The 54,098-nt window shown below is 62.7% G+C and carries 60 protein-coding genes and 1 tRNA gene (2 of these 61 running past the window's edge); 22 read left to right on the forward strand and 39 right to left on the reverse strand.

What is annotated here, in order from left to right:
• The 5 genes from cobA to NKH17_RS08150 all read left to right on the forward strand — a co-directional run.
• On the forward strand, window positions 1-58 hold the end of the coding sequence (gene cobA, locus NKH17_RS08130) for a uroporphyrinogen-III C-methyltransferase (RefSeq protein WP_352477538.1). Its footprint begins 749 nt before the window's first position; only the last 58 of its 807 coding nucleotides appear in the window; the start codon falls outside the window, past its left edge; it ends in the stop codon at window positions 56-58.
• Entirely contained in the window at window positions 55-1,368 is a 1,314-nt protein-coding gene (locus tag NKH17_RS08135) for a cobyrinic acid a,c-diamide synthase CobB (protein WP_352477537.1), read from the forward strand. The genes cobA and NKH17_RS08135 overlap by 4 nt, the downstream gene beginning before the upstream one ends.
• Window positions 1,365-2,126 (forward strand): adenosylcobinamide-GDP ribazoletransferase, encoded by a 762-nt coding sequence (locus tag NKH17_RS08140; RefSeq protein ID WP_352477536.1) that lies wholly within the window; start codon window positions 1,365-1,367, stop codon window positions 2,124-2,126. The genes NKH17_RS08135 and NKH17_RS08140 overlap by 4 nt, the downstream gene beginning before the upstream one ends.
• Window positions 2,127-2,150: 24 nt before the next feature.
• A complete protein-coding gene (gene cobT / locus NKH17_RS08145) occupies window positions 2,151-3,161 on the forward strand; it encodes a nicotinate-nucleotide--dimethylbenzimidazole phosphoribosyltransferase (RefSeq protein ID WP_352477534.1) in 1,011 nt (336 codons plus the stop codon).
• An 82-nt stretch (window positions 3,162-3,243) separates the two neighbouring features.
• Window positions 3,244-3,513, forward strand: coding sequence for a hypothetical protein (locus NKH17_RS08150; protein WP_352477533.1), 270 nt, complete (start codon window positions 3,244-3,246; stop codon window positions 3,511-3,513).
• A 144-nt stretch (window positions 3,514-3,657) separates the two neighbouring features.
• On the opposite strand, the gene NKH17_RS08155 is transcribed toward NKH17_RS08150, so the two are convergent.
• Both NKH17_RS08155 and NKH17_RS08160 read right to left on the reverse strand, forming a co-directional pair.
• A tRNA-Lys gene (locus NKH17_RS08155) sits at window positions 3,658-3,733 on the reverse strand.
• Window positions 3,734-3,839: 106 nt separating this feature from the next.
• Window positions 3,840-4,745, reverse strand: coding sequence for a PhzF family phenazine biosynthesis protein (locus NKH17_RS08160; protein ID WP_352477532.1), 906 nt, complete (start codon window positions 4,743-4,745; stop codon window positions 3,840-3,842).
• A 111-nt stretch (window positions 4,746-4,856) separates the two neighbouring features.
• Between NKH17_RS08160 and NKH17_RS08165 the strand changes: the two genes are divergently transcribed.
• The 4 genes from NKH17_RS08165 to NKH17_RS08180 all read left to right on the forward strand — a co-directional run bounded on the left by NKH17_RS08165 (window position 4,857) and on the right by NKH17_RS08180 (window position 8,439).
• Window positions 4,857-6,149 (forward strand): efflux RND transporter periplasmic adaptor subunit, encoded by a 1,293-nt coding sequence (locus NKH17_RS08165; protein WP_352477531.1) that lies wholly within the window; start codon window positions 4,857-4,859, stop codon window positions 6,147-6,149.
• 2 nt (window positions 6,150-6,151) lie between these two features.
• Window positions 6,152-6,862, forward strand: a complete 711-nt coding sequence (locus NKH17_RS08170) for an ABC transporter ATP-binding protein (RefSeq protein WP_352898744.1) — start codon at window positions 6,152-6,154, stop codon at window positions 6,860-6,862.
• 2 nt (window positions 6,863-6,864) lie between these two features.
• Window positions 6,865-8,082: an ABC transporter permease gene (locus NKH17_RS08175; protein WP_352898743.1), complete on the forward strand. Its 1,218-nt coding sequence runs from the start codon at window positions 6,865-6,867 to the stop codon at window positions 8,080-8,082.
• A 114-nt stretch (window positions 8,083-8,196) separates the two neighbouring features.
• On the forward strand, window positions 8,197-8,439 hold the full coding sequence (locus NKH17_RS08180) for a hypothetical protein (RefSeq protein ID WP_352477528.1): 243 nt from the start codon (window positions 8,197-8,199) through the stop codon (window positions 8,437-8,439).
• Here the strand turns inward: NKH17_RS08180 and NKH17_RS08185 are convergent.
• Window positions 8,436-9,158 (reverse strand): hypothetical protein, encoded by a 723-nt coding sequence (locus NKH17_RS08185; RefSeq protein WP_352477527.1) that lies wholly within the window; start codon window positions 9,156-9,158, stop codon window positions 8,436-8,438. The genes NKH17_RS08180 and NKH17_RS08185 overlap by 4 nt on opposite strands.
• 7 nt (window positions 9,159-9,165) lie before the next feature.
• The gene (locus tag NKH17_RS08190; protein WP_352477526.1) at window positions 9,166-10,278 is read right to left on the reverse strand and encodes an endonuclease/exonuclease/phosphatase family protein; all 1,113 of its coding nucleotides are present in this window, start codon (window positions 10,276-10,278) and stop codon (window positions 9,166-9,168) included.
• On the opposite strand from NKH17_RS08190, the gene NKH17_RS08195 reads away from it, so the two are divergent.
• The 3 genes from NKH17_RS08195 (at window position 10,277) to NKH17_RS08205 (ending at window position 11,510) form a co-directional block, all read left to right on the forward strand.
• Window positions 10,277-10,414 carry a hypothetical protein gene (locus NKH17_RS08195; protein ID WP_254820699.1) on the forward strand — a complete coding sequence of 46 codons (138 nt, stop codon included), beginning with the start codon at window positions 10,277-10,279 and terminating at the stop codon, window positions 10,412-10,414. The two genes, NKH17_RS08190 and NKH17_RS08195, sit on opposite strands and share 2 nt — an antisense overlap.
• Before the next feature lie 51 nt (window positions 10,415-10,465).
• Entirely contained in the window at window positions 10,466-11,050 is a 585-nt protein-coding gene (locus NKH17_RS08200) for a BA14K family protein (RefSeq protein ID WP_352477524.1), read from the forward strand.
• Between the two features lie 175 nt (window positions 11,051-11,225).
• Window positions 11,226-11,510: a PilZ domain-containing protein gene (locus NKH17_RS08205; RefSeq protein ID WP_352898768.1), complete on the forward strand. Its 285-nt coding sequence runs from the start codon at window positions 11,226-11,228 to the stop codon at window positions 11,508-11,510.
• A gap of 11 nt (window positions 11,511-11,521) precedes the next feature.
• Here NKH17_RS08205 and NKH17_RS08210 read toward each other — a convergent pair whose 3' ends face one another.
• The gene (locus tag NKH17_RS08210) at window positions 11,522-12,145 is read right to left on the reverse strand and encodes a hypothetical protein (protein WP_352970547.1); all 624 of its coding nucleotides are present in this window, start codon (window positions 12,143-12,145) and stop codon (window positions 11,522-11,524) included.
• Window positions 12,138-12,659: a hypothetical protein gene (locus NKH17_RS08215; protein WP_352644593.1), complete on the reverse strand. Its 522-nt coding sequence runs from the start codon at window positions 12,657-12,659 to the stop codon at window positions 12,138-12,140. Before NKH17_RS08215 ends, NKH17_RS08210 begins: the two co-directional genes overlap by 8 nt.
• Before the next feature lie 84 nt (window positions 12,660-12,743).
• Here NKH17_RS08215 and NKH17_RS08220 point away from each other — a divergent pair, with 84 nt between their 5' ends.
• On the forward strand, window positions 12,744-13,106 hold the full coding sequence (locus NKH17_RS08220; RefSeq protein WP_352898739.1) for a hypothetical protein: 363 nt from the start codon (window positions 12,744-12,746) through the stop codon (window positions 13,104-13,106).
• A 52-nt stretch (window positions 13,107-13,158) separates the two neighbouring features.
• On the opposite strand, the gene NKH17_RS08225 is transcribed toward NKH17_RS08220, so the two are convergent.
• The 3 genes from NKH17_RS08225 to NKH17_RS08235 all read right to left on the reverse strand — a co-directional run bounded on the left by NKH17_RS08225 (window position 13,159) and on the right by NKH17_RS08235 (window position 16,288).
• Complete coding sequence (locus NKH17_RS08225; RefSeq protein WP_254820703.1) at window positions 13,159-14,136, reverse strand: DUF3592 domain-containing protein; 978 nt, start codon at window positions 14,134-14,136, stop codon at window positions 13,159-13,161.
• 455 nt (window positions 14,137-14,591) lie between these two features.
• On the reverse strand, window positions 14,592-15,611 hold the full coding sequence (ilvC, locus tag NKH17_RS08230; protein ID WP_023676662.1) for a ketol-acid reductoisomerase: 1,020 nt from the start codon (window positions 15,609-15,611) through the stop codon (window positions 14,592-14,594).
• Window positions 15,612-15,634: 23 nt separating this feature from the next.
• Window positions 15,635-16,288: a TetR/AcrR family transcriptional regulator gene (locus tag NKH17_RS08235; protein WP_352897271.1), complete on the reverse strand. Its 654-nt coding sequence runs from the start codon at window positions 16,286-16,288 to the stop codon at window positions 15,635-15,637.
• Window positions 16,289-16,444: 156 nt separating this feature from the next.
• Here NKH17_RS08235 and NKH17_RS08240 point away from each other — a divergent pair, with 156 nt between their 5' ends.
• Window positions 16,445-16,873 (forward strand): anthrone oxygenase family protein, encoded by a 429-nt coding sequence (locus NKH17_RS08240; protein WP_352898735.1) that lies wholly within the window; start codon window positions 16,445-16,447, stop codon window positions 16,871-16,873.
• A gap of 36 nt (window positions 16,874-16,909) precedes the next feature.
• On the opposite strand, the gene NKH17_RS08245 is transcribed toward NKH17_RS08240, so the two are convergent.
• The gene (locus NKH17_RS08245; RefSeq protein ID WP_352509627.1) at window positions 16,910-17,362 is read right to left on the reverse strand and encodes a MarR family winged helix-turn-helix transcriptional regulator; all 453 of its coding nucleotides are present in this window, start codon (window positions 17,360-17,362) and stop codon (window positions 16,910-16,912) included.
• A gap of 101 nt (window positions 17,363-17,463) precedes the next feature.
• On the opposite strand from NKH17_RS08245, the gene NKH17_RS08250 reads away from it, so the two are divergent.
• Both NKH17_RS08250 and NKH17_RS08255 read left to right on the forward strand, forming a co-directional pair.
• Window positions 17,464-17,769 (forward strand): Rieske (2Fe-2S) protein, encoded by a 306-nt coding sequence (locus tag NKH17_RS08250; RefSeq protein WP_254820707.1) that lies wholly within the window; start codon window positions 17,464-17,466, stop codon window positions 17,767-17,769.
• Window position 17,770: 1 nt separating this feature from the next.
• A complete protein-coding gene (locus tag NKH17_RS08255) occupies window positions 17,771-18,496 on the forward strand; it encodes a glutathione S-transferase family protein (RefSeq protein ID WP_352477518.1) in 726 nt (241 codons plus the stop codon).
• Here NKH17_RS08255 and NKH17_RS08260 read toward each other — a convergent pair.
• Together NKH17_RS08260 and NKH17_RS08265 are read right to left on the reverse strand one after the other, a co-directional pair.
• Window positions 18,444-19,682, reverse strand: coding sequence for an FAD-dependent oxidoreductase (locus NKH17_RS08260; protein WP_352898733.1), 1,239 nt, complete (start codon window positions 19,680-19,682; stop codon window positions 18,444-18,446). The two genes, NKH17_RS08255 and NKH17_RS08260, sit on opposite strands and share 53 nt — an antisense overlap.
• Before the next feature lie 73 nt (window positions 19,683-19,755).
• Entirely contained in the window at window positions 19,756-20,166 is a 411-nt protein-coding gene (locus NKH17_RS08265; RefSeq protein WP_254820710.1) for a winged helix-turn-helix transcriptional regulator, read from the reverse strand.
• 136 nt (window positions 20,167-20,302) lie between these two features.
• Here NKH17_RS08265 and NKH17_RS08270 point away from each other — a divergent pair, with 136 nt between their 5' ends.
• The gene (locus tag NKH17_RS08270; protein ID WP_352644603.1) at window positions 20,303-21,193 is read left to right on the forward strand and encodes an SDR family oxidoreductase; all 891 of its coding nucleotides are present in this window, start codon (window positions 20,303-20,305) and stop codon (window positions 21,191-21,193) included.
• A 43-nt stretch (window positions 21,194-21,236) separates the two neighbouring features.
• Here the strand turns inward: NKH17_RS08270 and NKH17_RS08275 are convergent, their stop codons facing one another.
• From NKH17_RS08275 to NKH17_RS08285, 3 genes are all read right to left on the reverse strand, one after another.
• Window positions 21,237-23,156, reverse strand: a complete 1,920-nt coding sequence (locus tag NKH17_RS08275) for a potassium transporter Kup (RefSeq protein ID WP_352620193.1) — start codon at window positions 23,154-23,156, stop codon at window positions 21,237-21,239.
• Window positions 23,157-23,313: 157 nt separating this feature from the next.
• A complete protein-coding gene (locus NKH17_RS08280) occupies window positions 23,314-25,227 on the reverse strand; it encodes a potassium transporter Kup (protein WP_352898731.1) in 1,914 nt (637 codons plus the stop codon).
• Window positions 25,228-25,323: 96 nt separating this feature from the next.
• Window positions 25,324-26,064 carry a pyridoxine 5'-phosphate synthase gene (locus NKH17_RS08285; RefSeq protein WP_352898729.1) on the reverse strand — a complete coding sequence of 247 codons (741 nt, stop codon included), beginning with the start codon at window positions 26,062-26,064 and terminating at the stop codon, window positions 25,324-25,326.
• A 115-nt stretch (window positions 26,065-26,179) separates the two neighbouring features.
• Here NKH17_RS08285 and NKH17_RS08290 point away from each other — a divergent pair, with 115 nt between their 5' ends.
• Window positions 26,180-26,584 (forward strand): SpoIIAA family protein, encoded by a 405-nt coding sequence (locus NKH17_RS08290; RefSeq protein WP_352898727.1) that lies wholly within the window; start codon window positions 26,180-26,182, stop codon window positions 26,582-26,584.
• A 6-nt stretch (window positions 26,585-26,590) separates the two neighbouring features.
• Here NKH17_RS08290 and NKH17_RS08295 read toward each other — a convergent pair whose 3' ends face one another.
• The 12 genes from NKH17_RS08295 to NKH17_RS08350 all read right to left on the reverse strand — a co-directional run bounded on the left by NKH17_RS08295 (window position 26,591) and on the right by NKH17_RS08350 (window position 38,862).
• Window positions 26,591-27,718: an ATP-dependent DNA helicase gene (locus tag NKH17_RS08295; protein ID WP_352898725.1), complete on the reverse strand. Its 1,128-nt coding sequence runs from the start codon at window positions 27,716-27,718 to the stop codon at window positions 26,591-26,593.
• A gap of 140 nt (window positions 27,719-27,858) precedes the next feature.
• Window positions 27,859-28,191 (reverse strand): nitrile hydratase accessory protein, encoded by a 333-nt coding sequence (locus NKH17_RS08300; protein ID WP_352898766.1) that lies wholly within the window; start codon window positions 28,189-28,191, stop codon window positions 27,859-27,861.
• Between the two features lie 19 nt (window positions 28,192-28,210).
• Window positions 28,211-28,870 (reverse strand): nitrile hydratase subunit beta, encoded by a 660-nt coding sequence (gene nthB / locus NKH17_RS08305; protein WP_352799591.1) that lies wholly within the window; start codon window positions 28,868-28,870, stop codon window positions 28,211-28,213.
• The gene (nthA, locus tag NKH17_RS08310; RefSeq protein WP_352799589.1) at window positions 28,867-29,472 is read right to left on the reverse strand and encodes a nitrile hydratase subunit alpha; all 606 of its coding nucleotides are present in this window, start codon (window positions 29,470-29,472) and stop codon (window positions 28,867-28,869) included. The genes nthB and nthA overlap by 4 nt, the downstream gene beginning before the upstream one ends.
• Window positions 29,473-29,528: 56 nt before the next feature.
• Window positions 29,529-32,687 carry an efflux RND transporter permease subunit gene (locus NKH17_RS08315; RefSeq protein ID WP_352898722.1) on the reverse strand — a complete coding sequence of 1,053 codons (3,159 nt, stop codon included), beginning with the start codon at window positions 32,685-32,687 and terminating at the stop codon, window positions 29,529-29,531.
• Window positions 32,684-33,928: an efflux RND transporter periplasmic adaptor subunit gene (locus NKH17_RS08320; protein WP_352898720.1), complete on the reverse strand. Its 1,245-nt coding sequence runs from the start codon at window positions 33,926-33,928 to the stop codon at window positions 32,684-32,686. Before NKH17_RS08320 ends, NKH17_RS08315 begins: the two co-directional genes overlap by 4 nt.
• A 168-nt stretch (window positions 33,929-34,096) precedes the next feature.
• Window positions 34,097-34,693 (reverse strand): LysE family translocator, encoded by a 597-nt coding sequence (locus tag NKH17_RS08325; protein ID WP_352898718.1) that lies wholly within the window; start codon window positions 34,691-34,693, stop codon window positions 34,097-34,099.
• Between the two features lie 60 nt (window positions 34,694-34,753).
• Window positions 34,754-35,326, reverse strand: coding sequence for an acetolactate synthase small subunit (gene ilvN, locus NKH17_RS08330; RefSeq protein WP_352739933.1), 573 nt, complete (start codon window positions 35,324-35,326; stop codon window positions 34,754-34,756).
• A gap of 66 nt (window positions 35,327-35,392) precedes the next feature.
• Window positions 35,393-37,144 carry an acetolactate synthase 3 large subunit gene (locus tag NKH17_RS08335; protein ID WP_352898764.1) on the reverse strand — a complete coding sequence of 584 codons (1,752 nt, stop codon included), beginning with the start codon at window positions 37,142-37,144 and terminating at the stop codon, window positions 35,393-35,395.
• A 291-nt stretch (window positions 37,145-37,435) separates the two neighbouring features.
• Entirely contained in the window at window positions 37,436-37,960 is a 525-nt protein-coding gene (locus tag NKH17_RS08340) for a GNAT family N-acetyltransferase (protein ID WP_352898715.1), read from the reverse strand.
• Window positions 37,961-37,982: 22 nt separating this feature from the next.
• Window positions 37,983-38,294, reverse strand: a complete 312-nt coding sequence (locus tag NKH17_RS08345; RefSeq protein WP_352898713.1) for a hypothetical protein — start codon at window positions 38,292-38,294, stop codon at window positions 37,983-37,985.
• A 1-nt stretch (window position 38,295) separates the two neighbouring features.
• Window positions 38,296-38,862, reverse strand: a complete 567-nt coding sequence (locus NKH17_RS08350) for a helix-turn-helix domain-containing protein (protein ID WP_352898710.1) — start codon at window positions 38,860-38,862, stop codon at window positions 38,296-38,298.
• Between the two features lie 151 nt (window positions 38,863-39,013).
• On the opposite strand from NKH17_RS08350, the gene NKH17_RS08355 reads away from it, so the two are divergent.
• Window positions 39,014-40,840, forward strand: a complete 1,827-nt coding sequence (locus NKH17_RS08355) for an ATP-binding protein (RefSeq protein WP_352898708.1) — start codon at window positions 39,014-39,016, stop codon at window positions 40,838-40,840.
• A 36-nt stretch (window positions 40,841-40,876) separates the two neighbouring features.
• Here the strand turns inward: NKH17_RS08355 and NKH17_RS08360 are convergent, their stop codons facing one another.
• The 3 genes from NKH17_RS08360 to miaA form a co-directional block, all read right to left on the reverse strand.
• Window positions 40,877-41,263 carry an ester cyclase gene (locus tag NKH17_RS08360; RefSeq protein WP_352644624.1) on the reverse strand — a complete coding sequence of 129 codons (387 nt, stop codon included), beginning with the start codon at window positions 41,261-41,263 and terminating at the stop codon, window positions 40,877-40,879.
• Between the two features lie 146 nt (window positions 41,264-41,409).
• Entirely contained in the window at window positions 41,410-42,204 is a 795-nt protein-coding gene (locus NKH17_RS08365) for a GGDEF domain-containing protein (protein WP_254818928.1), read from the reverse strand.
• Between the two features lie 104 nt (window positions 42,205-42,308).
• Entirely contained in the window at window positions 42,309-43,277 is a 969-nt protein-coding gene (gene miaA, locus NKH17_RS08370; protein WP_352898761.1) for a tRNA (adenosine(37)-N6)-dimethylallyltransferase MiaA, read from the reverse strand.
• Here miaA and serB point away from each other — a divergent pair.
• Both serB and NKH17_RS08380 read left to right on the forward strand, forming a co-directional pair.
• Window positions 43,267-44,154, forward strand: coding sequence for a phosphoserine phosphatase SerB (serB, locus tag NKH17_RS08375; protein ID WP_352898706.1), 888 nt, complete (start codon window positions 43,267-43,269; stop codon window positions 44,152-44,154). The two genes, miaA and serB, sit on opposite strands and share 11 nt — an antisense overlap.
• Window positions 44,151-44,723 (forward strand): GNAT family N-acetyltransferase, encoded by a 573-nt coding sequence (locus NKH17_RS08380; RefSeq protein WP_352475324.1) that lies wholly within the window; start codon window positions 44,151-44,153, stop codon window positions 44,721-44,723. Before serB ends, NKH17_RS08380 begins: the two co-directional genes overlap by 4 nt.
• A 46-nt stretch (window positions 44,724-44,769) precedes the next feature.
• Here NKH17_RS08380 and NKH17_RS08385 read toward each other — a convergent pair whose 3' ends face one another.
• The 5 genes from NKH17_RS08385 to NKH17_RS08405 form a co-directional block, all read right to left on the reverse strand.
• Window positions 44,770-46,287 (reverse strand): DegQ family serine endoprotease, encoded by a 1,518-nt coding sequence (locus tag NKH17_RS08385; RefSeq protein ID WP_254818931.1) that lies wholly within the window; start codon window positions 46,285-46,287, stop codon window positions 44,770-44,772.
• 143 nt (window positions 46,288-46,430) lie between these two features.
• A complete protein-coding gene (hflC, locus tag NKH17_RS08390; RefSeq protein WP_352475325.1) occupies window positions 46,431-47,387 on the reverse strand; it encodes a protease modulator HflC in 957 nt (318 codons plus the stop codon).
• Entirely contained in the window at window positions 47,387-48,481 is a 1,095-nt protein-coding gene (gene hflK / locus NKH17_RS08395) for an FtsH protease activity modulator HflK (RefSeq protein ID WP_023676693.1), read from the reverse strand. The genes hflC and hflK overlap by 1 nt, the downstream gene beginning before the upstream one ends.
• Before the next feature lie 161 nt (window positions 48,482-48,642).
• Window positions 48,643-49,161, reverse strand: coding sequence for a dihydrofolate reductase (locus NKH17_RS08400; protein WP_352475326.1), 519 nt, complete (start codon window positions 49,159-49,161; stop codon window positions 48,643-48,645).
• The gene (locus NKH17_RS08405) at window positions 49,161-50,171 is read right to left on the reverse strand and encodes a DUF4424 domain-containing protein (RefSeq protein WP_352475327.1); all 1,011 of its coding nucleotides are present in this window, start codon (window positions 50,169-50,171) and stop codon (window positions 49,161-49,163) included. Before NKH17_RS08405 ends, NKH17_RS08400 begins: the two co-directional genes overlap by 1 nt.
• A gap of 140 nt (window positions 50,172-50,311) precedes the next feature.
• Between NKH17_RS08405 and cobF the strand changes: the two genes are divergently transcribed.
• Entirely contained in the window at window positions 50,312-51,085 is a 774-nt protein-coding gene (gene cobF / locus NKH17_RS08410) for a precorrin-6A synthase (deacetylating) (protein WP_352475328.1), read from the forward strand.
• 33 nt (window positions 51,086-51,118) lie between these two features.
• Here cobF and NKH17_RS08415 read toward each other — a convergent pair whose 3' ends face one another.
• The 4 genes from NKH17_RS08415 to modA form a co-directional block, all read right to left on the reverse strand.
• Window positions 51,119-51,460, reverse strand: coding sequence for a winged helix-turn-helix domain-containing protein (locus NKH17_RS08415; RefSeq protein ID WP_023676697.1), 342 nt, complete (start codon window positions 51,458-51,460; stop codon window positions 51,119-51,121).
• An 81-nt stretch (window positions 51,461-51,541) separates the two neighbouring features.
• Window positions 51,542-52,654 carry a molybdenum ABC transporter ATP-binding protein gene (modC, locus tag NKH17_RS08420; RefSeq protein WP_352475329.1) on the reverse strand — a complete coding sequence of 371 codons (1,113 nt, stop codon included), beginning with the start codon at window positions 52,652-52,654 and terminating at the stop codon, window positions 51,542-51,544.
• The gene (gene modB / locus NKH17_RS08425; RefSeq protein WP_254818937.1) at window positions 52,651-53,355 is read right to left on the reverse strand and encodes a molybdate ABC transporter permease subunit; all 705 of its coding nucleotides are present in this window, start codon (window positions 53,353-53,355) and stop codon (window positions 52,651-52,653) included. Before modB ends, modC begins: the two co-directional genes overlap by 4 nt.
• 16 nt (window positions 53,356-53,371) lie before the next feature.
• Window positions 53,372-54,098: the 3' portion of a molybdate ABC transporter substrate-binding protein gene (gene modA / locus NKH17_RS08430; RefSeq protein WP_502895632.1), read on the reverse strand. Its footprint extends 65 nt past the window's final position; only the last 727 of its 792 coding nucleotides appear in the window; its start codon lies beyond the right edge, outside the window; the stop codon is at window positions 53,372-53,374.

Below are 54,098 nucleotides of genomic sequence, written 5' to 3' on the forward strand. Positions count from 1 at the left end.
GCTGATCGTCGTCGGCGGTATTGTCGCTATGCGTGCGGCACTGGCGGGCGAGCCATGACCCGCGCCATCATCATCGGCGCGCCGCGCTCGGGCTCGGGCAAGACCAGCGTCACCATCGGCATTCTGCGCGCGCTCGCCCGGCGCGGCCTGAAGGTGCGCGGCGCCAAGTCCGGCCCGGACTATATCGATCCCGGCTTCCACACCGCCGCCACAGGCTTGTCCGGCGTCAACCTCGACAGCTGGGCAATGCCGCCCGCCCTGCTTAACGCACTGGCCGGCGAAGCGACCGAAGATGCCGATTTTATCTTCCTCGAAAGCGCCATGGGCCTGTTCGACGGAATTCCGGCTGCTCCGGGCCGCACCGGCTCGGCCGCCGACCTTGCCCGACTTTATGGCTTGCCGGTGCTGCTGGTGCTCGACGTTTCCGGCCAGTCGACCACGGCGGCGGCCGTTGCCAAGGGCTTTGCTACTTATGACCCCGATGTGCGCATGGCCGGTGTCGTGCTCAACCGATTGGGCAGTGAACGCCACCGCCGACTGTGCGGCGATGCCATCGAAGCGCTCGGCCTGCCTGTCGTCGGCGCTATCCTGCGCGATCCCTCGCTCAACCTGCCCGAGCGTCATCTCGGCCTCGTTCAGGCCGGCGAATATGAGAATCTGATGGCGCATCTCGACCGGCTGGCCGATATGGTCGAGCGCTCGCTCGACCTCGACGCCATCATGGCTCTGGCGGCGCCATTCACGCCCGCGCCGGGCAATTTCGGCGACGCGCTGCCGCCCCCCGGCCAGCGCATTGCACTCGCCGAGGACGCTGCCTTTACCTTCCTCTATCCGCACGTTGCCGCGCATTGGCGCAAGGCCGGCCCCGAGATCGTCCCATTCTCGCCGCTCGCCGATGAAGCGCCCGGCGACAATTGCGATGTCTGCTGGCTGCCCGGCGGCTATCCCGAGCTCCACGCCGGCCGCCTCGCCGCCGCTGCGAATTTCAGGGCGGGCATGGCGAGGTTCGCCGCCACGCGGCCGGTGCATGGCGAGTGCGGCGGCTTCATGGTGCTCGGCGAGGCGCTCGAGGACGCATCGGGCGAGACGCATCGGATGCTTGGCCTGCTCGGCCATTCGACCAGCTTCGCCAAGCGCAAGATGAATCTCGGCTACCGCGAGGCGCGGCTGCGGTCCGGCTGTCCGCTCGGCAGCCAAGGCACGCTGATCCGCGGCCATGAGTTCCACTACGCGCAGATGGTTGCGACCGGCAATGACGAGCCGCTGGCCGATCTCGCCGACGGGCAAGGCAACCCGCTCGGCGCCTCCGGCTACCGGCGCGGCAATGTCAGCGGCACGTTCTTCCATGCCATTGCGAGGGGCGGATGAAGGCCTCGCAACAGCAAATTCTCGATGATATCGCGCTTTGCCTCGTCTTCTTTACCCGGCTGCCGCTGCCGCGAGCCGACTTCCGTGGCCGAAGCCTTGCCGCTGCGATCTGGGCTGCACCGGTCGCCGGTCTCGCCGCCGCTATGGCCGGTGCGCTGGCCTACGCGGTCGGCACGAGGCTGGGCCTAGCCGGAGGTCCTGCTGCAGCGTTCGCCCTTGCCGCGATCTTGCTTGTCACCGGCTGCCTGCATGAGGACGCGCTGTCGGATGTTGCTGATGGTTTTGGCGGCGGCAAGACCCGCGACAGGAAACTGGAGATCATGCGTGACAGCCGCATCGGTGCCTACGGCGCCTGCGCGCTCGGCATCTCGCTGCTGATCCGCTGGAGCGTGCTCTCTGGATTCGCCGGCCCAGCCCACGTGTTCTTGGCTTTGATTGCCGCGCATGCCGCCTCGCGCGGCCTGCTCGGCGCCTTCATGCACCTGCTGCAGCCGGCCCGCAGCGACGGCCTTTCGGCCGAAGCGGGCACCGTCTCGGCTAAAACAGCTGGCATCGGTGCCGTACTCGGTGCGGTCGCGCTGTTGGCGCTTGGGTTCGGCGCTGCCGTTTTCGCGATCATCCTGCTCGGTCTGTTATTCGCCGCCTTCCGCGCGCTTTGCCTCAATCAGATCGGCGGCCAGACCGGCGACACCGTCGGCGCCCTTCAGCAGCTGGGCGAGATCGCAATCCTGCTCGTCGCTTCCATTTCCCTTTCCTGACTCTGTTTCGGAGATTTTGCCCCCATGCCTTTCAAATCGCTCGATGAACTGCGCGCCGCCTGCCTCGGCCTGCCCATTGGCAGCGACGCCGCGGCCAATGCCGTCGCCCGCCGCCAGGACACGCTGACCAAGCCGCAAGGCAGCCTTGGCCGGCTGGAGACAATAGTCGCCTGGCTGGCGCGCTGGCAGGGCCGCGACATGCCAAAGCTCGACCGTGTCAAGGTCTTCGTCTTCGCCGGCAATCACGGCGTCACCGCGCAAGGCGTGTCGGCCTTCCCGTCGGAGGTCACCGTGCAGATGGTGGCGAATTTCGCCGGCGGCGGCGCCGCCATCAACCAGCTTGCCCGCATCGCCGGCGCGGAGCTGGACGTCATCCCGCTTGATCTGGATCATCCGACCGGCGATTTCACGCAAGACGTGTCGATGGACGACGAGGCCTTCCTCGCCGCTGTCTCGGCCGGCTACGACGCGGTCAGCAAGGACCTCGACCTCGTCTGCTTCGGCGAAATGGGCATCGGCAACACCACGCCGGCGGCGGCCATCTCAACCGCGCTGTTCGGCGGCGGCGCCGAACGATGGACCGGGCGCGGCACTGGCGTCGACGATGCCGGCCTCGTGCGCAAGATCGTCGCCATCGAGGCCGGCCTGAAGCGCCACGCCCCGGCGCTGGCCGATCCGCTGAAGCTCGCGGCGGCCCTCGGCGGCCGCGAGCTTGCGGCGATCTTGGGCGCAACGCTGGCTGCGCGTCATCTCGGCGTGCCGGTATTGCTCGACGGCTTCGTCTGCACCGCCGCAGCGGCACCCTTGGCAGCGCTGCACCCTGCTGGCCTCGCCCACACCCTGGCAGCCCATGTCTCGGCCGAATCCGGCCACCGTCGTCTATTGGAGGCGCTCGGCCTGCCGCCCTTGCTCGACCTCGGCATGAGGCTCGGCGAAGGCTCCGGCGCCTGCCTCGCCGTCAACATCGTCCGCTCGGCACTCGAATGCCATGCCAGGATGGCAAGTTTTGCGGAGGCTGGTGTTTCGGAGAAGTGATCCAGTTCAACATCGGCCTATGAGCTTGATCCACTAAGGCAGCAGCTTCCGTTCGCAATGATTCTCAGATAAATCTGGTGGGATGAAAAAATTTCACCCCGCCTACTCTGCTGCGTTTCTCATTGTCGGTAGCGGTGCGCTAATTTCGCGCGGCAGATACTCCAGCTACGGTCCGATCGACACCGCGATTCTCGTCCTTTTCTTGATCTTCTTCTGGTGGCTTATCAGCGACTTTTCAGGGGGAAAAGCCGATGTTGATGCTGACAGACGTCAGAGTGCTGACAATGGCATCGCTTTTCGGTTCGGCAAGTTTCTGAGCCGCGTTTTCGGGCGCGGCAATCGCAGCGTTTGATCCAGTCGGCTGCGAGCGCCGCGAGCTAAGAGCACGCCTCGCCAAAGACTATCGGACTCCAAAAGCAGCCCAAAGTCGATGAAACGAGCGCGGTGAATGAAACCGGCTCGTTCTAAGGTCTTTCCACCAAATCCTGGAGATTTTTGGTGGGTGCGCACAGGATTGAACTGTGGACCCGCTGATTAAGAGTCAGCTGCTCTACCAACTGAGCTACGCACCCACTCGGCCGGTAAAAACCGGCGTTGGCGGGCATATAGCCGCCGCCATCCGCCATGTCCAGCCCCGTGGGATTCATTTCCCGACAAATCGCCGAAGTGCCGAGGTCGTCAAACAAAAAGCCTGCCTTCAGCCACCTTCACCGCATGGCCACCGATGCGGGCGGCGGCCAGTTTGCCGCCGTCGACATTCAGTTCGAGGCGAATGCGCGAAGGCCGGCCCATCTCCAGCCCCTGCTCGATCCACAGTTGTGAAACGCCGTCTGTCGGGCCGTCGAAATGCATGATCGCGCCGGCGAACGCGGCCGCCGCTGATCCGGTCGCCGGGTCTTCGTAGGACGGATTGCCGGGCACCATCATGCGGACATGGAAGGCACTGTCATGGTGCACCGTCTCGCGGCAATAGACATAAGGGCTGGCGAAGGCCCATTCGCTCTTGCGTGGTGCGAGCTCCGACCACGCCTGGTTGTCCAGCCTAATCCGAGCGGCCGCCTCCAGATTGGCGACGGGGATGGTCACGTAGGGCACGCCCGCCGACCAGAACGAAACGCGGTGGTTCTCGAAGCCGATCTCGTGCGGCCCAAGGCCAAGGGCCGCGCCGATCGCCTCGGGATCGGCCGACAATTCCAGCTGGGCCGGCAGTTTCGCCAGGTCGAACTCGGCAAAGGTCGAACCATCGTGCTTGCTGACAGCGCAGCGCACCGGGCCGATATTCTCCTCGAGCACGAAGATACCGGCGGCCTCTCCCGCCATTTCGGCGAGCGCTATCGCCGAGCCGACGGTCGGGTGGCCGGCGAACGGCATTTCATAGTCGGGCGTGAAGATACGGATGCGGGCCCGGTGCTTCGGGTTGTCAGCCGGCAGCACGAAGACGGTTTCCGACAGGTTGAACTCGCGCGCCACCGCCTGCATCGCCGCAAGGTCCAGCCCGTCACAGTCGAGCACCACGGCCAGCGGATTGCCGGCCAGCCGGTTGGTGGTGAATACGTCGTAAAGCAAGTAATTCCGCGGCTGCATCTCAGTAAGTCCTCTGCCTCATTCCTAACATGAGCGAAATTTAATTTGAATTTTGAACCATAAGGCCTGATTTGTGCACTGATGGGATATCACTGAACATAGGGGTCCGGCGTGGACCAGATTGTCAATCTGCCAAAGACGGAATCCGCTTCCGCCATCGAGACGGCGCTCGGGCTCGACCACCAGGGCCTGAAGACAAAACGCCGTCGCGGTTGGTTTTACGCGCTGCTTGCGCTACTCGCAGTGGCCGCGGGTGTCGTCGGCTACCCCTGGTACGCGGGCTCGCCCGCCAAGATCGAGTATACCACGACACTGGCCGCCATGGCCGATCTTACCGTCGCGGTTTCGGCAACCGGCACGCTGCAGCCTCTCACCCAGGTCGATATTTCCAGCGAACTCTCCGGCGTCGTCCGCTCGGTCTCGGTCAACGAGAATCAGCTGGTGAAGAAGGGCGATGTGCTGGCTGCGCTCGACACTGCAAAGCTGGAGGTGCAGATCGAGCGCGCCCAGGCCTCCGCCAAGGCAGCGGCCGCGAGTGTCGAGGACGCCACCGTGACCCTGGCCGAGAACGAAAAGGCGCTGGTGCGCGCGGCACAACTGACCAAGCGCGGTATGGCGACGGACCAGTCGCTCGAAGCGGCAACTGCCACGCGCGACCGCTCGAAGGCGGCACTCGATATCGCCAAAGCCAACCTCGCCATGGCCAGTGCCGATCTCAAGGCGCAGCAGACGGATCTTGCCAAGAGCACCATCTACGCTCCGATCGACGGCATCATACTGACGCGCTCGGTCGATCCCGGCCAGACGGTCGCCTCTTCGCTGCAGGCGCCGGTGCTGTTCGTCATCGCCGCCGACCTGAAGAACATGGAGTTGAAGGCGGCGGTCGACGAGGCCGATATCGGCGCCGTCAAACCCGGCCAGCATGCGCGCTTCACCGTCGATGCCTTTCCGGAACGGCCGTTCGACGCCGAAATCCGCGACATCTCCTATGCCTCAGTCACCACCGACGGCGTCGTCACTTACGATGCAAGGCTGGATGTCGACAACAGCGAACTTCTGTTGCGGCCCGGCATGACAGCCACCGTCTCGGTCGTCACCAAGCAGGCCAGGAACGTGCTCACCGTGCCGTCGATCGCCTTCCGCTACCGGCCGGCCCAGACAGCGGAGCGCGGCTGGAGCCTCACCGACCTGTTCACCGGCCGCATGGGACGCCCCGGCGGCAACCGCCAGCACCCGGCGGCGACGAAGCCCACCGACGGCTCGCGCACGCTCTACGTGCTGGAGAATGGGCGGCCGCATCCGGTCAACGTCAGGGTCGGCTCGACAGACGGCGAACTGACCGAGATCGTCTCCGGCCTGGAGGAAGGCGCACAAGTCATTACCGCCTCGCAGCAGCTGAGTTGATCGTGGCATCGGTCGCGACCACGCTCATAGGCTTCGACAAGGTCTGGAAAAGCTATGGCCAGGGCGAAGCCCGGGTGCATGCGCTGGCCGGCGTCGACCTCGCAATCAGACGCGGCGAATTCGTCGCCATCATGGGCCCATCCGGTTCCGGCAAATCGACGGCGATGAACATCATTGGCTGCCTCGACACGCCGACCGCTGGGACTTACAGCTTCGAAGGCATCGACGCCGGCCGTCTCGACCGCAACCGCCGTGCTCAGCTGCGCAATCTCTATGTGGGCTTCGTCTTCCAGGGCTATAATCTCTTGCCGCGCACTACGGCGGCGGAAAATGTCGAACTGCCGCTGATCTACCGCGGCGTTCGCGCCCGCGAGCGCCGCGGCCTTGCTATGCAGGCACTTGCCGAGGTCGGCCTTGTTGGCCGCGAGCATCATACGCCAGCCGAGCTGTCCGGCGGCCAGCAGCAGCGCGTGGCGATCGCCCGCGCCATCGTCACCAGGCCAACGCTGCTCGTTGCCGACGAGCCGACCGGCAATCTCGACACCGCCCGCACGCACGAGATCATGGAGCTCCTGACGCAGCTGAACAGCGAGCTCGGCCTGACCATCGCCATGGTCACGCACGAAGCCGATGTTGCCGGCTATGCCCAGCGCACGATCCGTTTCCTCGATGGCCATGTCGCCTCGGATACCGCCAATCTCGAGATGGCCTAGCCATGATCTGGGAAACCGTCCGCCTCTCGCTCCGCTCCATCCGCCGCAACGTGCTGCGCTCGTTCTTGACGCTGCTCGGCATCGTCATCGGCGTTGCCGCCGTCATCGCCATGCTGACCATCGGCTCGGGCACCACCGAGAAGGTCAAGTCCGATATTTCCAAGCTCGGCAGCAATCTGCTTGTCATCCGTTCCGGCCGTCCGGCGGGGCCTGGCGGCCCTGGAGGGCTCGACCAGGTGGTCCGGCCTCTTGCCTACAAGGATCTCGCAGCGCTTGTCGCGCATCTGGACGGCGCGCGCGCTATCGCGCCGGCGTCGCAAAAGCAGGTGCGCGTCATTTTCGGCACCGAAAGCCTGACCTCGGGCGTCACCGGCACCGACAGCGCCTATCTCGATGCCCGCGACTGGAAGCTGGTTTCGGGCCGCCCGTTCAGCGATTCGGAAACCCGCTCGGGGACCGGCGTCTGCCTCATCGGGGAGACGGTGCGCCAGCAGTTCTTCGGCGCCGGTGACCCCGAAGGCGAGATCATCCGCGTCAACCGCACCTCCTGCAAGATCATCGGCTTGCTCGAACCGAAGGGCTATACCGGCTTCGGCCAGGACCAGGACAATGTCGTGCTGATGCCGCTCGCCGCCTATCAGCGTCGCATTGCCGGCAATCGCGACATCGAATCGGTCTATGTCGCCGCCGACGACCGTACGCCAACCACGGTGCTGCAGCAGCGCGTCGAGGACATCTTGCGCGACACACGCCGCATCACGCCCGACCGAGACGATGATTTCTCGATCCGCGACATGACCCAGATCGCCGATGCCATGGCCAGCGCCACCACCACCATGACTGGCATGCTCGGCGCCGTCGCCGGCGTCAGCCTGCTCGTCGGCGGCATCGGCATTATGAATATCATGCTGGTGTCGGTAACCGAGCGCACGCGCGAGATCGGCATCAGGCTCGCCATCGGCGCCCACGAAAAGCACATCCTCATCCAGTTCCTGGTCGAGGCGACGGTGCTGTCGCTGCTTGGCGGCATCATCGGCATCCTGATCGGCCTGGCATTGGCCGGCCTCGCCTCGCTGACGCTGACGATCCCGTTTGCGCCAAGCCCGGCGGTCATCCTGCTTGCGGTCGGCTTTTCCGCGCTGATCGGCATGGTGTTCGGCTTCTTCCCGGCGCTGCGCGGCGCACGGCTCAACCCCATCGACGCGCTGAGGCATGAATAGAGCGTTGCAGCAAATGTCGCCTCGCGACGCTGCCAATTTTATAAGCAACCTGCCCTTGTCGCAGCACAATCTGCAATGATAACAATGCTGTTGGGGACTAAGGGGGAACAATGGATGAGCAAGAGAGGGCGACTGGCTCTGGCGATGGTGATCGTCGAAGCCGCATTGGCAGGGCTTTGGTGGAATTTGATCCGTTATGGAATGGATAATCCCGATCGCGTCACAGCTGACTTCCAGCAGGTAATTGGGCAGACGATGGGAACGGCCATGGGGGCACTCCTGGGTCTCGGCGTGCTGCTGTATTTTGTCGCTGCCCGCAGCGACCGCAAGGCTATTGAAGGCAGGTCGCGACGTTAGAGTCGGAATCCTTGCGCGAAGTGCCATTCGATCAGCGGTCTCATATGCGGCATCAATCCGTCCGGCAGGTCGGCTGCATTGCGGATGATCACAGGACCTTCGATTTCAGGCTCTGACTCGGCCGCGACGAAAGCGCGGATCCGCTGTGCCAGGTCGTCGGCGGAGGCCGTCTCGCGGTAGCGGCGAAAGATCACCGTGCCGCTTGCCGTCGACAGGGCGTAGTGGCGCCTGCCGCGTGTCGCGCCTGATAGGTCGAGGCCGGTTTCCTCCCGTACCTCGCGGATCATGTTGAAGTCGACGTCGACAAGGCCGTCGCGGAAATCGGCGGGCTCGAACGAACCGGCGGCGAAGTAGATGCGGCCGGCATTGACCGTATGCGGCGCCATGCGGATCGCCACCAGCGCATTGTCGCCAGCGACCAGCATGGCGTGCGCGTAGGCATGTTCGGCGCCAGGCACCTGTCTATTGCTGCGCCAAAGCATGAAAGTTGAATACCGCACCGCATGGCAGCGGCCGACGAGGCGATTGTCGCGGTAGCTGAGTGCGGAAAGCAGCACCACGGTGCCGTCGAAAAGCGCCGGCTTCGATGCGGTCTCACGCCGCCAGTTCGCCGCGATCGCCTGGGCATTATCGCGCTCGAATGGATGCGGGCCAGGATCGAGCCTGACGTCGATGGCATCGACCGGCAGGATGACGTTGCGCGGCAGGTCAAAACTCACGCCTGTCTCACGCCATGTCGAGGCCAATTGCTACCGGGCAATGGTCGGATGCCTTCGGCCGGTCCCACCCTGCGCGTGGGAAGCGCTCGACCTCCTGGCCGGCCGGAAATATGGTGCGCCAAGGCTGTCCGTTACGGATGATATCGGGAACGGCGGTGGCGTTCTGCCTGGCCAGCGCCCTCGACAAAAGGATGTAGTCGAGTTGGCAGAGATGCCGCTCTTCCGGTCCGCGCGTGTGATAGAAAGTCCAACGGTCCATTTCCGGCCGCCGCTCGACCGCGTTTTCGCAAAAACCGCCGGCAGTGAGCACGTCGATGCAGGACCGGGTCTCGTCGATCACCTCGAAGCGATAGCCGTCGAAAACATCGCCAGTGATCTTCACGCGCTGCCGGTAGTCGTTCATGTCGCCGCAGATTGCCCAGCGCTTGTCGGCGGCATGGTCCTTGCCGAAGCGCTCCTCGATGATCCGGCGCACCGCCTGCGCCTCGGCGATACGCAGCGGCATTGTCGCCTCGCGGCCGTCGAGGCCGTTACGGGGCGAGCCCATCGACTTGAAATGCACGAGATAGAGCGTCAACGGCGCGCCAGCCACGGTCAGATCGATTTCCAGGCAGTCGCGCCGGAAGATGCGTTCATTGGCCTGGTGACCAAGCGCCGCCAATTCCGCCGTGTGCAGCCCGAATTGCTCGAACGTGACATAGGCGTAGCTGGTCATGCGCACGAATTCGATCGGCTGGCCCTGCGCGGTCTCGTTGCGCATCATCACGGCGACGTCGATGCCGCGCGAATCATTGCCGGCGGTGGTGTATTTCTGCCGGTAGCCTTGCCCCACCATCTTGAACAGATAACCATATTCGAAGGCCTTCAGCGCCTCGATATTATCGACCTCCTGCATGCAGATGATGTCGGCGCGGGTGGCCGCGATCGCCAGCGCCGTCAACTGCCGCGTGTCGTCGGATTGCGCGATGGCCCGCGCCTGCTCGAGCATCTTGTATTCGGCCTCGCTCTGGATGTCGAAAAGCGCCAGCGTGCGATCTTCGTTGAGCTGATTGCGGTATCCGGAATAATCAAACCTGTTCATCAGGTTTTCGACGTTGAAAGTGGCAAGGCGCAGCGACATGGCTTTGACCTTTGCCCGCAAGCGCGCCCGAAAACAAGGGCGCAGAAATCAGGCGGCTCTGCTTGATCGCGCGCTCGCTATGGCTGACGGAACCTTTTTGTTCATCTTCCGTTCAGATGGAAAGTTCCATCAATAGGCCCTTCCCCGGGGTATTCTGGGCGTGGGGCCTGAATCTTCGGAGAGTGCGATGAAACCGCTCTTTTTATCTTCTGTCAGATCCGGGCTGATGGCCCTCGGTCTGATCACCGGCCTCTCGGCCCCCTCGCTTGCCGGGCCAATACCCAAACCTCTGCTGCCGGTGGCGGGCAATGCTGCCGACATCGTGCAAATTCGTGAAGATTGGGCAGGCGGCAATGACAGGCAGATCTGGCGTTGGCGCAATCGCGGCTTTCGGCAATGGCACGGCGGCGACGATTGGAGATGGCGGTCCCACAATTTCCGCGGCCGTCATTTTTCGAGACACTGGGATAATGGCGGCTGGGACGACAGCTGGCGCTGGCGCCACCATCGCCGCCATTACCGCGGCGGCTACTATGATGATGGTGCGGGTGCCGCGATTCTTGGCTTGGGCCTGGGGCTCGGCCTTGGCAGCCTGTACAACAGCTACAACTACTACGACGCGCCGCCACCGCGCCGCTATTATCGCGCAGGGCGGCTTTCCAGTGCACATGTCCAATGGTGTTACAATCGCTACCGGTCGTACCGCGCCTGGGACAACACCTTCCAGCCCTATTACGGGCCGCGCCAGCAATGCTACTCGCCCTATAGGTAAGCAGGCCGACAACAAGCATCGTTCGGCGCCGTGCTTCGCGGCGCCTTTTTCTTCCAGCCAGGAACCGCGAACATCTCCCAGTCCCGACTGCTGATAACGCTATTTTTATCAGGCAGGTCTAATAATCCTCCCGATCAGAACGCCCGAGACGCGAAAAATGGCTGGATTGCGTGCGATGGCCGAGGACGAACAGAGGGACAAACGCCGGCAGCGCGTCTTCAAGGGCGCGACGATCCTGACCGGCATGACCAATTCCGAGGTCACATGCACGCTGCGCAACATGCATGCCGGCGGCGCCGAATTGAAGGTCTCGATCGACGCGCGCGTGCCCGATGAGTTCCTGCTCTATGTGCCGACCGACGGCATCGCCTACAAGGCCGTGGTCCGCTGGCGCCGCGAGGACCGCATCGGCGTGATGTTCACCGGCACCGAACCAAAGCCCAGTTGGCACTACGGCTGATTCTACCGGCGCTATCCGGGTGGCAGGACTTGCAGTGTCTGCTCGTCAAACAGCGGCTCATCCTGGCCGACGCGAACGAATAGAAGCTTTCGCAGTTCGGGTGATTGCACCTCGAAATACTGAATGCCGTCCGGGGCTTCGCCCCATTCGCCGCAAGGCGGTTCGCCGACCTCGTCAGGGTTGGCGACGGTCTTCAATTCCTCACGATAGGCGGCATCGGGACTGAAAACATACCGGAGGATGCGCGCGGGCGTCGCCGCGTCGGTGTAAGGCGTGAGCACGCAACGTGTGCTGATGGCTTTCTCGGTCTTCTGCGTAAAAATGCGCTGCAACGCAGCATCGGCGGCCTCGCCCGGCAGCATATCGAAGACTTCGACGACGGGATCGGCCGAACCGCCATCGCTGTATTTGATGGCAAGAGCATTGCCGCCAAGCTCGAAATGAATCCGGCGAAAACCGAAATCGCAGCGCTGCACCCAGGCAGCCAGCCCGACATCCCTGTCCGCCAACCGTTCCCAGCTGCATTTGTCGACGGGCGGACGCGACGGCGTGCTTTGGTCGGCACGAGCCCACGGGGCCATGGCCACAAGGACCGACAGGGTGCAGATGCAGGCCGGCAGTCTCTTGTTATTCATCGCTGCAACCCCTCAAGCTAAAGGCGTCCCAGGCCGAACCGTCGGGATTGGCTTTGGCGAAATCGGGCCATTCGGTAAAAATCGCGCCGAAGTCAGGCAACAGCAACCCTGCCGGTGCCGGCGAAGTTTCGCGGGAACTCAGCTGCTCGGCACCGCCTGCACTGAACGCATAGACCTGCCCGTCCCACACTCTGCACAGCCCGGTGCCGTCCTCGAGACCCGCCTCGCGATCGTCGTCGGTGCAGGTGTGCCGGATCGTACCCACAGGAAACGAGTACTTGCCATTGGTCCAGGTGATGTCCGACGGCAAACGAAGGTCGGTGTTAGGCACGATCAGCGAAAAGACCTCGGTCGTCAGCGCAGCCGGCTCGTTGTCTGTGGGCCGGAACTGTATCGTCGCTCCCGAACGCGGCTCGCGATAGGTCGCATGGCTGAGCGAACATTCTGTTGCGTTCGCTGCTTGCGACAGGCTCAGCATGCACAGAAAAACAGCTGCTGCCTTTTGGATGATCATTTAAGTCCCTGGAGCAGCATCATTGTGAAGTCTAAGTATCGATGCTTTAGCATGGCCCGATGTCATGGTCGAAAGAAAGAATCGATGATCCGAAATCTCTTGATGCTCATTTCGATCTCAGCATTTTCGTGCGGCAGCGCCTTTGCCACGGAACCCTATGTCGGCACATGGTCCCGGGACAGATCGAACTGCACCGCCGTTGCGGATGTTCAACGCCAGACTGTCTACACATTGTACCGCGATGCGCTGTCGCTCCCTGCTCTCGGCTGCGAACACGCAACGTTTCTCGAGACACCCACGGGTTGGGTGGCGCGGGCCAGCCAATGCTACGGATCCGACCCGTCGGCCGAAGAGCCGTTCTCCCGTGTCATCCATGTTGTCGTCGACGGGGCGACGTTGAGACTGACATGGCCGGGCTTCGACAGCGGAGTTCTTGTCAGATGCTGAAGACAAGTGCCCTTCCTCTGGATCTACAGCGTCGAGGACGGCAGCTTCAGCCTTAGATCACCCCGACAAGCAGCGCGGCTCCGCCGAGGAAGCCAACTGCGCAGACCCACAGGAGCCAAAGCCCACTCACCCTGCATTCGAGAACCGCGGCAGCCGGATTGGCGGGATCGTAGTGGACCTCGACCTTGTCGCCCTCGAGGTAGCGCCGTGATTGACCGCTGACGAGGCTCGGCAGCGAAGCCGTCACGTTTGCGCCGAAAGCGATGCGATCGGCGGCGTAGCGCTGGCCGGCGACGCTATAGCTGTAGACGATGCGGGATTTGAAGACTGTTCGCCAGGGCCGATAGCCGCCTCCGGACCTGTCGCGGGTCTCAAATTTCTGCAAGCCCGAAGCATCGATGTGTCCTGCCGTGATGGGCCATTTCGCCGCCTGTTCCGCTAGTGACTTCTGGGCGAAGCCCATGCGCAGGACAAACAATCCCATGAACAGCAGCAGGGCCGCGGCGCCGAGGTTCTGCGGCTTGGGCAAAAACGGCCGGATCGCTTCCAGGACGCCGCCGACGGAGAAGACCAATACCAGCGCGCCAACCACCAGCCCGGCCGAAAGCTGGACCATGAATTTGAAGGAACCTTCGGGCATGGTGCGTTCGATCACGGCCTTGGCTGGATCGGCCGGGTTGTAGAAGACGGTTACGCCAGCCCCGTTTGGAAATTTCGCAAGGGTTTCCGCCACGGCAAAGTTTCCAAGGTTCTCCTGCACGCTGTAGTGCGAACTGCGAAACTTCTTGCCGTTCACCTTGTATTCGAAGGTGATCGCCGGGAAGTTGCGCATCTCGGTCGACCCTCTGCTGTCCGAACCGGATCCCGAACTGGTCACCTCGCGAGCCTCGACACGCGACGAGACGATCTTTCCCGGCGTCGGAGACCAGCGGCTGACCGCCCTCACCTCCCACCACTTCAGGAACGTGACGAGGGAGAGCATGCCGGCAACCGCGCAGGCAAACCCGACCAACAGAAATTTGAGTTCCAAGTCTCACCCCCCTTTGGCACTTCTGTGCCATGGCCCGCACAGGCATACCACGGTGATGAGGATAATGCGCCTGTCCACAAGCGTGGGAACCACACAATCTTTATGCGAAAAAGGCCGGCGGATCGCTCCGCCGGCCTTTCTTGATCGGCAATGAAATTGCGATAGTTCTTGGCCTTGTCGACCAGCTTGTTTTTGGAAATCCCCGCGCGCCCGCAGGGCGAAGCCTGAGGACGCGCAACGAAACGAATGTGGATTCCTTCAGTTCTTGGCCTTGTCGACCAGCTTATTCTTGGAAATTCCCGCGCGCCCGCAGGGCGAAGCCTGAGGACGCGCAACGAAACGAATGTGGATTTCCTTCAGTTCTTGGCCTTGTCGACCAGCTTGTTCTTGGAAATCCCCCGCGCGCCCGCAGGGCGAAGCTTGAGGACGCGCAACGAAACGAATGTGGAGTTCCTTCAGTTCTTGGCCTTGTCGACCAGCTTGTTCTTGGAAATCCACGGCATCATCGCGCGCAGCTTGGCGCCGACTTCCTCGATCTGGTGGCTGTCATTGTTGCGGCGGATGCCCTTGAAGCGCGACATGCCGGCGCGGTATTCCTGCATCCATTCCGAGGTGAACTTGCCAGTCTGGATATCCTTCAGAACGCGCTTCATCTCGGCCTTCGTCTCGGCGGTGATGATGCGCGGGCCCGAGACGTATTCGCCCCATTCGGCGGTGTTCGAGATCGAGTAGTTCATGTTGGCGATGCCGCCTTCGTAGATCAGGTCGACGATCAATTTGACCTCGTGCAGGCACTCGAAATAGGCCATTTCCGGCGCGTAGCCGGCTTCCACCAGTGTCTCGAAGCCGGCGCGGATCAATTCGACCAGACCGCCGCACAGCACCACCTGCTCGCCGAACAGGTCGGTCTCGCACTCCTCGCGGAAATTGGTCTCGATAATGCCCGAACGGCCGCCGCCAACGCCGCAGGCGTAGGAGAGCGCCAGGTCGAGCGCATTGCCCGAAGCGTCCTGGTTGACCGCGACCAGGCACGGCACGCCGCCGCCCTTCTGGTATTCGCCGCGCACCGTATGGCCGGGCCCCTTCGGCGCGATCATCACGACGTCGACCGAGGCTTTAGGCTCGATCAGGCCAAAATGAACGTTGAGGCCGTGGGCAAAGGCGATCGCTGCGCCATCGCGGATGTTCGGCGCGATCTCGGATTTGTAGATGTCGGCCTGCAGCTCGTCGGGCGTGGCCATCATCATCAGGTCGGCCCACTTGGCGGCATCGGCGACGCTCATCACCTTGAGCCCGTCGGCCTCAACCTTCTTGGCGGTCGCCGAGCCGGCCTTGAGGCCGATGGCGATGTCCTTGACGCCGGAATCCTTGAGGTTGAGCGCATGCGCCCTGCCCTGGCTGCCATAGCCGATGATGGCGACCTTCTTGCCCTTGATCAGGTTGAGATCGGCATCGCGATCGTAATAGACACGCATTTTTCTTCCTTCCCGTTTTGAATTCAGAGGCCTTGCGGCCCGGTTTTTGCCCCGTAAAGAGCTAGAAACTGCTGCGTCGCCCGGACGGCATCGCCGCCGATCGCCGCATCAGTCAATTCCAGCCGGTCGCCAAGCAGCAGGCGGATCTGCACGTCACGGGCGACCAGCCCGAAAAAGGTGCGGAACGCCGTCTCAGCATCGGAAAACTCGAGGAAACCAGCTTCCTTGCCTGCCTCGAGCACCGGCTTAAGGCGCCTGGCCAGTGCGAAGCGGCCGTTCTCCAGCACGATGGCGCCGAGATCGTCTTTCCCCGAACTAGCATGGCCGACCGCCACCCGGTTCAGCGCGATCGAGGTGTCGCTCGAAATTACCTTGAGCCAGTCCGAAGCGAAGCGTTCGAGGCTCGCCGTCAGCGAAGCAAGGTCGAGCCCCTTGCGATCAACCGGCACTACCCGCACCTTGGACGCCTGCCATTGCACCGTTGCCGTCAACAGCCCGTCGCGATCGCCGAACCATTTGTAGAGCGTCTCCTTAGAGCAGCTCGCCCGCCGCGCCACTGCGGTCATGGTCAACTGATCGCCCTCTTCGACCAGCAGGCGAAGGGCAGCGTCGAGCACGGCTTTCTGCCGCTCCGTCAGCGTCTCGCTGGTGTCGATGTCGGTCACAGCGTGCAACACAGTCTTTCCTCAGGAGGCGAACTCGCTCGCAGTTCATATGGGAGCTCGATAGCGTACCGTACGTTACGGTTCGACCTTATGGCGTATTGCCCGACCCGGCGCAAGTCTTTATTTCTGTAGCTTGCTCCATGCGGGGCATCACGGGAGACACGGATCATGCTCGCCGGATTGCTTGCCTTGACCATTACCGCAGTGTTCGCAGGCGCGGCTATCTACGTCAGCGTAGCCGAACAGCCGGCGCGGCTTCGCCTCGAGGACAAAGCATTGCTGCAGGAATGGCAGCCTTCCTACAAGCGCGGCGCCGCCATGCAGGCCTCGATCGCCGTCATCGCCTGTATTCTAGGCCTCGTCGCGTGGTGGCTGACAGACAATTTCGCTTATCTGGCCGGCGCCGTGCTGATCATCCTGCCTTGGCCATGGACGCTGCTGGTGATGATGCCGGCAAATAGGTTGCTGGAGGCGATGGACGCGAACACCATCAATCCTGAAGCTCGGACATTGATCGTCAAATGGGGCAATCTGCATATGGTCCGCGTCGGGCTTGGCGTTCTGGCGACATTGGCATTCCTCTGGGGCAGTGCCTGACCTCGCCAATCGGCGCATCTTCGCCATGAAGGCGTGTCACTCCAGGGCGGGCGGAACTCGCAGGCGCCCAAGCAGAGCTGACAGCGCATCGAGCTCATCATTGGAAAGCCGGGAGCCGACCAACTCCGCGATCGAGCGGCCGTAGACAGCCCACATGCGGCGACGCGTCTCGCGCCCCTTGTCGGTGACACGAACGGTTTGCCCGCGGCCGTCATCGGCAACGGGAAGCTTCTCGACCAGCCCGTCGGCTTCCAGCCGCGCCAGCAGCCGGGAGATGTTATACTGCGCAAACAGGGTGCGCTCGGTGAGTTGGAATGGCCGCAATCCACCCTCGCCCGCCTCGGCAAGCTCATGCAGGACGTCGTACCAGGCAAGCGGCGGCAGGCCACTGTCCTTCAGCGCGTCCTCGGCTCTTTCCAACAACTGGCGCGAAACCCGCATCAGGCGGGCCCAGGCTTTGATTGCTGGAGGTGTAGGAATCCCGGTCATGATTGCATCGTAGGGGATAGATGCAATTGCATCAAGCTTGACGATCGATGCAAATGCATCTATATAGATGCAGTCGCATCAATCACGAGAGGCAAATTCCGATGAAGTATGAAATCTGCAGGATCGCCGACGTTCCGGAAACAGGCAGCCTGATCGCTCCGTTCTTCGGCCGCGAGGTCCATGTCTACCGCAGCGGCGAGCGTATCCGCGCTGCCGCCAACGTCTGCCTGCATTTCGGTGGTCCGCTCGACTGCAAGGACGGCAAGCTCGTCTGCCAGTGGCACGGCGCCTCGTTCGACATGGCGAACGGTGATCGCCTCGAAGGCCCGGCGCCGAAGGGCTCCCGCCTGATGTTCCTCTCCACCCGCATCGAGGACGGCGCCTTGAACTATGTCTGGGGAGAGTGAGATGACCGGTAAGCTCATCCTCGTCAGCCACCATCTTTGTCCCTATGTGCAGCGCGCGGCGATTTCACTTCGCGAAAAGGGCGTGCCGTTCGAACGCATCACGGTCGATCTCGCCAACAAGCCTGCCTGGTTCAAGGCGATATCACCGCTCGGCAAGGTGCCGCTGCTTCGCGTTGAGCATGACGGCCAGGAAACGGTGATCTTCGAATCGGCGGTCATCCTCGAATTCCTCGAGGAAACCCAGCCCAATCCACTGCATCCCACCGACCCCTATGCCCGTGCCCGGCATCGCGCCTGGATCGAGTTCGGCTCGGCAATCCTCAATGCCATCGGCCGCTTCTATTCAGCGCCTACGGAAGCCGCGCTGCTCGCTGAAAGCGAGACGCTATCGGCAATGTTCGATCGCCTAGAAGTGGAACGGGCCAATGGCGCGGCTGGGCCATGCTTCGACGGCGAGCGCTTTTCACTGGTCGACGCGGTCTACGGCCCGATTTTCCGCTATTTCGACGTCTTCGACCGGATCGGCGATTTCGGCATCCTGGACGGAAAGCCGCATGTCCAGGTATGGCGCGAGGCGTTGCGCATACGCCCATCCGTGAAGGGCGCGGTCGCTCCCGACTATCCGCAACGCCTCCATGCATTCTTGCAGGCTAAGGGTTCGCACCTTTCGGAAATCATCCGCCAAGGCGATCCGGCCATAGCGCTTCCGCAAGCCCTATCGGCTTGAATGGATTGATCACCGTTCCTGTAACCATGGAAGCAAGAAACTGCGGCGCCGGCGGGACTTTTGCCAGCGTCGCCACCAGCCTGTCGCGGACGAACGGCATCACAATCGAATCCGACTGATAAAACGGCGTCAGCACCAGCGACAGCGCCTGGAAGGCCCGCACATGCCATCGCCGCGTCCGGACATAGGCCTCCAGTGCAGTATCGATACGGTCCGTTCCTATGAGTGCGTAGTTGAGCGCGGCTGCATCGAGCAGCGCCATGTTCGCGCCCTGGCCGAGCTGCGGGCTCGCTGAATGGGCCGCATCGCCGATAACAGCCAATCGCCGTCCGGCTGGCGTCCTCATCGTGTGATGGCCATAACGCGCCAGCGAAAGCTGCTCGAAACTGTCGATCTGGTCGATGAAGGCCGTGCATTCAGGCCACAGCCCGACCAATCTCGCCTTCCATGCCTCGAGACCTGCCGCCCAGACGTACTCGGCATCCGCCGGCTTGAGGCTCCAGAAGAATGCCGCCATCTTCTGGGCATCCGGCTCGGGCCGGCCGATTGGCAGCACGCCGATCATCACGCTTGCCCTGTCGTAGCGCTGCAGCAGCGCGTGCTCGTCGAAACCCTCGCCGCGCCAGCCAAGCGATGCCCAGAAAGCGCCATAGGCGAGCGATCGCGGTTCGCCCGGATTGTTCACGCACCGCCGCAGTTTGGAGCGTGAACCGCTGGCATCCACTACTAGGTCGAACGACCCCATCCGTCGTCCGTTGCCGCAGATCAATGTTGCCCGTTCGCCGGTTTCCAGCGTCTCAAGCTCGATACCTGTCTCGATGTGGATCGCTTGGCGCCGGGCGGCGCGGAAAAGCACGCCGAACAGAGCCGCGCGATGTACCGCCAGCCCGAAACGGCCGCCACGCCAGGCATCGTAGCGGACGTCGAGCACTGTGCGGCCGGTCTTGGCATCTGCACCATGCAGGCGGTCTATGCGGCAGCCCAGCGCCAGAATGTCTTCGAGCAGGCCGAGATCGGCAAGCACCGTCAGCCCGGTCGGCTGCAGGATCAGCCCGGACCCGACCGGTTTTGGCTGGTCGAAGCGCTCGAAGATCGTGACCCTATGTCCGGCGCGCTTGAGATAGAGCGCGGCGGCAAGTCCAGCCGGCCCGGCGCCGGCAATCGCGATGTCCAGAGAATTGCCCATCTGCCCGCCCAACCCAGGCCGGACAATCCTTCAGCGCTGTCGCTAAATCAAGCCGCCGTCTCGGCCTGGAGGCTCAGCCTTCGGCAGCATCGAAAACCTTCCGCGCCTCGCGTACAGCGCTGTGATTGAGCTCGGCCCATTGGATCAGCTGATGCAAGGGTCCAAACATCGAGCGCCCGAGATCGGTGAGGCTGTATTCGACGCTCGGCGGTTTGGTCGGAAACACTTGGCGATGGACATAGCCGTCGCGCTGAAGATCGTGCAACGTCTGGGTGAGCATGCGCTGCGAAATATCGGGCACGAGGCGCCGCAACTCGCCGAAGCGGTACGGCTTCTCGGCCAAGGCTTCCATCAGCAGCGAACTCCATTTGTTGCTGATCCCCTGGATCACGTCGCGAACCGGACAATCCGCAAGGTTTCCGCCACCGCTGCCTGCTTTGTAGATCTCGAGCTTCGATCTCAGATTGACGATCTTGCCGTCCATGGCTGGTTCCCTGGGTGTGCCTACCTCCCGCAAAACTGCCTTCTTTACGAGGATGGGTCAATTCCTATTTTAGTGCTGGTCTCTTTTTGAGACTAACATATGCACCCGCCGCTCCGGCGCAACGTCAGGATCCTTCATGACCGACACCCTTCTTGTCACCGGCGCCTCCGGCCAGCTTGGCCGCGGCGTCATCAATCATCTGCTTGACACGCTCAAGATCTCCCCTCAGCGCATCATCGCCGCCACCCGCAATCCGGAAAATCTGGCCGATCTGGCAGCGCGCGGCGTCACTCTCAGGGCGGCCGACTTCGACGACACCGCATCGTTGGCCAGTGCATTTACCGGCGCGGACAGAGTTCTGATCATTTCGACAAACGAGCTTGCCCTTCCGGGCAAGCGCCTGAAGCAACATGAGACCGCGGTCGTGGCCGCAAAAAGCGCCGGCGTTTCGCATCTGCTCTACACATCGATGCCCAATCCGGAGCCAGGATCGCCGGTGCTGTTTGCGCCCGATCACCACGGCACCGAGCAGGCGATCAAGGCGAGCGGCATTCCCTACACCATCTTCCGCAACGGCTGGTACCAGGAGAACCTGTTCATGGCGCTGCCGCACGCCATCGCCTCGGGGCAGTGGTACACATCCGCCGGAGACGGCCGTATTGCCCATGGCGCGCGCGACGATATGGCCGCGGCAATCGCCGCCGGTCTCGCATCGGGGGCAACCGAAAGCACGACATACACGCTGACGGGTCCGCAGGCCTATACGGTCGCTGAAATCGCGGCCCTCGTCACCGAAGTTACCGGCAAGCCGATCGAGGTCGTCCAGCTTTCGGACGAAGCGCTCACCGGGGGATTGAAGGCAGCCGGCGTTCCCGAAGGTTTCGCCCCGGTCATCGTTTCCTTCGACACCAACACCCGCTCCGGCCGCATCAGCATGGTGACCGACGCGGTCGAGACGCTGTCCGGCAGGAAGCCGCGGCCGCTGAAGCAATTTCTTGAGGCAAACAAGGCGGCTCTGGTGAGCTGAGCCTGACAAATGGCCGTGCCCTTCGAAGGGCACGGCCATTTGTTCAGATAGCCACCTGCGTCCCGATCTCGACCACCCGTCCGGTCGGGATCTGGAAATATTCCGTTGCATCGGCCGCCGAGCGCGCCAGCCCGATGAACAGCTTGTCCTGCCAGACCGGCATGCCGGAATTGGGCGAGGCCTTGAGCGAGCGCCGCGACAGGAAGAAGGAGGTCGTCATGATGTCGAACTTCCAGCCCTGCTTGCGGCAGATCGCCAGCGCACGCGGGATGTTGGGCTGCTCCATGTAGCCGAAGGTCAGCGTCACCCGCATGAACAGCTCGTTGACGGTCTCCATCTTCACCCGCTCGCTGTCGGGCACGACCGGCTGCGGCGCCGTCACAACCGAAAGGATGACGTTCTGCTCATGCAGCACCTTGTAGTGCTTGAGGCTGTGCATCAGTGCCGTCGGCGCGCTCAGCGGATCGCTGGTCAGGAACACCGCGGTGCCCGACACCAGATGCGGCTTCTTCTTCAGCAGATTGCCGGCGAGGAAATCGAGCGGGATCTCGTTCCGGCGGGTCTTGTCGAACAAATAGCGGCTACCGCGGATCCAGGTCCACATAGTCATCACGATAACTGCGGCGATGGCAAGCGATGCCCAGCCACCTTCAAACACCTTGACTATGTTGGCAGCAAAGAAGCCGGTATCGACGAAGGCGAACACGGCCATCAAGGCGATCGCGACGCCAAGCGGCCATTTCCAGATGCGCGTCATCACAACAAAAAGCAGCACATTCGTCACCAGCATGTTGCCGGTCACCGAAATACCGTAGGCCGAGGCCAGGCGGCTGGATTCGCCGAAGCCGACCACCAGCAACATCACGACCAGCGCCAGCATCAGGTTGATGCGCGGCAGATAGATCTGGCCCGACTGTTTTTCCGACGTGTGCTGGATGACGAAACGCGGCAGCATGTTGAGCTGCACCGCCTGCCTGGTCAGCGAGAAAGCGCCGGAGATCACCGCCTGGCTGGCGATGACGGTCGCCGCCGTCGCCAGCACGACCATCGGAATAAGCGTCCAGCCCTGGTTCATCTCAAAGAAGGGATGGCCGACAACGCCGCCATTTGCCAGCACGAAGGCGCCTTGCCCGACATAGTTGAGCAATAGACAAGGGAACACGATTGCCAGCCAGGCGAGGACGATCGGCTTGCGGCCGAAATGGCCGAGATCGGCATAGAGCGCCTCGGCGCCGGTGACGGCGAGGAAGACCGCACCAACCGTGACGAAGGCGACGTCGGGCGAGTTGACCAGGAATGACACGATGTAATGCGGGCTGATCGCCAGCAGGATTTCCGGATCGGCGATGATGTGGTTAATGCCGGAAAGGCCGATGGCCAGGAACCATAGCGCCGTGACTGGCCCGAACACCAATCCTACGCCGCCGGTGCCGAACCGCTGTACCGCAAACAGGATCGCCAGGATGGCCAGTGTCAGCGGCACCACATAGGGCTGAAATGTCGGCGTGACGACATTCATGCCTTCGACCGCTGATAGGACCGAGATCGCCGGCGTAATGACCGCGTCGCCGAAAAAAAGCGCCGCGCCGACGATGCCGATGCCGAGGATCACCGCCGAGCGCGTCGGAAAACTGTTGCGCGCCAGCGCCATCAGCGACAGCACCCCGCCTTCGCCTCGATTGTCGGCACGGAGCACGAACATGATGTATTTGATGGTGACGGTGATCGTCAGCGACCAGATGATCAGCGAGAGTACGCCCAGGATGTCGCCACGGTTGGCGACATTGCCACCGGCTGATGCATGCAACGCCTCTCGGAATGCATAGATCGGGCTGGTCCCGATATCGCCGTAAACCACGCCGAGCGCGCCCAGCATCAGCACCTTGGTGCTGTGCTGCTCGACCTCAGAATGGCTGGATTGTTCGACAGGTTCTGCCTCGTTACCAGCATTGGTAAGGGCCATGGACGACACTCCGATAAGCGCGCGGTGCTCTACGCTTGCTGCGCTGCAATATCAAGTGCCGTCACGTAATGGCTCCGTCCCGATATTGCGAGTCCTCCACGACTTGGCAGACTCGGTCCCATCGGCAGACTACCTGGAATGTCGCAACGGACACGTTTTAAATAGCCACCTGCGTCCCGATCTCGACGACGCGTCCGGTCGGGATCTGGAAATATTCCGTTGCATCGGCCGCCGAGCGCGCCAGCCCGATGAACAGCTTGTCCTGCCAGACCGGCATGCCGGAATTGGGCGACGCCTTGAGCGAGCGCCGCGACAGGAAGAAGGAGGTCGTCATGATGTCGAACTTCCAGCCCTGCTTGCGGCAGATCGCCAGCGCACGCGGGATGTTGGGCTGCTCCATGTAGCCGAAGGTCAGCGTCACCCGCATGAACAGCTCGTTGACGGTCTCCATCTTCACCCGCTCGCTGTCGGGCACGAGCGGCTGCGGCGCCGTCACAACCGAAAGGATGACGTTCTGCTCATGCAGCACCTTGTAGTGCTTGAGGCTGTGCATCAGTGCCGTCGGTGCGCTCAACGGATCGCTGGTCAGGAACACCGCGGTGCCCGACACCAGATGTGGCTTCTTCTTCAGCAGATTGCCGGCAAGGAAATCCAGCGGGATCTCGTTCCGGCGGGTCTTGTCGAACAAATAGCGGGTGCCGCGGATCCATGTGGACATGATCAGCCCCATGCCGCAGGCGACCGTGATCGACACCCACCCACCTTCGAGGATCTTGACGACGTTTGCGAGGAAAAATCCGGTATCGATCGTGCCGAACAGCAGTGTGAGCGCGGCCGCCAGTGCAAGCTGCCATTTCCACCGGAACCGCATCACCACGAACAGCAGGATGGTCGTCATAAGCATTTCGCCAGTCACCGAAATGCCATAGGCGGAAGCCAGCGAACTCGAACTGCCAAAGCCGACCACCAGCAACATCACGCCCAGCGCGACCACAAGATTGACCCGCGGCATGTAGATCTGGCCGGACTGCATCTCGGAAGTATGCTGCACCTCGATACGTGGCAGCAGATTGAGCTGCACCGCCTGACGGGTCAGTGAGAAAGCGCCGGAGATCACCGCCTGACTGGCGATCACCGTCGCTGCCGTGGCCAGCCCAACCATGGGCATTAGCGCCCAATCCGGCAGCATCTGGAAGAATGGATTGGTGGGTTTGCCGCCGTTGGCAAGAACGAACGCGCCTTGTCCGAAATAGTTGAGGAGCAAACAAGGAAACACGACAGCAAACCATGCCAGCACGATCGGCCTGCGCCCGAAATGGCCGAGATCGACATAGAGGGCTTCGGCCCCGGTGACCGCCAGGAACACCGCCCCGACTGTGACGAAAGCGCCGGTGGGCGTATTGGCCAGATAAGCGACCGCGTAATAGGGATTGACCGCCAGCAGGACCGACGGATCGTCAAGCAGATGGTAGACCCCGGCGGCGCCGATGGCCAGGAACCACGCTGCCGTCACCGGCCCGAACACGGCCGCCACCCTGCCGGTGCCGAACCGTTGCACGGCAAAGAGCATTGCCAGGATGACAAGAGTGATCGGAACGACAAAGGTTTCGAGCGTCGGAGCCATCACTTCCAGGCCCTCGACAGCCGAAAGCACGGAGATGGCGGGCGTTATTATCGCGTCGCCGAAAAAAAGCGCCGCGCCGCAAAGTCCGATCCCCAGAATGAACGGGGCTCCCTTTGGATAAGCACTACGCGCAAGCGACATCAGCGACAGCGTGCCGCCCTCGCCCTTGTTGTCGGCTCTGAGGACGAAAGCGACGTATTTTATCGTGACGATGATCGTCAGCGCCCAGACGATAAGCGACAGCACGCCGAGGACGTCGTTGCGCGCTACCGGTCCCGACGACGCGTGCAGTGCTTCCCGAAATGCGTAAATTGGGCTGGTGCCGATATCGCCGTAAACCACGCCCAACGCGCCCAGCATCAGCACCTTGGTGCTGTGCTGCTCGACGGTGGAGTGGCTGGATTGCTCGATGGGTTCTGCCTCGCTACCAGCGTTGGCAAGGGCCATGGACGACACTCCCATAGACGTTCGGTGCTTTATGCTGCGGGGATGGAAAGGGCGCGCTGCCATGCCGGGGACGCAGGGCTATCGGCTCGCCTCTCTCTACCAGCCACAAGCCTTCAGAAACCGCCTGACCGTTCCGGCCATGCCATACTCCAACGCATCGGCTGTCAACCCATGCCCGATCGACACTTCGGCCAATGCCGGGATGCGCCTGGCCAGTGCCGGCAAATTGCTCACCACAAGGTCGTGCCCGGCATTGACCTGGAGCCCTGCGGCCAGTGCGGCATCCGCCGTCTTTCCCAATTTCTCCAATTCCTCCGCCGCTTTTGCCGAATCGGAATGATAGCTGCCGTATGGACCCGTATAGAGTTCGATCCGGTCGGCGCCGGTGTCGCGAGCGGCTTTCACGCCATCGGGGTCAGGATCGGAAAACAGCGACACGCGAAAGCCTCCCTTCTTCAGGCGCTTGACAACCGGTGTCAGGAACGCAGCCTCGGCGGCGAAGTTCCAGCCATGATCGGAAGTCGCTTGCGCCGGGTCGTCAGGCACCAGCGTCACCTGCTCGGGCTGATGCCTTTCGACAAGCGCCAGGAACTCCTCGGTCGGATAGCCCTCGATGTTGAATTCCGCATTCGGGAACTCGTCGTCGATCAGCGCCCTGATCTGCGGCAGATCGGAATGCCTGGTGTGCCGCTCGTCGGGTCGCGGGTGCACCGTCAGCCCATGCGCGCCGGCGGCAAGGGCGATGCGTCCGAGCCCGGTCACGCTTGGCCACGGCAGGTCCCGGCGGTTGCGCAGCATGGCGATGGCGTTGAGGTTGACGGAAAGCTTTGCAGGCATTTGCACGGTTCCAGGCTGATCTCGGCGCGCATCTATACCGCCTTTAAGCGGAACAGACAGAGGGTTTCAGGTGTTCCAAGGTGAACGAAGAAAATCGAGCGCAAGGAGTTGCCTGTTGAATTTTCTCGATGCCGTGCCGGCGGTCCGCCGCATCGATACCGATCGCGAAGACCTCCTCGCCATCGATGTCGTCGGCCATGTCGCAGCGGCCGACGCCGAAAACCTGTTCGGATTGCTGGAAGCGGCCTACGCGCTGCACTCGAAAATCGACGTGCTGGTGCGCCTGATCGATCATGAGGGTGTCGACTGGACCGACGTGTCGGACGAGACGATCGAACAGGGCATAGCTCATGCAGTGGAGCATATCAGCCGCTGCGCCGCGGTCGGTGAGCCGAACTGGATAGCCGAGGCAAGAGCCTTTCTGCCTACCTCTGTGCCTATCGAACTCCGGCATTTCGAGGCCAAGGACGAGGCCGCCGCTTGGCAATGGCTTGGCGCCAACCCGATCGCCCAGCGCTGATGCGGCCTATCGGACGATCGTCAGCCGTTCGGCCGCGCGCGTGATAGCGGTGTAGAGCCAACGCTGCCGGGTTTCCTTGAACGCCCAGCTTTCGTCGAAAAGCACGATCTCGTTCCACTGCGACCCCTGCGCCTTGTGCACGGTCAGCGCGTAGCCATAGTCGAAATCGTCGAAACGCTTCTTCTGCTGCCAGGGAATGTCGGCGTCCGGATCTTCGAACGCCGCCTTGAGCAGCTTGATCTTGGCGACGCCGCGATCCGGGTCGTCTTCCTCCGGCGAAACCAGAAGATTGATGCCGGGCTTGACCGTCTCGCGCGACGAGGTCATCACCTTCCACAGCGAGCCGTTGAGCAGTCCCTTGGCCGGATCGTTGCGCAGGCAGACCAGCTTGTCGCCGGCTTGCGGATAATCGGCGTTGAACCCCTTCAGCTCGCGCAGCCGCTGGTTATAGCGGCGGCGCGTGCGGTTGGTACCGACCAGCACCTGGTCCGCCTTCAGCACCAGTTCCTGGGTGACGTCTTCCTTGCCGATCACTTGCGCCGCGCCATAGTCGCCGCGCATGAACTCGCGGCCCTCGCGCACGTCGAGCGCCAGCCTGATGATCGGGTTGTCGCGCGCCTGGCGGTGGATTTCGGTGAGCAGAATGTCCGGCTCGTGGTCGGTGAAGAAGCCGCCGCCGGAGATCGGCGGCAACTGGCCGGGATCGCCAAGCACCAGGATCGGCGTGCCGAAGCTCATCAGGTCACGGCCAAGCTGCTCGTCGACCATCGAGCATTCGTCGATGACGACGAGCTTGGCTCGCGAGATCGGGCTCTGCCGGTTGAGCGAAAAGGTCGGGGACATCGAGGTTTTGCCGGTCACCTCGTCCGCTACCGATTCCTCGCCTTTCGGCCGGTAGATCAGCGAATGGATGGTACGGGCATTGACCGCGCCCTTGGAACGCAGCACCTGCGCCGCCTTGCCGGTAAACGCGGCGAACTGCACCTGGCCGTCGACATGCTCGGCGAAATAGCGCGCCAGCGTCGTCTTGCCGGTGCCGGCATAGCCGAACAGCCGGAACAGCTGCGGCTTGCCGGCTTTCAGCCAGCCGGCCACTGCCATCAGCGCCTCGTCCTGTTGAGGAGAGAATTCCATCAGCGCGACAGACCGGATTCGCGAGGGAAAGACAAGGTGAGTGCCATCACCATCAATATCACCGCCGGCAACTGCGCCGCTGCGACAGGATTATCAGTGACGAACCGGAACGTAAAGAGAACAAACCAGGCGACCGCAGCTTACCGAGCCCGCTGTGGATCGTTCTCCAGCAGGATCGGCTTGCCATGCGGCGTTGCGTGCGCGGCGCGTGCCCAGGCAGCGGCAAGGCTGTCGACGTCGTTCTTGCCGGCAATGGCTTTGGCCGACAGCAGCTTTTCCAGCGCCGCCAGCCAGTGCTCGTAGTAATCGTGACCGTCGCGCGCGGCGCCCGGCCGCTTCACCTCTGCCGACAAAGCATCCGCCCATTCGCTCCACGAAAACAACCCATTATCGTGCAGTGCTACCGTCATGGCAAAGGCCTCTGCTTGCCACGGCTTGGCAAACACAGGCGCCTCGACACCGGCTGGTGGCATAGCGGCGATTGAGCTCGTCTCACGCCGGCTCAAGGTAGTTCTCCCAGGCATCGATCGAAACGACAAGTGTCGGGTCGGCGCCCTCGCCCCAGATTTCGCTGCCGGTGAAGGCCACCGTATAGACCCATTGCGGGTTTTCACCCTGGCCGTGCGCGTTTGTGTCGGGAAAAACAAAGCCGCCGCGCACAGCCTCGACGACACCTTGCTTGCCGCGTGCATAGCGCGGGAGCCTGGTGTGGCCCATCGGATGGAAATTCTTCGTACGCACAGTGTCGCCCGCCTTGAACCGCGCCGGCGTAGCGACCGGCCGGTCGCAAGGCCCGCCCTTGGCCAGCACCGCCGGAACATCTTTAGCCTTCAGCACCCGTTTGGGTGTCGCTGCCGGGTCGACTGCGTCGCCCGTGGCCAGGTCGCGGTCGCCGACGAAACCATGGCGTTTGAGCAGAACCTCCAGCGCCTTGATCCATATCTGGTAGTAGCTGGAGGCATAATAATCCGCTGGATGCAGCGATTCCCGCGCGTGCCGGCTCTCGTCGATGTTCCAAGCGCCCATGGCGCCGGCGCACAACGTCACGCCCAGCGCCCGCCTCTCCCAATCGGCATGGAAATAGGGTTCGTCCGGTTCTGGCGCGACCGGCCCGAAACCCATCTGGCCGCCGAGATCCTGCGGCCCGTTCATGCCGACTCCCGCGCCAACGCGGTGCCGATCATCGCATCGCGCGTCACCAGATCGGCGAGCCGTGCCTCATCCCAGCCCTCGGTGCCCCTTGGCTGCATAGGCACCACCAGATAGCGCAGCTCGGCGGTCGAATCCCACACCCGGATTGTTGTCGTCGCCGGCAAGATCAGCCCGAATTCCTCGAGCACGCCGCGCGGATCGATCACTGCGCGCGAACGATAGGGCGGCGCCTTGTACCAGACCGGCGGCAGGCCGAGCACCGACCACGGATAGCAGGAGCATAGCGTGCAGACGACGAGGTTGTGCGTTTCGGCCGTGTTGAAGACCGCCTGCATGTGCTCGCCTTGCCGGCCGGTGTAGCCGAGCGATTCGATTGCCGCCGTCGCATCACGCTTCAGCCATGCGGCAAAGGCGGGATCAACCCAGGCTTTCGCCACCACCTTTGCGCCATTGCGCGGCCCGATCTTGGTCTCGTAGGTGTCGACAATGGCATCAATCGCCGCCGGATCGATCAGGCCTTTGCGGGTGAGAATCGTCTCCAGCGCGCGCACGCGCGCCGCAAAAGGATCAAGCTCGTTGTCATGGTGGTGATTATGCGGCATGGCGTCAAATTACGATCGCGGACCCCCGGCCGCAAGCACCACGGCTTGGGCCAGCGCTATTCGGCTGCCGCCTTTTGCGGCACTGGTTCTTCCTCCTCGTCGAACAGTGACGGCTGGTCGACCGCTTCGACCGGCTTCGGCTCGCCCCGGCGCCGCGCCCACAGCCTGACCAGCCAGCCGGAAAAATGCTCCATGTAGACGTAGATGACGGGCGTGACGAACAGCGTCAGTGCCTGCGAGGCGACCAGACCGCCGACCACCGCCACGCCGAGAGGCTGGCGCAGTTCCGCACTGGCGCCGGTGCCGAGCGCGATCGGGATGGTACCCATCAGCGCGGCAAGCGTGGTCATCATGATCGGCCGGAAGCGCATCAGGCAGGCCTTGTGGATGGATTCGACAGGCGACATCCCCTCGCGCCTAAGCTCGAGCGCCACGTCGATCATCATGATGCCGTTCTTCTTGACGATGCCGATCAGCATCAGGATGCCGATCACCGCGATCACCGACAGGTCCATCCCCGCCAGCCGCAGTGCCACCAGCGCGCCAAGCACCGCCGAGGGAAGCCCGGTCAGGATGGTAAGCGGATGGATGAAGCTCTCATAGAGCATGCCGAGAACGATATAGATGGTGAGGATCGCGCCGCCGATCAGCAGTCCCTGGTTGGAAAGCGAATCCTGGAAGGTCTTCGCCGTGCCCGAGAACGTGGTCGAGATCGTCGGCGGCATGCCGATCTTTTCCTTCAGCGCATTGATGTGGCTCACGCTGTCGCCGAGGGCTACGCCCTGCGGCAGATTGTAGGAGATGGTCACAGCCGGAAGCTGGCCGAGTTGGTTGACGGTCAGCGCACCAGCGGTCCGATCGACGCGGGCGAACGCGCCGAGCGGCACCAGGCTGCCGCTCGCCGTTCTCACCTTGATGGCCAGCATCCGCTCGGGCGACCACTCGATCTTCGGGTCGAGTTCCATGATCACGTCGTAGCTGTCGGCCGAGCCGAAGATGGTCGACACCTGCTGGGTGCCGAAACCGCCATAAAGGCTGGAACGCAGCGTGTCGGTATCGACGCCGAGCGTCGCCGCCTTGTCGCGGTCGATCACCAGCGTCGCCTGAAGCGCATTGTTCTGCAGGTCATTGGTGACGTCGGTGAAGGCGGCATGGTCGGCAGCCATCGCGTCCGTCAGCTTCTGCGCCCAGACGTTCGTCAGGCGGGTATCGAGGCCCTGCACGGCAAGCTGGTAGGCACTCGCCGAAGAACGCGCGCCGAGCCGCAGGTTCTGCACCGGCTGCATGTAGGTTTCGATGCCGGGCACGTTGGCAAGTTGGCGCCGCAGGTCCGAAAGCACCTTGTCGATGTTCGGTCGCTGGTCCTTGTCTTTCAGCTGCACAAACAGCTGGCCCTGGTTGAGCGCATTGCTTCCACTGCCCGCCGACCAGCCGACATGCGCGACGTAGGGCGAATGGGTGAAGACATCCGCCACTTGCCCCTGCAGCTTCACCATGGCGTCAAACGAAATATCCTGGCGCGCAATGGTCGTCACTGAGACCTGGCCGATATCCTCCTGCGGGAAAAAGCCCTTCGGCGAGATCTGGATCAGCCAAACCGACAGCCCGGCGGTCACGAGGAAGACAAGGAAGACAAGGAAATTGTGGTGCAGGCAGAATGTCAGCAGCCTGTCATAGCCCCGTATGAAGGCGTTTTGTCTGTGGTCCCCGCCATGCGCTGCTTTCTGCTCGGCTTTCGATAATGACAGCAGCCGCGAGCACAGCATCGGTGTCAGCGTCAGCGAGACGAACATCGACGCCAGGATGGCGACCGTCACCACCACCGCGAATTCGTTGAAGATGCGCCCGATCACGCCGCCCATCAAAAGCACTGGAATGAACACGGCGACCAGCGAGATCGAGATCGAGATGATGGTGAAGCCGATCTCGCGCGCCCCCTTGAGCGACGCCTCGAGGGCCGAGAGCCCGTCCTCCTCCATATGGCGGAAAATATTTTCCAGCATGACGATGGCATCGTCGACGACAAGGCCGACCGCCAGCGTCAGCCCCATCAATGAGACGTTGTCGATGGAAAAGCCGAACAGGTACATCACACCCAGCGTGGCAATGAGCGAAATTGGCACCGCCACGGCGGGGATGACCGTCGCCGTCACCCGGCGCAGGAACAGGAAGATCACCATCACTACCAGCGCGATGGTGAGCAGCAGCGTGAACTGCACGTCATCCACCGCCTCGCGGATCGACGTCGAGCGGTCGTTGAGCAACTGGATGCTCGCCGCCGCCGGCATCTGACCCTCGAAGGAAGGCAGCATCGCCTTGACGCGGTCGACGACATCGACGGTATTGGCGTCCGGCTGACGCTGCACCGCCATGATGATGGCGCGGGTGCCGTCGTACCAGCTTGCCGTCGTCGTGGTCTCGACCGAATCGATGACGCGGGTCACCTCGCCGAGCCGCACCGGATGGCCGTTCTTTGTTGCGATGATGATGTTGGAGAATCCCGCCGCGTTGGTCAGCTGCGTGTTCGCGGTGATCGTCAGCTGCTGTTTGTTGTTCTTGAGCACGCCGAGCGGCGTGTTGCTGTTGGCCGAGGCAATGGCCGCCTGCAGCTGGTCGATCGAGATGCGGCGAGCGGCGAGCGCCGTCGGATCGATCTGGACGCGTACGGCATATTTTTGCTGGCCGTAAATCGAAACCTGCGCAACGCCATCGATCGTCGACAGCGATGGCGAAATCACATTCTCGGCAAAGGCATCGAGATCGGTCAGCGGAATGGTGTCGCTGACCAGCGACATCAGCAGGATCGGCGCGTCGGCTGGATTGACCTTGCGATAGCTCGGCGGGCTGGTCATCTCCGGCGGCAATTGTCGCTGCGTGCGTGCGATCGCCGCCTGCACGTCGGCGGCGGCGTCGTCTATGTCGCGGTTGAGCACGAACTGAATGGCGATCGAGGTCGAGCCGAGCGAGTTGGTCGTCGAAATCGAATCGATGCCGGCGATGGTGGCAAACTGCTTGATCAGCGGCGTTGCCACCGAGGTCGCCATGGTTTCCGGCGAGGCCCCGGGCAGCGAGGCCGAGACGTTGACCACCGGAAATTCCGCGCTTGGCAGTGCCGCTACCGGCAGGAATTTGTAAGCAAATAGCCCGCCCAGAACCAGAGCGAACGACATGAGCAGCGTTGCGACCGGCCTGCGGATGCAGAATTCGGAAATCATGGCTGTGTTCCGCCCGTCCGGTCAGCCTCGGCGACCTTCGGAGCCGCCTGGTCGCCGGTGCCGGTCGAAGCCTTGCCTTCGCGCACCGCCGCACCGTTCTTCAGCTTGGTCTGGCCTTCGACGACGACACGCTCGCCGCTTTTCAATCCTTGGCTGATCGCGGTGTTGGCGCCTTCTGTCAGCGCGACCTGCACCGGCCGCATTTCAACGGTGTTGTCCGGCTTGATCACATAGACGAACGGTCCCTTCTGGCTGGGCTGGACGGCAACCGTCGGAACCGACGTCATTTGCGGCATAATGCCGGCATCGAGCACGACATTGACATATTGGCCCGGCCACAGCGAAAGATCGGGGTTGGGCACGCTGGCCCGCGTTGCGATCGTGCCGGACGCGGTATCGACGGAGGAATCGACGAAATCCAGCGTTCCCCTGCCGATCGGCTTCGGGTCGCCATCCTTGGTCAGCGTCACCGCGCCTTGCTGCGGCGCGGCCAGCGCTTTGTGCAGTAACGCAAGATCGCTTTCGGGGAGATTGAAATTCACCTGCAACGGGTCGACCTGCGTGATCGTCACCAGCGGGGTCGACGTGCTGCTGCCGTTGCTGGTGGTGACGAGATCACCGACGGCGACGCTGACCGCGCCAAGCCTGCCGGAGATCGGCGCCCTGATCGTGGCGAAGCCAAGTTGGATTTGGTCCGCATCGATCGTTGCCTTGTCGGCGTCGACGGTGGCCGCTGCGGATTTCTGCGCCGCGACAGCCTGATCGTAGGTCTGCTGTGTGCCGGCCTGCCTGGCGACAAGATTTTTGGCCCGCTGAAGATCGGCCGTGGCGCTGGCAAGCAGCGCCTGATCTTTTGCGAGCGTCGCCTGATCACGTGCCAATTGCGCCTTCAACGAGCGATCGTCCAGCGAGAACAGAAGGTCGCCTGCCTTCACCATCTGTCCGTCCTTGACCGCGATTGCGACGATCTGGCTCGAGACCCGTGCGTTGATGCTGACCACGGCAGGAGAGGACACGAAACCGATGGCATAGCGCCGGACCGGGAAATCGGCCGTCGAGGCAGTGGCGGCAACCACCGAAGTCGAACGCGCGGCACTTGCCGCTGCAGCGGGTTTGTCCGCCGCCGTCTGCTTCGCCGACAGCAGGTGCTGAAGATCGCTCATTGCGCTGGGCGAAAGATAGAGCCACGCCGCGGCAACGCAGGCTGCAGCGATCACCGCAAATACGATCTTTCCGCGCATCGACAAAAGGCCTCTCGATCCGACACGCCGCTATCCGGTGGCCGTAGTCTAGCTCAACTCGCAGCCGATTGCCGCGCTTTTGCCAGATAATAGAGGATGCCGAAGGCGAAAAAGGGCCAAAACCCGTCATTACGAAGATTTAATGTGCAGTGCACAATAGAACGGCAGCTAACGCAGCATCGGCCACAGCGTCGCCGCCAGCATCACGCCCATGGCGATGTTGAACCATTTGAGCCGCACCGCATCTGCCAGAAAACCGCGCAGCGCCATGCCGAAACCGGCCCAGGTTGAAATGCTCGGCAGCATGACGACGGCGAACGCAGCCGCGATCAGCACCACGGACACAAACGGGCGTTCCGGGTTGGTATAGACGGCCATGGCCGTAATCGCCATCACCCAGGCCTTGGGATTGACCCACTGGAAAGCCGCAGCCTCGATGAAGCGCATCGGCTGGCCCTTCGCCTCGCCTTCGCCGCCGAGCGAGCGCGACATGGCGATCTTCCAGGCGAGATAAAGCAGGTAAAGGCCGCCGGCGATCTTCAACCCGGTATGCAGCACCGGAAAGGCCGTCAACACGGCACCAAGCCCGAAGCCTACGGCAAGCAACAGCACGAGGAAGCCGAAGCCGATGCCGAGCATGTGTGGCACGGTCTTGACCAAGCCGAAATTCACACCCGAGGCCAGAAGCATGAAATTGTTAGGACCCGGCGTGACCGAGGTCACGAAGGCATAAACCAGCAAGGCGAAAAATGCGTCGAATGTCATGCCGTTTCCCTAATCAATGCGATCGATGGCAAAGCGACGAGATAGAGCCAAGCTGGATGACTACATCCCTTGCGGGCCGCGGTTCATCGCCGCCACCCCGGTGCGGCAGATCTCGACGAGCCCGAGCGGTTTCATGATGGCGATGAACTGATCGAGCTTGGACCCCTTGCCGGTGATCTCGAAGATGAAATGCTCGGTGTTGGCATCGATGACGCTGGCGCGGAATGCATCGGCGAGCCGGAGCGCCTCGACGCGGGCTTCGCCGGTGCCGGCGACCTTGACCAGCGCGAGTTCCCGCTCCAGTGGCCGCTCCTGTCCGAATTCCTGCGACCGCACGGTGAGATCGACGACGCGGTGCACCGGCACGATGCGCTCGAGCTGGTGCTTGATCTGCTCCAGCACGTGCGGCGTGCCGCACGTCACGATGGTGATGCGCGACAGGTGCTTTTCGTGCTCGGTTTCCGAGACCGTCAGGCTCTCGATGTTGTAGCCACGTCCGGAAAACAGGCCGATGACCCGGGCAAGCACGCCCGGCTCATTGTCAACCAGGACCGAAAGCGTGTGGTTCTCTGGTTTTTCCGTCTCCTTGGCGATGAAATAGGCGGAGCCGGTCGGTTGAAGCTGTGCGTTCATGACATGAATCTCGATTTCAAACTTTTGCGCTAATCTGCTGTTTCCGCACAGCTTCCTCGAATCAGGCTACACCAGTTCCCTGCCTTTGGCGTCGATCGCGTTGGCCACAGCTTCGTCGGTCGCCTCGTCAGGCAACAGCATCTCGTTATGCGCCTTGCCGGACGGAATCATCGGGAAGCAGTTGGCGAGCGTCGCCACGCGACAGTCGAAGAGGACGGGCTTCTTAACCGCGATCATCTCCTTGATGGCGTCATCGAGCTCGTCCGGCTTGTCGCAGCGAATTCCGTGGCCGCCATAGGCTTCGGCGAGCTTGACGAAATCCGGCATCGCCTCGGTGTAGGAATGCGACAGCCGGTTGCCATGCAGCAGCTGCTGCCATTGCCGCACCATGCCCATATACTGGTTGTTGAGGATGAAGATCTTGATCGGCGCCTCGTGCTGCACCGCCGCGCTCATCTCCTGCATCGTCATCTGCACCGAAGCGTCGCCGGCGATATCAATGACCAGCGCATCCGGGTGCGCGATCTGCACACCGAGTGCCGCCGGCAGGCCGTAGCCCATCGTGCCCAGTCCGCCGGAGGTCATCCAGCGGTTCGGTTTCTCGAAATGATAGTGCTGCGCCGCCCACATCTGGTGCTGGCCGACCTCGGTGGTAATGTAGGTGTCGAGGTCCTTGGTCAGCGCATAGAGCCGCTGGACGGCATATTGCGGCATGATCACCTCGGGGTTCATCTTGTAGGCGAGCGAATCGCGGGCGCGCCATTTGGCAATCTGCTCCCACCACGGGTGAAGCGCTTTCTTGTCGGCCTTGGCGGTTGCCCGCCACAGCCGCACCAGATCCTCCAGCACGCGCCCGACATCGCCGATGATCGGCACGTCGGTGTGGACGTTCTTGTTGATCGACGACGGGTCAATGTCGATGTGGATCTTCTTCGAATTCGGCGAAAACGCCGTCAGCCGCCCGGTGATGCGGTCGTCGAAGCGCGCGCCGATGCAGAGCATGACGTCGCAATCGTGCATCGCCATGTTCGCCTCATACGTGCCGTGCATGCCGAGCATGCCCATCCAGTTCTTGCCCGACGCCGGATAGGCGCCGAGGCCCATCAGCGTCGAGGTGATGGGAAAGCCGGTCAGGTCGACCAGCTCGCGCAGCAGATGGCTCGCCTCCGGGCCGGAATTGATGACGCCGCCGCCTGAATAGATGATCGGCTTCCTGGCGCCGGCCATCAGCTCGACCGCCGCCTTGATCCTTTCCAGGTCGCCCTGGACCTTCGGCTGGTAGCTGGTGCGCGGCGCCGTCTGCGGCGGGACATAGGTACCCTTGGCGAACTGAACGTCCTTCGGAATGTCGACGACGACCGGACCGGGGCGCCCTGTCGTTGCCACATGGAAGGCCTCGTGGATCGTTGCCGCGAGCTCGTTGACGTCCTTTACCAGCCAGTTGTGCTTGGTGCAGGGTCGCGTGATGCCGACCGTGTCGCACTCCTGGAACGCATCCGAGCCGATCAGCGAAGTCGGCACCTGGCCGGTCAGGCAGACCAGCGGGATCGAGTCCATCAGCGCGTCCTGCAATGGCGTCACCGCGTTGGTGGCGCCCGGCCCCGAGGTCACCAGCATGACGCCGGCCTTGCCGGTCGAGCGCGCATAGCCTTCCGCCGCGTGGCCCGCACCCTGCTCGTGGCGGACGAGGATGTGCTCGACCTCGTCCTGCTGGAAGATTTCATCGTAGATTGGCAGAACCGCGCCGCCCGGATAGCCGAAAACATGCTTGACGCCATTGTCCCTCAGCGCCTGCACCACCATTTCGGCGCCGGTCATTTCAGTTCTTGGCATTTCAGTTCTTGCCATGTCGCGCCGCTCATTCTGTCCACTGCTCATCGGTCTGGTCCCGTACTGTTCGCCATCTGGCGATTGCTCGTCGTTTAGTCGTGTTTCGGGCAATAAAAAAGGCCCCCGAGGGAGCCTGTGTCTTGCGCATGGGAGGTCATCGCCCGGCGGTTACACCGCCTCGCCCATGCGCTTTCCTACGAGAATGAGTGCCTTTTTCATGGTGGCGGACAATAGAATTGGTTTGACGCCGCTGTCAACGGCGAATGTGCACGGGTCGGATCAGGCTGAACCAATGCGTTTCCAGTAGATGAGGGTGGCTGTGAGCCCGCCATGCGGCTTCAGCGCATAATCCGGTATTTCGCCGGCCAGCGTGAAGCCGAGCTTTTCATAGAAGCCGGAAGCCCCCTCCTCTTTTGCCGTGTCAAGGACCAACAACGTGCGGCCTTTCTCCACGGCAACGGCTTCCGCCGCCTCCATCAGGCGCCTTGCTATGCCCTTGCCGCGGGAATCGAGGCGGGTCATCAGCTTGGCGATCTCGGCCCGGTGCGGCTGGTTGGGAGGGCAGTCGAGCAGCAAGGTGACTGTGCCGACCAGAGCCTCGCCGTTCCAGGCCCCAAGCACCGCCCTTTCGCCTCTGGCGGCCGCATCAAGCGACTTGTTCCAGAAGGCCGCGGCCATCTCCGGCGCCAGCGGATGCATGAAGCTGACCGAGCCGCCGGCAGCGACTGTCCCGATCAGCAGATCCGCCAGCATTTTTTGCGTTCTGTCAGTATTGCTGAGTGGCCTGATTTCGATCGAACTCATGTGGTTTCCCCTTCGCCGCCCGTCAGTCGAAATGACCGGTCCGCTTCCGCTTCCTGGCCCGGCGGATTTCCGCGATGCGATCGGCGTCTTCCTCTTGCAGATGTCGCCCGCGTTCCAGCAGTTCGAGCGTGTATTCCTCATAGGTCAGGCCCAGCTGCTCGGCCTTGTCCAACCGCATCAGCATGATCTCGCGGCTCGGCGCTTTCCATGCCTGGGCATGGGCGGTCCGCCAGGCAAGAAAGACATAGGGATCGCCCTTGCCCCAGGGCGGACCGTCATAGTCGTCGAGCGGCGGCCCACCATTGTCGGAGCGTTTCGGACGGCGTGCCTTCACCTCAGCGCCTGGCCAACGCAACCAGATAGTCGGCGGCGTCCGGCCCCGGAGCGTGGAAGACGCAATCTGATGGCGCGCCGAGCGCCAGGCAGTCGCCGGTTTCGAGCTTGTGAACGATGTCGCCCTCGGTGAATTCGAGGCGCCCGGAGATCAGCCATATCTGTTGCCTGATGAAGGCATAGGACGCCGCCGGGAAACTTACCTTGGCGCCGGCCGGCAACTGGACCCGGATCAGTTCGAGCGGCATGTCGGAGACCGGCGAAAGATGCCGCCGCACATAACCCGTAGCCGGATCGCGCCACAGCGGCTGGTCACCTTCGCGAAGCAGGCCACCGCCCTGCAATTCCGCCCTTGCGATCAATGCGGACAGCGTCATGCCGAAGGCGGCCGCAATGCGCACGAGGAGTGCCGCCGTCGGGCTGGTCATGCCGCGCTCGATCGTGCTCAGCATGGCTTTCGAGACATCGGACCGCTCCGCCAATTCAGCCAGCGACCAGCTGCGAGCCACCCTTTCGGTGTGTATCCTTCTGCCGATAGTCGAGGATATATCGTTCGCTATATCATCCATTAGTCCAATATATCGAAATTTTTTTGCGAGGCAACGACCGTTTCGTCCAGTTTTCGCAAACTCCTTAATGTCCGCTAAACCATCCGGCCTCATCCCACCTTAACCCCGTTCGCCTAGGCTCATCGCTTGGGAAAAGGGGACCGGCCTGTCCATGCTCGTTGAACGCGAAGCCTCCATTGGGGAACCGACTTTGCTGGAGCGCCGCAGGGCGGAGCAGAACGACAAGCGCATTCTGGGCAATGTCGTGCAATGCGACGGCGCGCGCGCCACCATCAGCGCCTATGCCGACGACATCGAAGGCACGGTCACCGGCCTGTGGAGCGTCGGCAAGATGATCTCGATCAATCTCGGCACATCACGAACCGTCGGCCTTGTCTATGAAATCGGCAAGTCGGATCGTGTCTGGAGCAGCGAGGGCCAGAATCCGATCGAGGTCAGCATCGAATTGATCGGCGAGGTGCGCGACGGTGCCGAACCCGGCGCGAAGCCGATCTTCGACCGTGGTATCACAACCTACCCGCATATCGGCGCCATTGCCCATCGTATCCGCAGCCGCGACCTGCAGGCCGTCTACGATCTCGCCGGTCGTCATTCGATGACCATCGGCACGCTGTCGCAGGACGAGGCCATCGACGCCAATATCGCCATCGACGATACGCTGGCGCGCCATTTCGCCATTGTCGGCACCACCGGGGTCGGCAAATCGACCGCCGTGTCGCTGCTCTTGCGCAAGTCGATCGCCGCCCGGCCCGATCTGCGCGTGCTCATCCTCGATCCACACAATGAGTTCGCCGCATCGTTGCCCGAACATTGCGTCAGGGTCGATTCGACGACGCTCGACCTGCCCTTCTGGATGTTCAAGCTCGAGGAATTTGCCGAGGTGCTGTTTCGCGGCCGCGAGACGGTCCCGGAAGAGGTCGACGCCTTGCGCGATCTCATCCCCGCGGCCAAGAACCTCTACCGCAATCCGAACTCCGGCAACTACCTACGGCGCAGCACCGACGCGCTGACCGCCGACGCGCCGGTGCCCTATCGCGTTGCCGACCTCATCAAGCTGGTCGACGAGCGCATGGGATTGCTGGAAAGCAAGAACGATCGCCCGACCCTCAAGTCACTGAAGGCACGTATCGAATCGGCGGCATCCGATCCGCGCTACCGTTTCATGTTCAACTCGCGCCTGATCGAGGACACCATCCACGAGACGATCGGCAACATTTTCCGCGTGCCGCATCACGGCCGCCCGGTGACCTGCTTCGAAATGGCCGGCATGCCGTCCGAGGTGGTCAATTCCGTTTGCTCGGTGCTGGCGCGGCTGGCCTTCGACCTGGCATTGTGGAGCGAAGGCCGCTTGCGGCTGCTCTTCCTGTGCGAGGAAGCGCATCGCTATATGCCGGCCGATCCGCGCCTCGGTTTCGCGCCTACGCGGCACGCGCTGTCGCGCATCGCCAAGGAAGGCCGCAAATATGGCTGTTATCTCGGCGTCGTCACCCAGCGCCCGGGCGAACTCGACCCGACCATCCTGTCGCAGTGCTCGACGTTCTTTGCCATGCGGCTCGCCAACGAGCAGGACCAGGCGATCATCCGCTCGGCGATCGCCGATTCCTCGGCCTCGACGCTGGCGTTCCTGTCTTCCATGGGCCAGCGCGAGGCCATCGCCTTCGGAGAAGGCGTGGCGACGACGATGCGGATGAAGTTCGAAAAACTCTCCGAGGATTTGATCCCAGGCACCGCCAAACGCGAGAATGCCTTGCCGTCCGAAACCGGCGACGAGGTCGACCTAGTGGCGATCGTCGAACGGCTGCGCAACATGCCGAAATCACAGCAGGCAATGCCTTTCGCGGAAGTCGTCGATCCGGGCCGGCAGGCCGGCGATTCGGACTATCGAAAGCCGTCGGCCGCACGCACCCAGCGGAACGACGATTTCGACTTGCGATACGGCCTCAAGCCGGCGACCTTCGGGCTGCGTCCGCCAGAATGATCGAGCCGAGCGACTTTTAGGCAGCGCTCGCAGATATCACAGCTGAGCTTCGATGGCTGTCTTGTCTATAATTGACCACACCTGGCCAATTTTCCCTCTCTGAAACTCATAGAATACGTTCTCGGCAAACGAAATTCTTTTCCCGCTCACATCGAGCCCAAGGAACGTTCCCCTTGGCGCGCAGTCGAAGCTTAGCCGGCTCGCTACATAAGGCGGATCGGCAACCAATAGCTGAATGTCGAAGTAAAGGTCCGGAATTTGGTCGAAGTCTCTCACCAACATTTCGAGATAGCCGGACAATCCGAGCTTGCGACCGTTGTGGGTCACTTCATCATGGACAAACCGCCCCAGGTTTGGCCAATCCTGCTTGTTTAGACATGCAATATAGCCCCGATAACGATCTGAGAGGTCGGATTTAGTCACGGCAACACCTCTATTTCCAGAAGCCCCACAAAGGCAGCATCTCAGCTTGACTGGGTGACATCGGTCTGCGTGCACCGGAAACGCAAAAAACGATACCAGACGGCCAGCATCACGAATTTCCACATCACGAATTTGACGACGGAATTTCAGGCGCAGACGCGGTTGCGCCCTTGCCTCTTCGCCTCATAGAGCTGGCGATCGGCGCGGCGATAGAACTCCTCGGCGGTTTCCTTGCGATCCCAGACAGCAAGCCCGACGCTGGTGGTGATTTTCAGTCGGACATTGCCTGTCAGCACCGACATGTTGGCGATCGCCTTGCGGATGCGCTCGGCGAATTTGGATAGCAGCTCGGCATCCATATTGGGCGTGACCACCGCGAACTCCTCGCCGCCGAGGCGCGCCACCACGTCGTGATAGCGTGTCATGTCCTTGAGACAGTTTGCGACCGCCCGCAACACCTCGTCGCCGACATCGTGGCCGTGGCTGTCGTTGACCTGCTTGAAATGGTCGAGGTCGAGGATCATCAGCCCGACTGGTTTCTCGATACGGCGGAACTCTTCGAGATATTCCTTCAGCGCATCGTCGAAGTAGCGCCGGTTCTGCATGCCGGTAAGGCTGTCGGTGAGCGCCGCATGCTCCAGCGTCTCTGAACGCGCGCTGAGCGAAACGGTCATGGCACGCAGCTTGCCTTCTTCCGTCGCCTGCTTTCGGATCAGCGGGTAGATGAAGAAAATGCCGAAGAACAGCGCAGTCGCCAGCAGCACGCCGGTCGCAAACAGCAGCTTGTTGAGATAGATGATTTCATCGAGTTCCGAAGGCGTATTGCTAATGTCGGCGGCCAGGGTTTGCAGGAGCCCATAGGCGTAAAGCGTCACCAGGCCGGCGGCCAGGATCACAAAAATAAACACAAAAAAGGCTGATTCCGCCTTATGGAAACGCATCTGCTCCCCGTTGGAAAGTTCCTATCGATCTTATGGCATGCGGGAACTTACGGACAGTTAACCTGGACAACTTCAACGCGAAATGGCCCCTCGGTGTCGACTTTTCAGGTTGCGCTCGAAGGAGGGGGTGAGGGCATCGAGTCGATCCCCTCACCCGGACGCAATCTCTGCCATTCCGGGCCCAATTGGTGCCTGAACCAGGTCGTCTGCCGTTTGGCATATTGCCGCGTCGCGATCTTCGCGCGCTCGATAGCCTCGGGAAAACTGATGGCGCCGGCCAGCGCGGCCTGGAGCTCGCGAACACCGATCGCCTTCATCGCCGGCAGGTCGGGATCGAGGCCGAGCGCCGAAAGCTGCTTCACCTCGTCCAGTGCCCCCTTGTCCAGCATGCGGTCGAAGCGGGCATCGATCCGCTCCACCAGCGCCGCTCGCTCCGGCTCGATGACGAAAAAGCGCGCGCTGCTCCTGTCGATCAACGGCCGGCCACGCGCGGCCTGCCATTCCAGGATGGAACGGCCCGATGCGTCGAGCACCTCCAGCGCCCGCACGATGCGCTGGCCATCCGTCGGCCTCAGCATCATGCCGGCCGCAGAATCCTCGCGCAACAGGATGCGGTGCAATCTCACTGCGCCCTGTTCCTGGAGTTCGTAGCGCCAGCGATCGCGGATCGACTTCGGAATGTCGGGCATCTCCGAGATACCTTCCGTGAGCGCCCGGAAATAAAGCCCGGTACCGCCGACGAAAATCACTGGCCGCTCCGAGAGCGTGCCGTCGTCGATCAGCTTCGTGACATCACGCAACCAGGCGCCGGTGGAATAGGCAGTGGACGGATCGACGTGTCCATAAAGAAAGTGAGGGACGCGGGCGAGTTCGGCAGGACCAGGCCGCGCCGTCAGCACGTCGAGCACCGAATAGCCTTGCATGGAATCGGTGTTGACGATGACACCGCCATTGCGCTCGGCGAGGTCGAGTGCGAGCGCCGACTTGCCGCTGGCGGTCGGCCCGGCTATCAGGATCGCGTTCTTCACGCGGCCTTCGCCCGCCTGTCCGCTGGAATTTTCGATGCCGCTGATCGCCACGCTTCTATCCCATCCCGCCGGCCGCGCATTGACGTCGACGCTAGCGAATATGGCCTCGCGGTCGGTCGGCGCAAGCGCTGTTCGCTGGCTGGCCGAAGGCATCGCCTGCCAGCTCGACTTGCCGGAGACCGCTGACGCTTCCGAAATAACGGCGCGCCTGCATGCCGCGCTTGCTTCCGAACCGATCGACGTGGCCGTCCAGCCAGCTGAGAACAGGCGCAAGAAGATCCTGATCGCCGACATGGATTCGACGATGATCGACCAGGAATGCATCGACGAGCTTGCCGACGAGATCGGCGTCAAGGATCGTGTCGCCGCCATCACCGCGCGATCGATGAACGGCGAGATTGCATTCGAGCCGGCCTTGCGCGAGCGCGTGGCGCTGCTCAAGGGTCTCGATGCCGCAATCATCGACCGCATCATCGACAATCGCCTGACGCTTGCCTCCGGCGGCCGCACGCTCGTCCAGACGATGGCGGCCAGCGGCGCCTGGACGGCGCTGATCTCCGGTGGTTTCGACATCTTCACCACCCGCATCGCAGCATTGCTCGGCTTTCACGAAAATCGCGCCAACCGCCTGATCGAGCAGGATCGCCGCTTCACCGGCTTGGTCGCCGAACCGATCCTCGGCCGCGCCGCCAAGGCCGAAGCCCTTATCGAGATTTCCGCCCGCCTCGGCCTGACACCTGCCGATGCCATTGCCGTCGGCGATGGCGCCAACGATCTCGACATGATCCGTCTTGCCGGCATCGGCGTCGCCTTGCATGCCAAGCCGGCCGTAGCAGCCGAGGCAAAGATCCGCATCGACCACGGCGACCTCACCGCCTTGCTTTATCTGCAGGGTTATCGCCGGGAGGAATTTGTCGAATGACGCCGATCCGCACCGAGCGCCTGATCCTGCGCAACTGGGAAGATCGTGACCGCGAGCTCTTCCATCGCATCAATTCCGACGAGTTGGTCATGGAGTTCTTTCCGTTTCGCCGCGACCGCGCCCAGGCTGACGCCAAGATGGAGGAGTTGCGCGCGGCTATCGATCGCGACGGCTTCGGCTTCGCGGCCGCTGAGATCGCAGCCACAGGTGAATGCATCGGCTTCGTCGGCATAACCCGAACCGATCATTTGCCATTCCTGCCGCCCGGCACGATCGAGATCGGCTGGCGGCTGGCACCCGAATTCTGGGGCCGCTTCTATGTCACCGAAGCAGCCGAAGCCTGGCTCACCTATGGCTTTGAAAGACTTGGCCTCGACGAAATCGTGTCCTTCGCAGTCAAGGATAACAGCCGGTCCATTGCCGTCATGGAGCGCCTGGGCATGATCCCCGACCCCGCCTCCGACTTCGACCATCCAGGTGTTCCGGACAACCACACCTCACTCAGGCGACATGTCTTCTACAGGCTGTCACGCACAGACTGGCAGGCAAGAAAAAGAGCGGCCCGCTAGCCGCCCTTTTCCTTTCAACATCAGAGTGTTGCAGGCTCTTCCGGACTCAATCCATCCGGATTGTCACAAACCTCAGCTCGCCGGTCTTCGACGCCAGCATCAAAAGCGCGTTCTTGCGCCCCTGCTCCTTCAGCGCACCGATCCGGTCCATGACGTCCTTGGGCGTTGCGACCGATTCCTGCGCGATCTCGGTGATCACCTCGCCCGGCTGGATGCCGCGTTCGGCCGCCGCCGAATCCTTGGAGACGTCGGTCACGACGACGCCGGAGACGTCGGCGGCGATGCCGAACTTCGTGCGCGTCTCGTCATTGAGCTCGCCGATCGTCATGCCGAGCACGGAAGCCGTCGAAACCGCAGGCGCCTTGTCGGCGTCGTCCTGGTCGGTGTTGCCGTTTTCACCGCCGCTGGCAAGCTTCTCGCCATCCTCGAGCCGGCCGAGCGTCACCTTGACGGTCTGCTCGACACCCTTGCGCACGATGATCACGTCGACGGCCTTGCCGACCGGGCTCTCCGCCACGACGCGAGGCAGGTCGCGCATTTCATGGATGTCCTTGCCGTCGAACTTGATGATGACGTCGCCGGCCTGGATGGTGCCGTTGTCGACCGGCCCGCCCTTGATGACGCCGGCGACCAGCGCGCCCTTGGCGGTCGCCATGCCCAGGCTCTCGGCAATGTCGTCGGTCACCGGCTGGATGCGCACGCCAAGCCAGCCGCGCCGCGTCTCGCCGAACTGGCGAAGCTGGTCGACGACGCCCGAGGCAAGCTGCGACGGGATCGAGAAGCCGATGCCGATCGAGCCGCCCGACGGCGAGATGATTGCCGTGTTGATGCCGATGACCTCGCCGCTGCTGTTGAACAGCGGTCCACCTGAATTGCCGCGGTTGATCGCGGCATCGGTCTGGATGAAATCATCATAGGGACCGGAATTAATGTCGCGATTGCGCGCCGAGACGATGCCGACCGTCACCGTGCCGCCGAGACCGAACGGATTGCCAATCGCCATTACCCAGTCGCCGACACGCATCTTGTTGGAATCGCCAAACTTCACAGCCGTCAGCTTGTGCCCTTTCGGATCGACCTTCAGCACCGCGACGTCGGTCTTGGTGTCGGTGCCAACCAGCGTCGCCTTGAGCGTCACCCCATCGGAGAAATTCACCTCGATGTCGTCGGCATCGGCAATGACGTGGTTGTTGGTCACCACGATGCCCTGCTCGGCGTCGACCACGAAGCCGGAGCCCAGCGATTGCACCTTTTGCCCGCCGCCGCCCTTGTCGCCGCCACGGTTCTTGAAGAAATCGTCGAAGAAGTCCTGGAAAGGCGAGCCTTCCGGCAGCTGCGGCATCGGCACTGCGCCCGGCCCCTCAGTGCCTTTAACAGTCTGCGACGTCGAGATGTTGACCACGGCGCCAAGCAGGCCGGCGGCGAGATCGGCAACCGAGGGCGGCCCGTCGGCTGCCATCGTCGGCGCCACGAACGAGGGAACGGCAACGGCGCCGACCAGAAGCGCAGCGGCCCCGGCGATGAACGTCCGCCTCGCTGCACGCAGAAGGGTGGTGGATGTCATCGAAAGGCCTCCGGGTGTTCTGAAAAAACCGCTTCGGCAAAAATGCCGGTCCGCGTCATGTTGGCAAGAAATAAGGCACGTTTGCGGCTATGGCTACGGCCAGAGGATAAATCCTCCGTTACGCCGGCGCCCCTGCACCGGCCCTACTGGCCGGTGCCTGGCTGTGCCGCCGGTGCGGCGGGAGCGGCAGGCGGTGGTGCCGCCGGTGCCGCAGGCGTTTCCTTGCTGTTCGGGTCGCGGAAAAAGCGGAAGAACTCGGAATTCGGCGACAGCACCATCGTCGTTCCGGTACTGTTCAGCGCCGTGCCATAGGCATTCATCGACCGATAGAAATCGAAGAAGGCCGGATCGCGCTGATAGGCACCGGCAAACGTGGCGCTGCGTTGGGCTTCACCTTCACCACGCAGGATTTCAGACTCTTTTTGCGCTTCGGCGACGATTTCCACCACTTCGCGGTCGGCGCGAGCCCTGATCCGCTGCGCTGCCTCGTTGCCGCGCGCTCTCAGCCGCTCGGCTTCGGCGAGACGTTCGGCCTTCATGCGGTCGAAGGTCTGCTGCGAAACTTCGGCCGTGAGATCGGTGCGGCGGATGCGGACATCCTCGATCTGCAGGCCAAGCGAGGTGGCATCCGGCCTCAGCTGATCGCGCACCTCGCGCATCATCACGGCGCGCTCTTCCGAGAGCGCCGCCTCGAAGTCTCGCAGGCCATAGACGCGGCGCAAGGCGGCGTCGAGACGCGTCCTCAGCCGGGCCTCGGCCAGTTCGATCTGGCCGGAGACCGCGGCGCGGAACACACGCGGGTCCGAGATACGATAGGCGATAAAGGCATCGACCTCATAGAACTTGCCGCCCGAAACCTGGACGCGGATGTTGTCGAGGTCGAAGCGCAGCACCCTGTTTTCGATCAGCTGCACGGTGTCGGCATCGAAGAAAGAGAATGGCGCCTTGAAATAGATGCCCGGCTGGTTCTTGACGTCGACGATTTCGCCGAACCTGAGCACCAGCGCCTGCTGGCGCGCATTGACGACGAAGACCGACGAATAGAGCAGGAACAGGATGACCGCGGCGATGACCGCAATGACGGGAAGACGGTTGGCCATCACTGGTTTCCTCCGGTGGCCGGTGCCGGCGCCTTCTGCTGCAATGCCGGCAGCGGCAGGTAGGGAACCACCCCTTGCCCGTTGCCCTGCTCGACGATGACCTTGCTCGAATCCTTCAGCACCCTCTCCATCGTCTCCAGGTAGAGCCGCTTGCGCGTCACTTCCGGCGCCTTTGCATATTCGTCATAGACCGAGATGAAGCGCTGCGCCTCGCCTTCGGCCTCCTGCACGACCCGGTTCTTGTAGGCGGCCGCGTCTTCGCGGATCTGTGCGGCCGCACCGCGCGCCTGGCCGAGCTTCTGATTGGAATACTGATTGGCCTGCTCGACGAACTTGTCCTCGTCCTGTTCGGCCCGCTGCACCTCGTCGAACGCGTCTGCCACCTCGCGCGGCGGCGCGGCGTCCTCGATCGAAATTGCGTTGACGTTGAGGCCGGCCTTGTAGCCGTCCAGCGTCGTCTGGATGATCTCACGCACCGACGCCGCAATGCCTTGCCGGTCGTCGCGGAAAATGTCCTGCGCCGGGCGCCGGCCGACCGCTTCGCGCATCGCGCTTTCGGCGACCTGCTGCAGCATGCCGTCCGGGTCGGACACGTCGAACAGATAGGCCTTAGGGTCGGAGACCTGATAGGCCACAGAGAACTGCACGTTGACGATGTTCTGGTCGCCGGAAAGCATCAGGCCATTGCCGCTGGAACTGCCGCCGCCGATGCTGACAAGCTGCTCGGCGATGTTGGCGGTCTCGACCGTTTCAATGGGCCACCAATGGAAATGCAGGCCAGGCTGCGAGAGCTCCGCCTTCGGCTTGCCAAACCTGAGCTCGACCGCAACTTCGTCGGGCTGCACGGTGTAGACCGCCTTGAACGCCCATAGCACCACCAGAGCCGCGGCAATCAGCCCGAACACGGCCGGGCTCGCGCCACCGCCGCCCGGCAGCGCGCGCCGCAACCTGTCCTGCCCGCGCCGGATGATGTCCTCGAGATCGGGAGGCGAGCCTTGTGGGCCGCTGGGTCCCTTGGGTCCCTGACCCCAAGGCCCCTGATTGTTGCCGCCGCCCCACGGGCCGCCGCCGCCGCTCTTGTCGTTCCAGGGCATGAATGTCCTTTCGCTTGGAATTCCCTCAAGCGCCGGCTCACCGGCGCAAAATCCAATATTATTCTTCTATAGGGATGCAACGGCACGCTTTCAACGCGATCGGCTGCCGCCACTGTCCGCCTTTTGGGTCCATTTAGACCTGTCGCGACCCTTTGTCGTCTTCAATGCACGTCGCGGCGCCGCTCGTAAACCGAATAGCGTGTCGCATGGCTGTCCTTTTCGCCAGCCGCCACGTCTTGCGAGCGGACGATCCGCCACAGCGCCGGATCGATCGGCGGGAAATGGGCATCGCCGTCGACCGCGGCCAGAACATGGGTCACGTGCAGCCGATCAGCCAACGGCAGCGCCTGAGCGTAGATCTCCCCGCCGCCGATGACGCAGATCTCGTCGGCGCCGGCCATGCAGCGCCCGCGCACCGTCGCCAGCGCGATCGCGTCCTCGATCGAGTGCGCGACTTCGACGCCCTCGGCGCGCCATGCCCTGTCTCGTGTCACCACGATGTTGAGCCTGCCCGGCAATGGCCGGCCGATGCCTTCATAGGTCTTGCGACCCATGACGATGGGCTTGCCCATCGTATCGGCCTTGAACCGCTTGAGATCGGTGGAAAGCCGCCACGGCAACCCACCCTCGCGCCCGATCACGCCGTTCTCGGCGATGGCGACATAAATCGCGAGATCCATTAGCCGCCGTTCCCGCCATCGGATGGCTCCAGCAGCAATATGTCGATGTCGTGCTCGGGGTAGAAGTTCTGCGCCTTCATCTCGAACGTGGTCGGTCCGATCTTCCTGACGTTTTCGCCGCAAAACGAGACCAGGTTCTTCGGATCGCCCTTGTCGACGGTCAGCTTGAACGTACCGATGTTCCCCGAGGCCCAGTTGCCGCCCGTGGTCAGGATATAGGCGATGCGGTTCTCGAAATATTTGGGGTAGCCGTCGGGATCGTCCTTGGCTGCCTTGCGCACGGCATTCTCGAAGGCATCGTCCATGCAGTAGCGTGTCTTGTAGGCGGCATACTGGCCCTGGAACTGGCCGTCATAGAAGAAGCTGACCGAGGAGGTGCCGCCGACGCTCGGCTTGTAGCGATGCGAGACATGGACCGCCCTGTTGGCCGGAAAGGTCGAGCGCCACCAATAGGTCGAGCGCAATTGCCAGAACGGCGTATAGACGGTCTTCATGCCCGAACCGTCGTCGGCGGTGTCCTCGATGATGATGCCGCGATTGACCCAGTCGTCGGTGACCGCTTGCGGCAGCTTTGCCAGCGCTGCCTTGGCCGCATCGCCGAACGGATAGAACGGTACGCCCTGCGCCTTCAGGTCAGCGCCGATGTCGATGCCGAGCGCGAAGACCTTCTGCTCGAGCTGCGGCTTTGCCGGCACCCCGTCGATCGTCACTTCGAAGCCGAGGAAATTGTCGCTCTGCGCCTCCGGAATTGCCGGTATTTCTTCGGGGTCGCCTTCGATGTCGGGCATCGGAAAGGCGACGATCGCATTGACATCCTTGTCGGTGTTGTTGCGGAAGACGTAGTCGACCGTCACCTTTTCCGGCGAGATGTAGAGATCCTCGCTTTCCATCGCCACCGCATCGCTGCGCGAAAGGATCAGCCCACCAGTGTCGAGTTCGGCGACCGAATCATTGGCGAGCGCAGGCGTAGCCGAGAGCGCCAAGGCTGCGGTCAGGACGTAACGGAACATGGAGACTCCCCGGCGAGAATGCCAACATGACTCTAGCTGTTCAATGTGGCGTTTCAAAGCCTTTCGGCAAATGCGCCGGCGCCTGCCGGCATGTCGTGTCGGTCTAGACACACCGGTTCCGATCGGGCAGGAGTTGGCCCATGCGCAAGCTTCTCGTCATCGGCATCGGCGCCGGCAATCCGGAGCACATGACGGTCCAGGCCATCAACGGCCTCAATCGGGCCGACGTGCTGTTCATTCCCGACAAGGGCGCCAAGAAGAGCGATCTCGCCGAATTGCGCCGCCAGATCTGCGACCGCTTCGTCACTAATCCGAACTCGCGCCGTGTCGAATTCGAGGTGCCGGTGCGCGCCGAACCGGCGCCTTCCTACCGCTCGACCGTCGACGACTGGCACGAAGCGATCGCCGTGATCTACGAAGGCCTGATCCGCGACGAACTCCCCGAAGATGGCTGCGGCGCCTTCCTGATCTGGGGCGATCCATCGCTCTACGACAGCGCGCTGCGCATCCTGGATCGCGTGCGCCTCAGAGGCAATATCGCGTTCGAGCTGGAGGTCATCCCTGGCATCACCGCCATCCAGGCACTCGCCGCCAGCCACAAAATGGCATTGAACCGAATCGGCGACGCCGTTTTGATCACCACCGGCCGCCGGCTCACCGAGGAAGGTCTGCCCGAAAACGCCGGCAGCACCATCGTCATGCTGGACGGCAAATGCGCCTTCAACACGCTGGACGACAAGGACGTCACCGTCCACTGGGGCGCCTACCTCGGCACCCCCGACGAGATCGTCATCTCGGGCCGGATTGGCGACGTCGGCGACAAGATCGTGAGCACCCGTGAGGAGGCCCGCCGGAAAAAAGGCTGGATCATGGACACCTATCTGCTGCGCAAGCCGGGCGAGCCGGAGGATTAGCAGGGATCGAGCGCGGCATGAATTCCGCCGAGTTCACGCAGCGTCGATCTCGGCCTGCAGCGCCTCCATATGCGCCGCCGCTGCTGAAGACGCAGCCCGCTCGATCGCGCGGAAGCGGCTGACCACAGCAAGCCCGACCGACGTCAACTGAGCGCCACCGCCTTTTTTGCCGCCCGTTTGTGCCGCAACCAGCGGCTTGCCGAACACCCGGTTCATGTCTTCGACCAGATCCCAGGCGTGCTTGTAGGACATCTCCATGCCGCGCGCCGCGGCCGAAATCGAGCCGAAGGCGGCGATCTGTTCCAGAAGCTCGATCTTGCCCGGCCCGATGCGGCCATCTGGATCGAGATTTATCCGCAAACTCAGCGACGGCATTTGCTCCTCCGCGGTCACGCTACTCTACAAGTTCTGCAGCGATACCGCTATTCCCAAACGATATAGCGAATCATCGGCCGATCACCCATCCGCCTCGGCCGGCAAGCCGGTCCCGGTATTCGCCCGGTCGAAGCTCACTGTCTTGACCACGGCGAAGACCTGTCGACCAAGCCGGAGCCCCAGCGTCTGCCGCGACTTTTCGGTGATGCGGGCAAGCACGGTTGCGCCATTGCAGTCGAGACCAATCTCGACCGTAGGCCCTTCGCCCGGCTCTATCGCCACGATCGTGCCCGGCAATATGTTGAGCGCGCTGAGGCCAACCGGCTGCTCGGTGGCGATCATCACGTCGCGGGCTCGGATGCGGACGCGCACCGGCGCACCGACCGGCGTTGCCAGAAGCGGCACCCGGATCTCGCCCGCCAATGAGCCTAGCACCGTCATGCCAAAGGCTTCGTCGTGGCGCAGAACCGCGGTATCCAGCACGGCACCGCCCTCGCCGCGCTCTTCGGCCGGCAATAGATCCAGACGCTGCATGATCGCTCCGGTCGGACCGGAAGCAGCGACCTTGCCTTGCATCAGCACCACGACGTCACTCGCCAACCGCGCCACTTCGGCGATCGAGTGGCTGACATAGACGATCGGAATTTTCGTCTCGTCGCGTAGCCGCTCGATATAAGGCAAGATCTCGGCCTTGCGCGCCTCGTCGAGCGACGCCAGCGGCTCGTCCATCAGCAGCAATTTCGGACTGGCAAGCAGCGCCCGGCCGATTGCCACGCGCTGCTTCTCGCCACCGGAGAGTTTTGCCGGCCGCCGGTCGAGCAGATGACCGATGCCGAGCAGTTCGACCACGCCATCGATATCCGCGTAGCGCTCGGCAGCCGGCGTGAACCAACGGCCATAGCGCAGATTGCTCGCCACGCTCATATGCGGAAACAGCCGCGCATCCTGGAACACCATGCCGATCCGCCGTTTGTGTTTCGGCACGAACAGGCCGGCGTCGCTATCGACCAGCACGCGGCCCTCGGCCGCGATACGGCCTTTGTCGGGGCGGATCAGCCCGGCAATCAAATTGATGAGCGTCGTCTTTCCGGAGCCGGAAGGCCCGAACAGCGCAGTCAGCCGCCCGGCGCTCTCGAAGCGGGCATTGACAGCGAAACCGCCAAGCCGGTGGCTGATGTCGACCTGAACCGTCATTCGATGTCCATCCGCCGGCCGACACGCCGCGCCAGCACTTCCGAGGCCACGAGTGCCGCCATCGATATGACGATCGAGATCAGCGTCAGCCTGAGCGCGCCGGCGTCGCCGCCGGGAACCTGCGTGAAAGTATAGATCGCCGACGGCAGCGTCTGCGTCTCGTTCGGGATGTTGGAGACGAAGGTGATCGTCGCGCCGAATTCGCCCATCGCCTTGGCGAAGGAGAGGATCGCACCGGCGATCAGGCCGGGCAGGATAAGCGGCAGGGTGATCGTGCCGAATACCCATAGCGGATTGGCGCCAAGCGTGCCGGCGGCCGCCTCGATTTTGCGGTCGACGGCCTCAATAGACAGCCGGATCGCCCGCACCATCAGCGGAAAACCCATTACCCCGCAGGCGAGCGCGGCGCCCGTCCAGCGAAAGGAAAAAACGATGCCGAAATGCTCGGCCAGGAAAGCCCCGGCCGGACCGCGCTTGCCGAAAGTCAAAAGCAGCAAATAGCCAGTCACCACCGGCGGCAGGATCAGCGGCAGATGCACCAGACCATTGAGCAGCGTCTTGCCCCAGAACTGGCCGCGGGCGAGCACAAGGGCGATTGCTACGCCCGGCGGCAGGCTGGCGATCATCGCCACGGTCGCCACCTTGATCGACAGCCGGACCGCGTTCCATTCGTCGGGAGTAAGATCCAGCAGCCAGTTCATACGTCAGCGCGTTGCCCTAATTGCTCGGCGCGAGCACGGTAAAACCTTGCCCCTTGAAGAGTTCGCCAGCCTTGGCGGATTGCAGGCATTTTAGGAATGCCGGGGTATCCTTCCCCTTCGAATCCGCAAGCTGGGCGACTGGATAGATGATCGGCGGATGGGTACCCGCGGGGAAAGTGCCGACCACTTTCACGCCAGGCTCCGCATGCGCATCCGTGGCGTAGACGATGCCGAGTGCTGCCTCGCCGGTCGATACCAGCTTTAGAGCGGCGCGGACATTCTCGGCCTGCGCCACCTTGCCTTCGACGGAAGACCAGACACCGAGCGATTCGAGGGCTGCCTTGCCGTATTTGCCGGCCGGCACCGCCTTGACATCGCCCATGGCAAGTTTGCCGTCACCGACGAGCCCGGCAAGAGCGAACCCCTTTTCAATCCTGGTCTCGACCTTGGAATCCCGCGGCGCGACCAGCACGATCTGGTTACCGAGCAGTTTCACTTCGGTTTCGGGCTTGGTCAGCTTCCTGTCGGAAAGATATTTCATCCAGTCGAGATCGGCCGAGACGAACACGTCTGCCGGCGCGCCGCTTTCGATCTGCCTGGCCAGCGCCGAGCTCGCCGCGTAGGAAATGGTTGCCACCTCGCCGACGTCGGCCTCGCAGGCCTTGTTGACGGCGTCGAGCCCTTCCTTGAGGCTCGCCGCAGCAAACACGACCACCTTGTCATCGGCATAGGCCGCCGGCACC

Origin of the sequence: Mesorhizobium sp. M1334 (genome assembly GCF_040317995.1) — a bacterium.
GTDB lineage: Bacteria > Pseudomonadota > Alphaproteobacteria > Rhizobiales > Rhizobiaceae > Mesorhizobium.

Excerpts from the sequence above, each read along its gene's own strand:
- NKH17_RS08405 (WP_352475327.1), bottom strand. The coding sequence starts at position 50,171 with ATGTTCCGTTACGTCCTGACCGCAGCCTTGGCGCTCTCGGCTACGCCT.
- hflK (WP_023676693.1), bottom strand. The coding sequence starts at position 48,481 with ATGCCCTGGAACGACAAGAGCGGCGGCGGCGGCCCGTGGGGCGGCGGC.
- NKH17_RS08140 (WP_352477536.1), top strand. The coding sequence starts at position 1,365 with ATGAAGGCCTCGCAACAGCAAATTCTCGATGATATCGCGCTTTGCCTC.
- NKH17_RS08300 (WP_352898766.1), bottom strand. The coding sequence starts at position 28,191 with ATGCCACCAGCCGGTGTCGAGGCGCCTGTGTTTGCCAAGCCGTGGCAA.
- NKH17_RS08340 (WP_352898715.1), bottom strand. The coding sequence starts at position 37,960 with ATGAGTTCGATCGAAATCAGGCCACTCAGCAATACTGACAGAACGCAA.
- NKH17_RS08135 (WP_352477537.1), top strand. The coding sequence starts at position 55 with ATGACCCGCGCCATCATCATCGGCGCGCCGCGCTCGGGCTCGGGCAAG.
- NKH17_RS08415 (WP_023676697.1), bottom strand. The coding sequence starts at position 51,460 with ATGCCGTCGCTGAGTTTGCGGATAAATCTCGATCCAGATGGCCGCATC.
- cobT (WP_352477534.1), top strand. The coding sequence starts at position 2,151 with ATGCCTTTCAAATCGCTCGATGAACTGCGCGCCGCCTGCCTCGGCCTG.
- modC (WP_352475329.1), bottom strand. The coding sequence starts at position 52,654 with ATGACGGTTCAGGTCGACATCAGCCACCGGCTTGGCGGTTTCGCTGTC.
- NKH17_RS08325 (WP_352898718.1), bottom strand. The coding sequence starts at position 34,693 with ATGACATTCGACGCATTTTTCGCCTTGCTGGTTTATGCCTTCGTGACC.
- NKH17_RS08280 (WP_352898731.1), bottom strand. The coding sequence starts at position 25,227 with ATGGCCCTTGCCAACGCTGGTAGCGAGGCAGAACCCATCGAGCAATCC.
- nthA (WP_352799589.1), bottom strand. The coding sequence starts at position 29,472 with ATGCCGCATAATCACCACCATGACAACGAGCTTGATCCTTTTGCGGCG.
- NKH17_RS08270 (WP_352644603.1), top strand. The coding sequence starts at position 20,303 with ATGACCGACACCCTTCTTGTCACCGGCGCCTCCGGCCAGCTTGGCCGC.
- NKH17_RS08240 (WP_352898735.1), top strand. The coding sequence starts at position 16,445 with ATGCTCGCCGGATTGCTTGCCTTGACCATTACCGCAGTGTTCGCAGGC.
- NKH17_RS08190 (WP_352477526.1), bottom strand. The coding sequence starts at position 10,278 with ATGTCGCTGCGCCTTGCCACTTTCAACGTCGAAAACCTGATGAACAGG.
- NKH17_RS08265 (WP_254820710.1), bottom strand. The coding sequence starts at position 20,166 with ATGGACGGCAAGATCGTCAATCTGAGATCGAAGCTCGAGATCTACAAA.
- ilvC (WP_023676662.1), bottom strand. The coding sequence starts at position 15,611 with ATGCGTGTCTATTACGATCGCGATGCCGATCTCAACCTGATCAAGGGC.
- NKH17_RS08260 (WP_352898733.1), bottom strand. The coding sequence starts at position 19,682 with ATGGGCAATTCTCTGGACATCGCGATTGCCGGCGCCGGGCCGGCTGGA.
- NKH17_RS08355 (WP_352898708.1), top strand. The coding sequence starts at position 39,014 with ATGCTCGTTGAACGCGAAGCCTCCATTGGGGAACCGACTTTGCTGGAG.
- NKH17_RS08220 (WP_352898739.1), top strand. The coding sequence starts at position 12,744 with ATGATCCGAAATCTCTTGATGCTCATTTCGATCTCAGCATTTTCGTGC.
- NKH17_RS08335 (WP_352898764.1), bottom strand. The coding sequence starts at position 37,144 with ATGACCGGCGCCGAAATGGTGGTGCAGGCGCTGAGGGACAATGGCGTC.
- NKH17_RS08365 (WP_254818928.1), bottom strand. The coding sequence starts at position 42,204 with ATGCGTTTCCATAAGGCGGAATCAGCCTTTTTTGTGTTTATTTTTGTG.
- NKH17_RS08295 (WP_352898725.1), bottom strand. The coding sequence starts at position 27,718 with ATGGAATTCTCTCCTCAACAGGACGAGGCGCTGATGGCAGTGGCCGGC.
- NKH17_RS08180 (WP_352477528.1), top strand. The coding sequence starts at position 8,197 with ATGAGCAAGAGAGGGCGACTGGCTCTGGCGATGGTGATCGTCGAAGCC.
- NKH17_RS08250 (WP_254820707.1), top strand. The coding sequence starts at position 17,464 with ATGAAGTATGAAATCTGCAGGATCGCCGACGTTCCGGAAACAGGCAGC.
- NKH17_RS08275 (WP_352620193.1), bottom strand. The coding sequence starts at position 23,156 with ATGGCCCTTACCAATGCTGGTAACGAGGCAGAACCTGTCGAACAATCC.
- NKH17_RS08175 (WP_352898743.1), top strand. The coding sequence starts at position 6,865 with ATGATCTGGGAAACCGTCCGCCTCTCGCTCCGCTCCATCCGCCGCAAC.
- NKH17_RS08205 (WP_352898768.1), top strand. The coding sequence starts at position 11,226 with ATGGCCGAGGACGAACAGAGGGACAAACGCCGGCAGCGCGTCTTCAAG.
- NKH17_RS08350 (WP_352898710.1), bottom strand. The coding sequence starts at position 38,862 with ATGGATGATATAGCGAACGATATATCCTCGACTATCGGCAGAAGGATA.
- NKH17_RS08150 (WP_352477533.1), top strand. The coding sequence starts at position 3,244 with ATGAAAAAATTTCACCCCGCCTACTCTGCTGCGTTTCTCATTGTCGGT.
- NKH17_RS08285 (WP_352898729.1), bottom strand. The coding sequence starts at position 26,064 with ATGCCTGCAAAGCTTTCCGTCAACCTCAACGCCATCGCCATGCTGCGC.
- serB (WP_352898706.1), top strand. The coding sequence starts at position 43,267 with ATGCCGCTGATCGCCACGCTTCTATCCCATCCCGCCGGCCGCGCATTG.
- NKH17_RS08210 (WP_352970547.1), bottom strand. The coding sequence starts at position 12,145 with ATGAATAACAAGAGACTGCCGGCCTGCATCTGCACCCTGTCGGTCCTT.
- NKH17_RS08400 (WP_352475326.1), bottom strand. The coding sequence starts at position 49,161 with ATGGATCTCGCGATTTATGTCGCCATCGCCGAGAACGGCGTGATCGGG.
- NKH17_RS08385 (WP_254818931.1), bottom strand. The coding sequence starts at position 46,287 with ATGACATCCACCACCCTTCTGCGTGCAGCGAGGCGGACGTTCATCGCC.
- NKH17_RS08255 (WP_352477518.1), top strand. The coding sequence starts at position 17,771 with ATGACCGGTAAGCTCATCCTCGTCAGCCACCATCTTTGTCCCTATGTG.
- NKH17_RS08245 (WP_352509627.1), bottom strand. The coding sequence starts at position 17,362 with ATGACCGGGATTCCTACACCTCCAGCAATCAAAGCCTGGGCCCGCCTG.
- NKH17_RS08195 (WP_254820699.1), top strand. The coding sequence starts at position 10,277 with ATGGCTTTGACCTTTGCCCGCAAGCGCGCCCGAAAACAAGGGCGCAGA.
- hflC (WP_352475325.1), bottom strand. The coding sequence starts at position 47,387 with ATGGCCAACCGTCTTCCCGTCATTGCGGTCATCGCCGCGGTCATCCTG.
- NKH17_RS08315 (WP_352898722.1), bottom strand. The coding sequence starts at position 32,687 with ATGATTTCCGAATTCTGCATCCGCAGGCCGGTCGCAACGCTGCTCATG.
- NKH17_RS08160 (WP_352477532.1), bottom strand. The coding sequence starts at position 4,745 with ATGCAGCCGCGGAATTACTTGCTTTACGACGTATTCACCACCAACCGG.
- NKH17_RS08320 (WP_352898720.1), bottom strand. The coding sequence starts at position 33,928 with ATGCGCGGAAAGATCGTATTTGCGGTGATCGCTGCAGCCTGCGTTGCC.
- nthB (WP_352799591.1), bottom strand. The coding sequence starts at position 28,870 with ATGAACGGGCCGCAGGATCTCGGCGGCCAGATGGGTTTCGGGCCGGTC.
- NKH17_RS08215 (WP_352644593.1), bottom strand. The coding sequence starts at position 12,659 with ATGATCATCCAAAAGGCAGCAGCTGTTTTTCTGTGCATGCTGAGCCTG.
- NKH17_RS08200 (WP_352477524.1), top strand. The coding sequence starts at position 10,466 with ATGAAACCGCTCTTTTTATCTTCTGTCAGATCCGGGCTGATGGCCCTC.
- ilvN (WP_352739933.1), bottom strand. The coding sequence starts at position 35,326 with ATGAACGCACAGCTTCAACCGACCGGCTCCGCCTATTTCATCGCCAAG.
- modB (WP_254818937.1), bottom strand. The coding sequence starts at position 53,355 with ATGAACTGGCTGCTGGATCTTACTCCCGACGAATGGAACGCGGTCCGG.
- cobF (WP_352475328.1), top strand. The coding sequence starts at position 50,312 with ATGCGCAAGCTTCTCGTCATCGGCATCGGCGCCGGCAATCCGGAGCAC.
- NKH17_RS08380 (WP_352475324.1), top strand. The coding sequence starts at position 44,151 with ATGACGCCGATCCGCACCGAGCGCCTGATCCTGCGCAACTGGGAAGAT.